This is a genomic window from Thermodesulfobacteriota bacterium (assembly GCA_031082315.1).
Taxonomy (GTDB): Bacteria; Desulfobacterota; QYQD01; order QYQD01; family QYQD01; genus QYQD01.
In genome coordinates this window covers 1-57,671 of sequence record JAVHLC010000012.1, presented here as the reverse complement: position 1 = coordinate 57,671, position 57,671 = coordinate 1, and the positions used below count along the sequence as shown (strand labels likewise).

Below are 57,671 nucleotides of genomic sequence, written 5' to 3'. Positions count from 1 at the left end.
TACCGATTCGGCACCACCAAAGCCTCGAGGAATAGAACGTGATCCAGATATCTTCCTTTTTCGATTCGCGGATAAGGCGCAAAGCATTTGTGTCTCTGGTTACCATTCCCTTATGGGTTAACTCCGCTGCCAGCTGTTCTCTTATGAGGTCCCATCTGCCTTGGTTAATATCTGACGTAGATTGATGACTCCAGCCGATGCGTAGTTTGCCTTCAGTGATACTGGATTCTTCCCATTTTCCATTTCTTCCAAGCTTGATATAGTATGCGTTCCTGAATTCGATTTGTCTCATGTCTAACCTCGAAGCATGAACTGGGCACCGTAATGCTGATCATTTTGTGCAGTCCCCGTCACTCTGTTGCCCTCAGCCATCACGAATATCCAATCTCCAGATAAACTCCTGAGTGCATGGAAATCCTATTTGCTGAGTGTGCCGTATGACCTTCACTTGATTGCCGTCGAACTCCAGATCCCATTCAATTCTCGCTTCTATCCACCGGAGTGACGCCTCATCCCAAACGGGCCAGTTCTTACTACCAGTTTCAACTCCAAGATAGACAATCCGGTGGCCCTCAGGCCAAGCCTGAAAAAGGTTATCGTTTAGGTCATACTTACGGTCTCTTGATTCTTCAATCAGCCGCAGCCCTTCGTCATACACGAAAAGTCGTACCTGTGAAGGCCAGTCGTTTGTTCTTGGTTTTCGCAAAGGCATCGTTTACCTCGCCTTTATGCCTAACATTATATATTATATCGACTCGACTTTTTTCGTCGAGATCTGCGTTTAGAAATAATCGTATAAGAATTTACTGAATAACACAATAAGAAACAATCTATTTAAATATTAAGTGGATAGGGTCGATAAGACAAAGAACAACATTGGCTTCTCAAGCGGGAAAAGTCTACTTTTCAACGCGAGCAAAATAGAACAAACTGGGGGTGAAGAGTCCATTGGATGCCATATGATATTCTTAACCCCCACCTTACCTGTATCATGCTTTTTCGTAGCATTATTGTCCCGTATCATGTAACTTAATCCGTCAAATTGCAGCGGTCCGCCTCCGGCGGATGACCTGGCCAGGAATAGGTAATGACTAAACCGGATCAAACAAAAGTGGTAGAAATATTTACAGACGGGGCCTGCAGCGGAAACCCCGGGCCGGGCGGATGGGGCGTTATCCTGCGCTCTGGGAAATACGAAAAGGAGCTATCCGGATTCAGCCCGGACACCACTAATAACCGCATGGAGCTTCTGGCCGCCATACGGGCGCTGGAAAGCCTGAAAAAACCGTGCCGGGTTATATTAACCACGGATTCGTCCTACCTCAAAAACGGCATTACCGTCTGGATTCACGACTGGAAAAAAAGGGGCTGGCGTAAGAGCAATAAAAAGCCGGTGGAAAATGTGGATCTGTGGCAGCGGCTGGACACCCTGGCATCCCAACACAATATCGAATGGCGCTGGATCCGAGGCCATCAGGGACACCCGGAAAATGACCGCGCCGACCGGTTAGCGGTTTCCGCCATCAAAAAGGGCCTGGGCGGTGAGATGGATGTGGACAGCCTCCGGCCTTGAGCCTTGAGCCTTGAGCCTTCAGCTTTCAGCCTTTTTCACTCCCTCCTTCCCTTGCTCGCTGATATGTCTTATAACCCGGCCTTCGACCATAAAAATGACATCCTCGGCAATATTGGTAGCCAGGTCGGCTATGCGCTCCAGATTAAGGGCGACGATGAGGAGGTGAACCCCTTGACTAATAGTCGATGGGTCATTTATCATGTGTTCCAGTATGTCACAGACTACCTTTAAGTAAAGGTTGTCTATAGCGTCATCCCGCGCGCAGACAGACGCAGCGATACGGGTATCTTGATTAACAAAGGCGTCTATGGCCTCCCGCAACATATCCTGGCACTGGCCGGCCATCCTGTTCAACCCCAGAGGTTTAATCATAAAAGGCTCTTCGGCCATAAGGACAACACGTTCGGCGATATTAACGGCCTGGTCGCCCATACGCTCCAGATCAATATTAATGCGCATGGCCGTGGTTATAAATCGCAGGTCTATGGCCATAGGCTGCTGGAGGGCCAGGAGCTTCAGACACTGATGGTCTATCTCGTTTTCCAGCCTATCAATCACCTCATCTTTGTCTATTATACAATGGGCCGCGTATATATTGCGTTTGTTAAATGCAAGGATGGTGTCTTTCAATAATTCCTCAACCAGAGAAGACATCTCCAGGAGCTTGATCTTTAAATTTGCCAGTTCTTGGTGGAAGGTGGTGGGCATAGTCTCTCTCCAGCATCAGCCAAATCGGCCGGTGATATAATCTTCGGTCTGTTTGAGTTTGGGTCTGGTAAATATCGTCTCCGTACCATCAACCTCAATGATCCGCCCCAGGTAAAAAAACGCAGTAATGTCCGATACCCGCGCCGCCTGTTGCATATTATGGGTGACAATAATTATAGTATATTTTTCTTTGAGTTGGTGAATTAATTCTTCAATACGCTGGGTGGCAATCGGATCCAGGGCCGATGCCGGCTCATCCATAAGCAGGACTTCCGGTTCAACCGCCAGGGCCCGGGCGATGCAAAGGCGCTGCTGCTGCCCGCCGGAAAGACCCATGGCGGATTCCTGAAGCCGGTCTTTGACCTCATCCCAAATAGCAGCGTCGATAAGGGCCTTTTCCACAATCTCGGCCAGTTTATTCCTATTCTTTAAGCCGCCAATACGCAGGCCATAGGCCACGTTGTCAAAAATAGACTTTGGGAATGGATTGGACTTTTGAAAGACCATGCCGACCCGCCGCCGGATATCCACGACATCCACAGAACGATCATATATATCGTGTCCATCGATAAAGACCTTGCCTTCTATGCGCGTGCCGACAATAGTCTCATTCATTCGGTTCAGGCAACGCAAAAAGGTGCTCTTTCCGCACCCCGAAGGCCCGATAAAGGCCGTGACCTTATGGGGCGGTATCCGGATACTTATATCATGAAGAGCCTGGACCGGGCCGTAAAAAAAATTAAGTCCTTCCGTCCATATCTTGGCTTCTTCCGCCATAAGATTTTCTTAACCTCGTTTTTTGCGAAAATGATACCGGATAATTACCGCGACCAGATTAAGGCCGACTACAAGCGCGATCAAAACAAGGGCAGTGCCGTAGGCCAGGGGCATTACCTTTTCCACGTCATGGTGCTGGGTGGCCAGGACATACAGGTGGTAAGGCAGGGCCATGAACTGGCTGAAGGGACTGTCCGGCAAGAACGGGAGAAAAAAGGCCGCGCCGGTAAAGAGTATGGGCGCGGTCTCGCCTGCGGCCCTGGCCAGACCCAGAATCGTTCCGGTAAGCATTCCGGGTACGGCATAGGGCAAGACATTGGTGCGTATGGCCTGCCACTTGGTAGCCCCCAAGGCCAAGGCCCCGTCGCGGTAACTTTTAGGTACGGTTTTGAGAGCCTCTTCGCTGGCTGTAATCGTCCAGGGAAGTGTAAGAAGCCCGAGCGTAAGCCCCGCCGACAACACGGAGGCGCCAAGATGAAGCGTGCGCACAAAGATAGCCACACCGAATAGCCCATAGACAATGGAGGGAACGCCGGAGAGATTGCGAATGGAAAGACGTATGACACGGGTAAGCGGGCCATGCGGGGCATATTCGTTAAGATAAATGGCGGCAAACATGCCCAGCGGAACCGAAAACAAGGCTGTAATCACGGTAACATAGACCGTACCGACTATCGCCGGAAATATACCGCCCTCGGTCATGCCCATCCGGGGTTCCGCCGTCAGAAATTCCCAGGAGATGGCGCCGATCCCCTTATAGAAAATATCAAACAGGATGAGTCCCAGAATAAAAACCACAAGAACGCTGCCCAGGCGGAACAAATTAAAGCCAAGCGTCTCCACCGTCTGTTTCTTCATTACTGCTCCACCTCCTGGTACTTCTGGAGGATAATATCAGAAACGAGATTAACCAGAAAAGTCATTACAAACAAGACAAAGCCGATAACAAAAAGGGCGTGATAGTGGGCCGAACCAAACGGGACCTCGCCGAGTTCGATGGCAATCGTGGCCGTCATGGTGCGCACGGCGTCCAGAAACGAGTGGGGCATGGCCTGAGCGTTGCCCGTGGCCATAAGAACGGTCATGGTCTCCCCGATCGCCCTCCCCATCCCCAGCATAATAGAGGCAATAATGCCCGAGAGGGCAGACGGGATAGTGACGCGTATCAACGTCTGCCAGCGGCTCGCCCCTAATGCTAAGGAGGCGTCCTTGTGGGTCTTTGGAACAGCCGCAATGGCATCTTCAGAAAGGCTGATAATAGTCGGCAGACTCATAATGGCCAGGAGGATACATCCATTTAAGGCGTTCAAGCCATTGGGGATGCCAAATGCCCGGGCAATAAGTGGATTGACAACAACTATCCCTAAAAAGCCTAATACCACGGATGGAATTCCGGCCAGTATCTCGATAACCGGCTTGAGAACCTCCCTGACGCGGGGCGAAGCTATCTCAGCCAGGTAAGCTGCGCAGGCCAGACCAACCGGCACCGCAATCAAAAGGGCGCCAAAGGTGACTATAAGCGTACTAACCATTATGGCCCCCAGGCCATAGGTAGCTTTTACATAAGAGGTGGGATTCCAGGTGGACTGAAAGAACTCGGGAAAATGGATTTCCTTGAAGGCAGGCAGGCCTTCGCTGAAGAGCAGAGAAAAAATACCCAAAAGGATGATGATGGAAATGATCCCGTTAAAGAAGAAAAAGGAGGCGATCAGCCGTTCTTTAGTCCTTCTCCAGCCGAACCCCCCTGGTTTAAAATCCCCCCTCATCCCTCCTTTGTTAAGAGGGGTCAGGGGGGATTTATTTGTTTTAGAAGCCATGCTGGGCATTATACCTTCTATATCCGGCACTAACCGGGAAAAATCCCTGTGTTGAGATTATCTTTTGCCCCTCCGGGCCGAGTTCAAATCTGACAAATCCCCCTACTTTTCCCTTGCTTGCCCTGTCGAAGTACTGGTAGAGGGGACGCACAATCGGATAAGCGCCGCTTGCTATGTTTTTAGCATCAATAGGACTCATGGCCTTGCTATTCCTATCTTTAGCCACATTCAGGACTTTGATGCCCGGTGTTACCCTGCCTTTATCATCCACCACATAGCCAACACCTACATAGCCAATGCCGCCCTTATCGCGCTTAACGGCCTCAACGATCTGGGCGTTACCGTTCATCTGGTTCATGGTATTGGCATAGTCCCCGCGGACAACGGACTCCCGGAAAAACACAAAGGTCCCGGAATTCGGCTGGCGTCCATAAAGGGTAACGGGGAGGTTCGGCCCGCCGACCTGGCTCCAGTTCTTAACCTCCCCGCGATAAATCTGGCCGATCCGATCCAGCGTAAGCCCCTTCACCGTGTTGGCAGGATTTACTATCACCGAAAGCCCGTCTATTGCAAAGACAACGGCTATAGGATCCACGCCATTCATCTTGGCCTGCTGCAGCTCTTGTGATTTCATGGCCCGCGATGAGTTGGCCAGGTCAGTGGTTCGATTAATAATAGCCGCAATCCCTACACCGGAACCTCCGCCGGTGACGGCAATCGCTGCTCCTTTAGTCTTCTGCATATAAATCTCCGCCATTCTCTGCACCACATTTACCTCTGTATCCGAGCCCTTGACCTGGATAAAACCAGACGCCAGCGAAAGAGAAGATGTTAAAGACAGTAAGGTCGCCAGAGTAAAGGTTAACAATCCTATTATAGACATCCCTTTGTTTTTTAACTTCATAACCGTTCTCCTTTAATTAATGTTCATCCGGAAACTACTGTTTTCGGCTTCACGCTTTCAGCGATCAGCGATTAGCTGTCAGCAAAAAACTAAGATAGCAACACATTAAGCTGAACGCTGATAGCTGAGTGCTGATTGCTCCATCCGGAATTTTGGGGTTTTCGGATGGGAACTAATTAAGAGTAATGTAAACACAAAAACGTGACAATTCTGTGACAAACTGATTGCAACTGCTTGACATTCCACCTCCCTTCTACAGTACAGAGTTATTTCGGAGCACTTCCAGAGCCGTAGCGTAGTAAACAAATTGTCATTCCTGCGAAGCTTGTCCCTGACCCCGATCAGGGAGCAGGAATCCAGGTCTTTATTTCGCGACTTGGGCGCTGGATTCCCTCCTCCGCGGGAATGACAGAAAAAAAGCTTTTGCAAGGAACTAAACTGATAGGCTTTTTATTTTAGTGTGATGACAGAAATGTGGCGTTTATGTGGAGTATTTCGGAAGGACGATATGGAATGCGGAGCCTTCGCCCGGTTCACTTTCTACCCAGACTCTGCCTTTATGCGCCAAAATTGCATGTTTGACAATAGAGAGGCCCAGGCCCGTGCCGCCAACGGCGCGTGAACGGCCCTTATCCACCCGGTAAAATCTCTCAAATATCCTTTCCTGATCCTCTTTAGGGATGCCCGGGCCCTCATCCCGGACATCGATTCTGACCTCTCCTTCGCATTCAGACAAGGTAATTGTGACCTTCGTATCCGGAGGAGAGTATTTTATGGCATTATCCACGATGTTCAGAACGGCCTGAGATAATTTTTCATGGTCGCCCCGGACAATAATATCTTCCGGCGGGAACTCCCGTGCGAACTTTATGCGCTTCATTTCCGCTTGAGGACCTAACGCTCTTAGTGAACCCTCCACTACTTCCTTCACGCTTACCTGCTCATCAGATATCCCAGTTCCCAGGGCCTCAAGCCTGGCCAGAGCCAGTATGTCCTGAATCAGATTATCCATACGATTCGCATGTTCGCTGATAATTCTGATAAATGATTGGGCCTTCTCCTGATCATCAATCCCACCTTCAAGCAGGGTTTCCGCATATCCCTTGATAGCGGTCAGGGGGTTCTTTAATTCATGGGAAACATTAGTCACAAAGTCTTTCCGAATCTGGTCCAACTGCCTGATGTCCGTCATATCATGGAAGACAGCAATGGCCCCCTGTATGGTGTCAGCAGCAAAAAGGGGAACGATACGGACATCAAATACCCTATCTCTCGGGTAAGCAACCGGGATTTCCAGCCTCTGCGGAGCGCGCTCCTTTAGTACAATCGTGAACGCCTCCTGTAAGGGGATACTCCTGATAACCTCAACCGGCGGCCGGCCGGAAACATCCCGATCTACAGCAAAGGAATCTCGCAGGGCCTGATTCAACAGGATAATCCGGCCTTCTTTGCCCACCGCCATTATCCCGCTGGATATCCCCCTCAATATGGCCTCGTTCTTGCCCTTTTCAGTCATTATCTCCGCAATCTTTGTCTTCAGCTGGCTGGAAAGAGAGTTCAATGCCTCGGCCAAAACACCCAATTCGCCCTGGGGAATCCTGCGAATCCTGTACTCAAAATCGCCCTCGGCCATCTTCCGGGCCGCAAATGTCATTTCACCAAGGGGCCTGCTAAGCCCGTGGGCAATGACCAGATTAAGAAAAAAGGCCAGAATAAGCCCAACAGCCGCCGCCACTGAAAAGTACCTTTTGGTTGCCGCCACCTTCTTTTCCACATCATCTAGAGGCAAGGCCAGGCGAACCACGTAAGCCGGAAGGCCGTCTTTTCTGGAAAGGGCGGCAGAGTATATCAACTTCTTCTTTAGTGTGGTGCTAAAACGTATGCTGGTGGCAAAACCCGTCTTCAGGACCTCCACAAATTCGGGCCGATGGGCGTGATTTTCCAGAGCCCGGATATCTTTCTGCGGCACCTCTGAATCCCCGATCACTACCCCGTCCAGGCCGATAATCGTTATTCTGGGCTGAATAGTCCGCCCCATGTCTTTAACCATGGAGTCAATCCCGTAAGCGTGCAGACCCGGCCGGGAGTACTTTTCGAGGACGGTCTTTATCAAATAGGTCTTAGACTCCAGATCGGAGGAAACGCCGGCAATGAGCGTCTCCTTGAATACAAAACTCGCATAGAGCTGGGCAGCAGCAAATATCAACAGGATTACTGCCAGATAGGTAAGGAATAGTCTCCATTTAAACTGTTTCACCGGGAACTCTCTTCTTTAAAACGATACCCTACACCCCGTACCGTTTCAATGACCTGACCGGCGGCGCCCAGCTTTTGCCGCAGTCTTTTAATGTGGGTATCCACAGTGCGGGCATAACCGTCAAAGTGGTATCCCCACACCTGGTCAAGCAAAATCTCACGTGTCAGCACCCGTCCACGGCCCTTCAAAAGGGTGTGCAGGAGATTGAATTCGGTTACAGTAAGCGATACCGGAACCCCGTCAACCGTTACCAGGTGACGTTCCGGATCGACTTTAATCCCGGCGGCATCAAGTATTTTGGGAAGCGGCTCCGGGGGGCTGATTCGCTGCAAGACCGCCTTTACACGCAAGACCAGTTCACGCGGGCTAAAAGGTTTTACGATATAATCATCCGCCCCTAATTCAAAACCTACCACCCGGTCTATCTCTTCACCCTTCGCGGTTACCATTATTACCGGAATATGGCGTGTTTTCTCATTACTCTTAAGACCCTTACAGATATCCGTGCCGTCGGCATCCGGAAGCATAAGGTCCAGAAGGATGAGGTCCGGCGCTCTCTTTTGGATAAGAGAATGCGCTGTGCGTCCGTCCTGGGCCCTGGCCGTTTCGAAACCTGCTTTTTCCAGGTTATAGGAAATCAGGCCGGAGATATCAGGCTCATCTTCAACGACAAGTATAAACGCCTTTTTATCAGCCATAATTATAACCACCGATCGCAGTCATTATTTTCCATCTATGTGTCAACCAGGTGACAAAATTAAATCTTCTTCATAGCGGCTTATTCTCATTGACAACTCAGGCTAATTTTAGTTAGTTAGGATGCATTCTGTCAATAAGAGAGATTTTTTTATGCGTTTTAATGGCCGGGCCGCGCACGAAATCAGAGATATCTCACTTACCCGTAACTATATCTCCCACGCAGAAGGATCAGTCCTTATTGAAATGGGAAATACCCGGATAATCTGTGCGGTATCGGTGGAAGATAAGGTGCCGAATTTCCTTAAGGGGAGCGGCACGGGATGGATCACGGCCGAATACGCCATGCTTCCCCGGGCCACCCTTACACGCAATTTGCGGGAGTCAACTCAAGGACGTGTAGGCGGCCGGACCCATGAAATCCAGCGACTTATCGGCCGCTGCCTGCGTTCGGTGGTTTCTCTTCCGGCCCTGGGGGAACGAACCTTCTGGGTGGACTGCGACGTCATCCAGGCCGACGGCGGGACACGCACGGCCGCCATCAGCGGCGCATACATCGCCCTCTATGACGCCCTTACCCTCCTGTATAACCGCAGTGAGATTATGGACATACCGGTGCAGAACCACATAGCCGCTATAAGCGTGGGCATAGTAAAGGGAGAAGTCCTTCTTGATCTGAACTACGACGAGGATTCCCAGGCCGAAGTGGACGCCAATTTTGTTATGACCGACGATGAAAGGTTCGTCGAGATCCAGGTCTCTGCGGAGAAAAGGCCTTTTTCCGCCGAAGAATTCGGGGAAATGGAACGAATGGCCGGTCAGGGGATAAAAAAGATTATAGAGATGCAGAAAGAAATAATCGCCCAACTCCGCCTGAGATAACACCGACAATTTTCGATCCTTCCGTAAGCCCTGCCCTTCCACACAGTATTGTCAAAAGCTAACCACAGAGAGCACAGAGAAAATACAGTATATCAACAAATTAAAGTAATAATTGTCTTCTCCCTCCGTGATCTCCTGTATCCTCGTTTTCTGCCCAAAAACGCCTGAGGAATTGCCCGCTAATAACAGTTCAAGCGGCTTAAACCGTTCAAACGGTTGAAACCGTCTCTTCTCGGTGTACTCTGTGGTTTCTTTTTAGGGATAGAGCCTTAATTTGTAATCCCCTGAATGAACCTGACCGATACGTTATAATAAAGCGCTAAGAACCCGCCAAGTCCCACTTTGATGTACACGGAGGTGTAGCATGGAAGGCCGGCAGAAAGATATCGAGGTGAAGGCAACGGTAACTGAGTTTTTCTATGAACGGGTCAAAAGCGCCGTTCAGAAACAGAAAACATCCCTGTCTGAGACTTCAGAGTGGTATGCGGTAAATCTCCTCTCCCGATATGCCACCGCTTACGACTCAGACGTCAATGCCAGCGAGCATGACTTGGAAAAGACGCCGGTCTGTATCGTTTATCATGAGCTAATAAAACAGTCCCTGCCCCAAAGGATAAAAGGTTACAAGGCCATCGGTGACTTTACGCTGTTTACATCCGGTTTTTTTTCAGACAGCTTAATGCGTAAGCTATTTGATATAGACTACTATATAGCCTTTGGCATAAAATCTTACAATGCGCTCTCCCACATCTATGACTATGAATACTGGGATAAAAATAAGAGTGCATTGTTCGCGGAGTTGACCGACAAGTTCAAAATATTTATTGATATCTTTGCGGAAGTAAGGGACACGACTGAGATAGAGAATAATGGCGGGCTTCTAAGATTGTACGAAAGATGGATAAAAACTCAAAGTCACCGGGATGAGGGCCTGTTAAGGGCTCAGGGAATTATACCGAATCATAATGCTGACCTCAAAACAATCCATTAATAACTGCTCTTTTATTCCAGTATTTGCCAATCTGCCAATGTGGCCACCAATGATCCTATACGGATGGCCCCTTTTACCTTGACCGGGATGCGGCGTTTATCGTTGGTAAGCCAAACATAGACATCCCCCTTCCTTTGATACACCCCTTCGAAGAGCAGCTCTGGCTTTACTTTGATAGTGTCTACCTCTCCCAGCTTTGTCTGGAAGCGTTCCTTTTGGAGTACCTGCACCTGGACTGTATAGCTCTTTCTAGAGGCAAAAGTCTCTACAAAAACCGACTGTCCAATAGACATCGGCAGCGCCCTCATTATATAAAAAGACGATATCTCGTTATGCGCGGGCCTGGGGAGATCATAACTCACCTGGGCCTCGTCATCCTTTTCATATAGAACCTTCAGACCGGCCTGATCAAAAATCGCACGTTTAAGGCTTCTATAATTACCTTCTCTCTGCCGTATTACTATCCAGCGTGGAAGCATCTGCGGGCCGGAAACCTCGGTCACAAATCTGTCCTCCACCGGATAAAATAATGAAAAAAGCGGGGATGATTTAGCCACAGCAACTATACGCCGTTTATCGCCACCAATGTTATTGACTGTAAGGGTTATGTCCCCGGCCTTTATCCCAAACCATGTAAGGTCATAGACGATTCTTTCGTTTTTGGGGAAGGCTGTCTTGAGCAATGTCAGATCAGGAGAAGTAACATGAGGTTCAATTGCTGTATGGGCTACGAAATCAACAACAAATACAGATAGAATCGCTGCGAGAAGGACATATAAAAATTTTTGGCCGGCCATTATAAAGCCCTCTTCTCAATATTCGAGATGGCATCAAGTCCCGATATCAACAGCGTAACCAACATATAAGGGCATGGTTTACTGCCCCTTTTATATTTTATCGGTCTCTTTTCCCTTTTTCTTTACTCACGCCAGAATAGAGTAGCCGCCATCAACCACTATCGTCTGCCCGTGGATCATGGAGGCCAGATCACTGCAAAGCAAAAGCACTACGTTGGCCACATCTTCCGGCGTCGTCAGCCGGCCGGCAGGCGTGCGCTGCCGGGTATTATCGAGGATACTTTCCCGGGCAGGAAAGTGCTTTAAGGCCTCGGTATCCACGGCGCCGGCAGAGACCACGTTGGCATTGATACCCAGCGGGGCCAGCTCTACAGCCAGATGGCGCACCAGAGATTCCAGGGCGGCCTTGGAGGCCCCCACAGCAGCGTAATTCTCGATAGCCCGCACGGCCCCCAGGCTGGAAACGGCGATAATGCGCCCCCCGTTTTGCATTAACGGCATCGCGTGTTGTACCAGTGGGAGGAGGGCACGGGCGTTGATATTCATCGTCCACTGCCAGTGCTTTTCCGTAAGTTCAAGGGCCGGCTTGAGTACTCCTGAGGCCGCATTACTTATCAGTACATCCAGCCTTCCATACTCATTTTTAACCTGCTCGAATATGTCTTTGATGTCTTCATCGTCAGCCACATTAGCCTTGACGGTTAAACACCGCACCCCTCTGGAGCGGATAGATTTAGCGGTATTTTCCGCCTCCTGGCGATGGCGAAAATAGTTGACCACCAGATTAGCGCCATTTTCCGCCAAGCTAAGCGCAATAGCCTTGCCAATACCCCGGGAACTGCCTGTAACCAGTGCAACCTTACCTTGAAGATCCAGCATATCCTACCCCGCTAGCGTACAGATTAAAAATTTAGCTAGTGTTCATCCGGAAACTCCCGTTTCCAGATTCACGCTTTCAGCCATCAGCTCTCAGCAAAAAATCAAGACAAACAGCATCTTAAGCTGAACGCTGATAGCTGAGTGCTGATTGCCCCATCCGGAATTTTTTGGATTTTCGGATAGGAATCAGTTACTATACACCATCATGTGCCGCGCAGCAATTTAATGAAAAAGTTCACACGATTTGGTTTTTTCCAGGACAACGCCGCAGAGAAAAACAGACTCTCTGGAAGGTCCTAATCCTTGACCCTGCGCACATAGGAAGGAGAAGATAATAAAGCCGGTAAATTGACATAAATTCTAAAAACCTGTATATCTTAGCCATTCCTTACGAATTTGAATCACATAAACGCCAACTATGTCTGATGAGAATATTCAGAAAATATTGCAACCGGTAATCCTGGCCGGCGGGAGCGGATCGCGGCTCTGGCCTTTATCCCGCCAGATGTATCCCAAACAACTCTTAAATCTCGTGGGCAACCGCACTATGCTGCAGGATACGATCCTGCGGGCAGTGAATATCCCCGGAGCGGTAACGCCTATGGTCGTAGTGGGCAAGGAACAAAACTTTCTGGTTAAAGATCAGTGCGCCGAACTAAACCTTACGGGGAACCCTTATATTGTCCTGGAACCCCTTCCCCGCAGCACAGCGCCAGCCATAGCTGCGGCCGCCCTGCTCTCCCGAAATATCTCCGGCGATGACGCCGTACTGCTCGTCCTTCCAGCCGATCATCTTATCAAGAAGATACCGGCATTTCATGAGGCAGTGGCGCAGGCCGTGGATCTGGCCGTTAAGGGGGATTTAGTCACCTTTGGCATCATGGCCGACCGGCCGGAGACCGGCTACGGTTATATCAAAAAGGGAGAAGGCTTTAAGGTGAGCGCCTTTGTCGAAAAGCCGGATATGGCTGCGGCCGGGCGCTATGTAAAAGAAGGCAACTACTTCTGGAACAGCGGCATGTTCGCCTTCTTAATCGGCCGCTTCCTGGAAGAAATGGAAGAACATGCCCCCGACATCCTGCGCCAGGCAGAATTATCCGTGGCCCGGTCCAAGAATGACGACGGATTTATCCATCTGGACCTGGAGGCATTTAATGACTGCCGCTCTGAATCCATCGACTACGCCCTGATGGAAAGGTCAGACTGTGTTGCCGTCGTACCGGCGGATCTGGGTTGGAGCGACGTAGGCTCATGGGCGGCCCTGTACGAGGTCTTGAATAAGGACGCCCAGGGAAACGCCATCCATGGTGATGTGATCCTGAAAGGCGTGGCCAACAGTCTCATTCGTTCTGAAGGAAGGCTGGTAGCCGCCATAGGTCTGGAAAACATGCTTGTAGTCGAGACCCACGACGCAGTCCTGGTAGCGCCCCTGGACCGCTCACAGGAGGTCAGAAAGATAGTCCCGGAACTGAAGGCCGCAAATCGCCAGGAATATCTCCTGCACCAGACCGCCCACCGTCCCTGGGGGACTTACACGGTGCTTGAGGAACATCCCGGATTTAAAATCAAGCGTATTACCGTAAAGCCCGGGGCGCGGCTCTCGCTCCAGATGCACCACCACCGCTCCGAACACTGGATTGCAGTCCGAGGCACAGCCCGGGTGACCAGGGGCGAAGAGGTCTTTCTGCTGAGGGAAAACGAATCAACCTATATCCCGGCCGGGGAAAAACACAGGTTGGAAAACCCCGGCATCATAACCCTCGAACTAATAGAAGTGCAAAACGGCTCTTATCTGGGCGAAGACGACATCATCCGGTTCGACGATCAGTATGGCCGGCTGGCCAAAAGCTGATGCCATATATCATTTCTCATTCGCACGACTAAAAATCTTTACTCCAAAATAGATATAATGTAATCCGGACAACACGGTAAACACCGTGGTCAACCATACCAGGGTATCCCGCATCTGCCATATAACCGCCCAGAGATCCCTGCTCAAGATAACAAAAACAGTTATTATCTGTAAAAGGGTAGTGATCTTGCTTATTATGCTCGGTCTTATAGGCACCTCGGAACCACTGACAAATAACATAGCTATACCCAGGACTATAATTACGTCCCGGCTGACAATTATCACAGTCAGCCAGCTCGGCACAAGCTCCAGGGTGGCCAGGGTTATAAAAGTAGCAGACAGGAGCAGTTTGTCTGCTATGGGGTCCAGATAAGCGCCCAGAGCGGTTTTCTGTCTCAGGTAACGCGCCAGAAAGCCATCCAGGCCATCGCTCAAACCGGCGAGCGCAAAGACAGCCAGCGCCTTATTAAAAGAGGCGTCTAAAAGAAGTATGATTAATACGGGCGTTAGTAATATGCGTATGACCGTTATCAGGTTGGGCAGATTCATGGGGCTTTATCTTCGTATTTGGCTGCATTGGGCGACAATCGCGCCACAGAACAGGAGCACACACGCCGAATAGTAAAAGGCGAACAGTATTACGATGGCCGTCTTAAATGAACCGAATACAGTGCCGTATGTCTCGGTGGTCAGGGCGTATGAGATAAAGATGCGCATGGCCGTCTCCCACAGGACCGTGCCAAGCACACCGCCTAATAAGGCATACTTAAACGGCACCTTGGCCGCCGGAACGAATTTATAAAGGGCGGTAAATGAGACAATCACCAGTAAAATGGGCACCATGCGCCCTATGCCCATCTCTACCATTGACGGAGTCACGAAAGATCCTCCGACAATCTCCACCTGAAACTGGCTCATGGCCTTCAAGATAGTAATAATAACTACAGACCCAAAAAGGAGAGATCCCATAACGGGGATCATAATCAGAGAACAAAAAACCGAATGGATAAAATGACGCCCCTTGTGGGTCTCAAATATCTCACCAAAGGCCCTCTCCAGTGAATGAAAGATCAGGGTGGCCGTCCATAGGAGAAAGCCGAATCCGAACCATCCCAGCGAACTGCTATGAATGGTAATGTTTCTCAATTCTTCAAGGAAAAAGTCTGCCAGATACGGCCGGATCTGCTTTAAGAGCATGGTTACGCCGCGAACGAATTCCTCAGAGGCGCCCAAGACCACGCCAACTATATAAATCGCCAAAAAAAGAAACGGAAAGGCAGATAATACAGAATAAAATGAAACAGATGCGGCAAGATCAAAGCCGTCCTTCCTGAGGAAAGTCTTAACCGCGCCACACAATACATGCCATCCCGTACGAATTATGCCCATCAAATCGGCCTTTTTCCCAAGCTGTCAGTTTTCGGCAGTCTGCACTCAGCCCTAATCCCCCCTTGCCCCCCTTTGTTAAAGGGGGGATTTTGGGGGAATTCATCATCAGCTATCAGCTATCAGCTTTCGGCTTTGAGCTTTCAGTAGCCAGCGAAATGGGGAATCCTTTTATTTTTAGCTGAAAGTTGATTGCTGACGGCTGAGGGCTTATATTACTTCACCCGTTCTATATAGCTATGGCTGCGCGTATCGACCCTCACCTTATCACCTATATTGATAAAAAGCGGCACCTGTATGATCGCTCCGCTCTCTAAAACAGCCGGCTTACTGCCGCCGCTGGCCGTATCACCCCTTAGGCCCGGTTCGGTGTTGGTCACGGTCAAGGCTACAAAGGTCGGGAGATCCACACCAATAGGTTGGTCCTTATAGTAAAGCACCTTGACTACAATCCCGTCATGGAAAAAATCCCTGGTCTCGCCTAACTGCCCTGCTGTTAAAAAGGGCTGCTCATAGGTCTCATTGTCCATCATGTGATAATTATTTTCCTCATCCTTATATAAGAACTGCATCTCCCGTTCCTGCAGGTCCGGACGCCCTACCCGCTCTCCCGATCGGAAATTCTGGTCAACAACCCCTCCGGTCAGCATATTTCGCAACTTAGTCCGCACGAATGCGCCGCCTTTGCCTGGTTTGACATGCAAAAAATCTACAATCTCATAAGGTTTGCCTTCCCATTCGATTCTCAAGCCCTTTCGAAAGTCCGATGTCGAATACATTATCCCCTCTACCTCTTTCCTTCAGATTTTCTTTTCTTTTCCTCGAAACTATAAATAACCTCATTCGGTCTGACAAGCCCTAAGTCCCTGCGGGCGATCTCTTCCCTATAGCTGCGGTCTGTCTTGATGCGCCCTATTTTTTCACTTAGCTCTTTGTTTCGTTTTAACAATTCCTCGTTTACTTTTTGCAATTTCTTATTGTTCTCCTCCAGCTTCCGGAGATAAAAAATCCCCCTGGCGGAAAATAAAATATAGGCAAAAAAAAGCACCAGGCAGAATACCGCCAGGAACCAACAGAGCTTATTGCCCGTGATCCACTTCTGGTAGGATCTCTTCCGCATAGTTAACCCGCTATCTTATCCTTCAGACCTATTTTGCACTTTAGCATAGACAGCAGATCTGAGAAGCCTTCTCTGCCTGTCAACCCCTCAATAAAAAGACCTATCAATTCCCGGTGCTTTCCAATGAGACGAAAGTTTGCCCGGGGATGGCTGTAGAGCAGCCTGGCTACGCGCTCGGCCACCGCAAGTTGGGGATGGAGTTCTGTCCTTATCCGGCGCTCATAATTGCTTAAGGCCCGGAAATGATCTTTACTATGCTCAATAAGACAGGCGGCCAGGATGAGTCCGCTCCACAGGGCATAATAAATCCCTTCTCCGGTTAATGGATTAACCAGCCCGGCCGTATCACCGATCAGCGCCACGCGATTACTGACCACTTTCTTCTTGCGATTCTCGGCTGTAGAAAGGGGAATCCGGTAGCCGTTAATCGTCGCCGGCTTCTCTCCGGTTAAAAGTCCGTGACTGGCAAACAGGTTGGAAAACGCCTCCTTCAGTCTTTGCCCCGTGCCCCCGGAGTCAGCTATCCCCACCGAATATGAAGGGCGCCTGGGAAATATCCAGCCATACCCAAAATCAACCCATCCCACATCAATCCAGATACAACTTCCCGGTCGAGGATGCGCCGGGGCGTAGGACATCCTGCTTATACCTGTTTCCGCCTCCAGCGCAAGAGAGCTTGAATGTCCATATTCTTCTCCCAATCTCCTGGCCACGATGCCCTGTACCCCATCCGCCCCGACCAGAACCCGGCCGCGGTAACAACCCGTTTTGGTCTCAACCGATACGCCGTTCTCGCTCCCGGTTAATGAAATAGCCCCCTCTCCCTGGCGTACAGTAGCGCCGGCCTCGACCGCCTTTGCCGCCAGGAATTGATCGAACCTTTCCCGGCGGACAATATAGGCAAATGGCTCAGTTAACCTATATGCGATCTCGCCCTGCCCTTTGAAGGTAAAGGCCACTTCATTTATATGATGCTCAATCACCGGAGATATAGAAAAAGGCAGGATAGCATCTACCTTTCGGGACAGACAACCACCGCAGGTCTTGGGCCGTGGATGTACCCGCTTATCCAGGGCCAGAACAGACCACCCGGCCCGGGCCAAGGTATAGGCAGTGATGGCCCCCGCCGGCCCCAGACCCACCACGACACAGTCAAAAAGAGTCTCTCCCATGCGCTCCTGTACGACATTAAGTAACATAAAACTGTATATCTGACAATTACTTCTTGGCATCGGTCTTGTCATTTCCGCCCGCCCGCGGCGGATAAACTCCAGAGGGAATCCAAGGGCTTATGTGTTACAAAAGGGGGGATTTAGGCTTTTTAATTGCCGGAGTAATAAAATAGGAGATAAGGGGTTAACAATTCCCGGATTAGTTCCGATACGGTCTTATATAACTATCGCTTAGCTTGCAACAGTCGTATTAATCGTTTTAATCTCTCATGGAAAACAAAGACATCCGCTACATAATAAATAACCGGATAACGTCGCTGCCTACGCTGCCCACGGTTGTCGCCAATATCCTGACCCTGGTGCAAAAAAATTCCTCCTCGGCCCGGGATGTGGCCGCCTATATATCCCAGGATCAGGCCATATCTTCGGCTGTTTTAAAGATTGCCAACTCGGCCTACTACAATCTTTCAGGCAAGGTCGAGGCCATAGACCGGGCGGTGGTGGTCCTCGGCTTCGAAACCGTCAAAAATCTCGCACTCGGGACCAGTGTCTTTTCCAACTTAAAATCCGATGAGGAGAGCGTCTTCGATCGGGAGGGGTTCTGGATACATGCCATCGGAGTGGGCACGGCAGCAAATATGATCTCCAAAGAAATCTTGAAGTCCAATGATCCATCCTTCTTCGTCTCCGGCCTCTTCCATGACCTGGGCAAGATAATTTTTGACCGCTATCTAAACGACATGTATATACCCGTCGTAAGTCAGGCCAAAGAAGAAGGGAAGCCGCTCTATAATCTGGAAAACGAGGTGTTTGGCCTTAACCATGCGGACGTGGGCAGTATGCTCCTCACCCGCTGGAAAATTCCGTCGCTCATAATTAACCGCTTGAAATATCACCACAACCTGGAATCGTGCCCGGCCGAATATGCCATAGAGACAGCGGTAATCGTAACGGCCAACTATCTGTGTCATCTGAAAAATATGGGATTATCTCTGGTCCCGGAAATCAGCCTGAGCGAAACAGCCTTTAAGTCATTGCAAATTAAACCGGATCGCCTGGTTCAACTGGGCGAAAAATTAGAAGAGATGCGGGAAAAAATCAACAGCTTTGTGCAGTCCATGAAATAATGAAAAAGATGCAGGAAGTAGAATCTCTCAAGTTACAAAACGCACACCTCCAGCGGGCCCTCCAGGAGACTACCATAACCCTCCAGGAGAAGATCATCGAACTGTCCGTAATCAACCGGATAAGCGTCTGCCTGGAACATATCCACGCCCTCCAGTCGCTCTGTGAAAAGGTGGTAACCATTATCGCAGAAGAGACCGTGGCTGAAAACTGTTCTATTATGCTGTTGGATAACGAACAGTCCCGGCTTTATCTCCTGGCTGCCAATGACCAGATGGACAAAAGGTACCTTCTGGACAGTAACGCTATCGGGGACAAGGAAAAGCGACTCTACTCCTTCAGCGTGGGTGAAGGTGTGGCCGGCACGGCCCTTAAAGAAGGCAAAGCCATCTATGTCCCTGACACTGCCGCATCGGAATTATTTACGGAGGTAGATTCAAGCCGCATCAAAGTTCGGTCACTCCTGGCCATACCCCTGGTCGTCAACGAAAAGGCTATGGGAGTCATTAACCTAAGCCACCCGGATATAAATGCCTTCACAGACAACGACGTCAGAATCATGCAGATGGTGGCTAATTTTACCGCCGCAGTAATCAACAATGCCCTGCTGCATAATGAATTATCTCTAAAAAACAACTACCTGGAAAAGACACTGGAAGAACTCTCTGCGGCTCAAGCTGAGCTCCTCCAGGCCCAGAAAATGGAAAGTCTGGGCATAATGGCGGGCGGCATCGCCCATGACTTTAACAACATATTGGTAGGGATCCTGGGCTATGCCTCTCTCCTCAAGAACTTGGTGGCACAGGACGCCAAACTCCATAAATACGTTGACACCATTGAGACTTCAGCGTCGCGCGGCGCACAACTGACCCAGCAACTGCTGCTCTTTGCCCGGTCTAAAAAGACCGCCCTTGAGCCTGCAAACTTCAATACCATCATCAGGGAGGTCTTGGCCCTTTTCTCCACAGGCGTGGATAAAAAAATAACCATAGAAAAAAACCTGGCCCCGGATATAGGCATGGTGGATTGTGACAGCGGCCAGATGCATCAGGCCCTGTTAAATATCGTCATTAATGCCCGAGACGCCGTATCTGAAAACGGCAAAATAACCATAACCTCCGGCAATGTCTATGTAGAGGACACCTCTTCCCCGTCTTTGCAGGGCCTCGTCCCTGGAAACTACGTGCTCGTTTCCATAGCCGACAACGGCCAGGGAATGGACGAGGAGACCGTGGCGAAGATCTTCGATCCCTTCTTTACCACCAAAGAAAAGGGAAAGGGCACCGGACTCGGCCTTTCCATGGTCTATAACATAATAAAAAAGCATCGGGGAGCCATAGAGGTAACCAGTGAAATAGGAAAAGGCGCCACCTTTAAAATCTACCTGCCCTATTCTTCTGCGCAAAAGACGCCAGGCCGACCTCTAGAACCTTTAGAGGATAAATCTGATCATCCACAGGGCCATGAAACGGTTTTGCTTGTTGATGACGAAGAAGTGATAAGGGGATTTGCCTCTGAAATTCTGTCCGCGCATGGATATCAGGTCATAGCCTGCCGGAACGGCCGGGAGGCCTCAGAAATCTATGCCGCATCTCCGGGGAAGATTGACCTGGTTATCCTGGATCTCTTCATGCCGGTCATGGACGGGAAAGAAACGCTGGCTGCCCTCAAAAAGATTAATCCGCAGGCAAAGGTCGTCATCTCCAGCGGTTACGCTGAAACCAAGGAACTGAAGGGATTGGAAGGCGAGATATGCGCCTTTATCCACAAGCCATATAAGTCCGCCGAGTTATTAAAAAAGGTTCGAGAGGTCTTGGATAAGGAATGAACTTTTAGCACTCAGCTATCAGCATGAAGCCGGTCCACCGTTCACTGTTGACCGTTTACCGAAAGAAAATATCGGACAACGGTTAACGGATAACGGATAACAAACATGGTGACGGCTGATGGCTGAAGGCGTAAATCCGGAACGGTAGTTCCGGATGAACAATAATTCGTTATGATTCTCTGGATTTCTCTACGATCCTCTTAAGAAAATCATAAACGGGCGAAGCCAGTCCATAGATAACCACTCCGACCCAGCAGACACCAAGGAAGGTAAAGGTAACCAGGGTCAGAATCTGAACATAACCTAAGTCCTTCATAATGTTATATGGTTATCGGCACATCCCGGAAAAACTTAAATAAATGACCATGTTACCCGGCCTATAGAGGTTATAACCCCCTATTTTCACCTGAAAAGACCCCGGTATCCCCCTTTTCCAAAGGGGGACTTTAAATTCCCCCTTTAGCAAAGGGGTGTGAGGGGGGATTATTCTCATTGTTCCTTGTGCCTCCTTGAGACATGTGTGTTTCATATGGTAAGGCACGGCTATAGAAAACATTTGACAATTCCGATGCATATAGCGAAGATACGAGAGCCACAATAGAGATCGGCAACACATTTGTCAGGGGGGAATTTCTGGCATTCAGCCAGAGTAGAAATAGGCACCTTTGGAAAAATGAGGAACGTCCATAAATTTATAAGTTTCTTGTTGCCCGTAACGGCAGATAACAGCAGATTGGCGCGTCCACCCTTCAGGAAATTGAGGTAATAAATGAATTTTACTTATGATTTTGCGGAAATTAACGGCAAGTCGCCAATGATAGAATTCCTGGAGAGCCTGTCTCTCAAAGAACGTGCTAAAATATTTGCGTATATTGACAAACTGGTTGAGCTAAAGAGTGACGGGATATTTGAACTCAGGGTAAGTGTTGAGAATAGAATTTCCAGAAGCTTTTACTTCTATGAGTCAAAACGGCAGATTATTTTTACGCATGGTTTTGTAAAAAAGGAACAAAAAACGCCAAAAGGTGAGATAGAAAAGACAATATCGATCCGTAAAGCATTGAGAGGTGAAAAATGAATACCGCAAAAAAGTACTTTCAAAAACAGCTTTCTGTTCCTGAATTTAAACAGTCCTATATGGAAGAGAAAGTTAAACTGAACATTGAATATCAATTAGAAGAATTGAAGAAAGATATTCAGTCCTGTAAACCCAGTGAAGAAATTATTAAGAAAATTGATCGGATCGAGAAGTATGTTTTGTCTGCCTGACTTGCAAAGGCGCTTTTGTTTTTAAAGACTGCCTGCGCCGGACAGATAACAACAGCTCTGCGCAAAGGGCCTGACGGCAAACAAACAGTCTTCATGTTGGATTCCTCGACCGTGGCCTGGGAATCCGGGATGTCCATAAATTTCATAAATTATTTGGTAGCCTTGAACTATCGTTGTGCGAAATTGCCTGAAAAAATAATGGGGGTGAAAAGGATGGTGCATAATAAGGAACAAATGGGCATGGGAAGGCTTGTAGCGCAAGTGATAAGATTAACTGATTTGGCAGATTATCAAGAAGGCTCTGTGGTGAGCCGAACGATAATTGATAAAAAGACAGGTACAGTAACCTTTTTTGCCTTTGATGAGGGGCAAGGATTGAGTGAACATACTGCACCATTTGACGCTTTGGTTTATCTTCTCAAAGGTGAGGCAGAAATTGTCATCTCCGGCAAGCCTATTCGCTTAAAGGTGAGATGATTATAATGCCCGCCAATCAACCGCATGCTTTGAGAGCATTAAAGAATTTCAAGATGATTTTGACAATGATACGGTCTTGATATGAAAAACAGGACAGCAACTTCGCCTAATTCAGTGTAGCAAAGCACCCGCTTCCTTCCATCTCCGGCAAACTCGACAATCGCTCAATTTAGGTTATCTCCTTTCTTAAAATACCTGTCATGCGACATTTCTTTGCCGTTTTTAGACGACATCATGTGGCTGCAAGATGGCAAAAGCAGGTTGCTTTTTAAGGTGAGGTGGAGTATGAATATGCGTCTTATGTAAAGGACTTAAACGAAGGTTAAAGCCTGCGGCTACCAAAATTGATGAGCTCGTAAAAAGTAAAATTTTACCACAGAGATCGCTGAGAACGCCGAGATAACATATTGAATAGTTTACAGTTTTTCTCTGCGCGCTTTGCGTGCTCTGCGGTGAAAAGGCTTTTTTACGAATTGATCGAAATTACTACGTAACCGGTAGCCACCTGCCTCAGACGAACGAAGGAGATGGAGATCATGGCCAAGCCCTTGGTCGCAGATTATATCCAAAATCTGACCCCCTACCCGCCCGGCAAACCAATCGAAGAATTGGAAAGGGAATATGGTGTAAGAAACTCTATAAAACTGGCCTCAAACGAAAATGCCCTGGGCCCATCGCAAAAGGCGGTGGAGGCTATCAAAGCCGCCCTTGGCAAGTTGCACCGTTACCCGGATGGTAGTGGCTATTATCTGAAACAAGGCTTAAGCGAAAAACTCGGTCTTAGTACAGAAAACATCGTCCTCGGCAACGGCTCTAATGAACTGATCGAGCTGATTGTGCGCACCTTTCTTAACCCCGGCGACGAGGCCATCAGCAGCGATCCCACCTTCCTGGTCTATAGAAAAATGGTGCAGGCCGTAGGCGGCCGAAATATAGTCGTGCCGCTGAAGAAAGGCAGCCATGACCCGGCTGGGATAGCAAAAGCAGTCACCGCCGGGACAAAGGTAATATTTCTAGACAACCCCAATAATCCCATGGGGACTGTAGTGGCAAAAAAGGCCTTTGAACAATTTTTAAAAGACATCCCGCCGGGTGTGATCGTGGTGGCCGACGAGGCCTATTATGACTTTGTTACCACGGATAGCACCTTCTGCGGGCTAGATTACCTTGATTCCCCCTATCTGGTCATAACCTTAAGGACCTTCTCCAAGGCCTATGGTCTGGCCGGACTTCGTATCGGCTACGGGGTAATGAAAAAAGAACTCTCCGAATATATAAACCGCATCAGACAGCCTTTTAATGTCAATTCCCTGGCCCAGGTGGGCGCCCTGGCGGCGCTGAGTGATGAAGAACACCTGGCCGGAACAAAAAAAATGGTAGAAGAAGGTCTCAATTATCTAAGGGGTGAAGTCGGGCGCCTTGGTTACCGCTGTCTTCCCACCCAGACCAATTTTTTTCTTATAGACATAAAAACGGATGGCAAGGCGGTTTACGAAAAGCTCCTTCGCAAAGGGGTTATTGTAAGGCCCATGCATGCCTACAAATTGCCCGATTACATCCGCATAACCGTTGGCCTCCCGGCGGAAAATAAGCGATTTCTGGGCGCATTTAAAGAGGTCATGGAACCCCGTGGCTGATGATAGAATCCCGAAGGGGTTGCTCATAACTATAGACGGGCCGGCCGGTGCGGGTAAAAGCACTGTGAGTAAGAAATTAGCCGATATTCTGGGGTATGTGTATCTGGACACCGGCGCCTTATATAGGGCCTTAGCGCTTGCTGCCCAAAAAAATAATCTTAACCCCGATAAGGAAGAAGACCTGGAAAAGCTGTGCCGCAAGCCCGCCATCGCCCTGATCTATAACGGCGGCAAACTAACGGTTATCCTGGCCGGAGAGGATGTCAGTGAAGAAATCCGGTCCCCGGAGATCAGCATGCTTTCATCATATATCTCGGCCAAGCCGATGGTCAGAGAATCCTTGCTGGAGATGCAAAGGGACATCGGCAAAAGGGGCAGCGTAGTGGCGGAAGGAAGAGACATGGGAACCGTGGTCTTTCCCGATGCCGATGTCAAATTTTATCTGGACGCCTCACCGGAAGAAAGGGCCTCAAGAAGGCACAAAGAACTACTGCAAAAAGGCAATAACCTGGATTACGAACAGGTCTGTAAAGAGATGTTAAAAAGAGATGCTGACGACAGCAGCCGGGCCGTAGCCCCGTTAATACCCGCCCCGGATGCTATTTTTGTAGATAGTACAGGCAAAAGCATAGATGAGGTAATTGTCTTTATGCTGGCCAAGACAGAAGAAAAGACCGCTCTCACGGCTTGCCTGCGAGCTGCGCACAAGCAGGTTTAGCTTCTCCCCGCTTTTTAGATATTAAATCCGTGAAACAGGTTGAACTTTCCGCCTCAGTTTGTTATATACTACACAATAGTTATTGAAAATAGGGAGAATTGTTGATTAATGGACATAAAAGACCACACCACAACGGAAGAAATATCAAAAACAGACCTGCTTAAGTCCGACAGCGAAGAGAATAAACAGGACACGGCCCACCGCAGGCAGGAGGCCGCCGAATCGCTGGAATTTAATAAACTTTATGAAGAGAGCCTGAAGACGATCCAGAACGGTGAGATTCTTCATGGCAAGATTATAAGTATTAACAGAGACTATGTGGTGGTTGACGTAGGCTGTAAGTCAGAGGGTCAGGTGCCTATTGAAGAATTCACAGGCGAAGATGGTCAGGTGCAGGCCTCTGTCGGAGAAACAATAGATGTTTACCTGGAAAGGCGAGGCCGGGAGGATGGCTTATCCTTACTGTCTAAAAAACGGGCCGATAGAATCAAGTCCTGGGATACCATCGAGCAAAACTTCAGCGAGGGTTCCAGTATAGAAGGCAAGATAGTGGGGAAGGTTAAGGGCGGCTTTAATGTAGATATCGGCATCAATGCATTTTTGCCCGCATCTCAAGCCGATCTACGGCCGATCAAGGACGCGGAAAGTCTCATCGGCAATAAATATCGTTTCAGGATATTAAAAATAAACAGAGACCGCTCTAACGTCATTCTCTCACGGCGGGCCCTTTTAAACGAAGAAAGAAAGGCATTGAAAAACAAAACGCTTTCTACAATTGCGGAAGGACAAACGGTAGAAGGAAAGGTCAAAAATATCACTGACTACGGCATATTTGTCGATCTGGGAGGCATTGATGGCCTTTTACATATAACCGATATGTCCTGGGGGAGAGTAGAGCATCCCTCCGGTGTATATAGACCCGGCGACGCCATAAAGGCAAAAATCCTGAGCGTTGACCGGGGTAACGAAAAGATTTCGCTGGGATTAAAACAGCTAATCTCTGATCCATGGGAATCAGTTACAGATAAATATCCGCCCGGTGCACGGGTTCAGGGAAGGGTAGTCAGCCTCGCCGAATACGGCGCCTTCGTTGAGTTGGAAGAAGGTGTGGAGGGCTTGGTACACATTTCAGAGATGTCGTGGAACAAGAAGATTCGCCATCCGCATCAAGTGCTGTCCATGGGCGACACTGTTGAGGTAATGGTCCTGAATACGGATGCCACGGCCAAACGCATTTCTCTGGGGTTAAAGCAGGTGAAACCTAACCCCTGGGACGTTATAGCAGAAAAATATCCGGTAGGAACGGTAATTGAAGGGAAGATCAAGAACATTACGGACTTCGGGATATTTATCGGTATAGAGGAAGAGATCGACGGCCTGATACATATCTCTGACCTTTCCTGGACGAAAAAGATTAAACATCCGGCCGAACTCTACAAAAAGGGGCAGCTTATTAAGGCCATTGTCCTGGGTATAGACAGCGAACATAAAAAATTCTCCCTCGGAGTCAAGCAATTGCAGCCCGATCCCTGGAGCAAGGTCTCCAGCGTCTATCCCGCAGGAACCAGGGTAACCGGCGCTATAACAAACATCACGGACTTCGGTATCTTTATCCAGTTGGAAGAAGGCATCGAAGGGTTGGTGCATGCATCGGAAGTCAGCCGGGATAAATCGAAGGATATACGTGAACTTTACAAGACGGGTGATATGGTTACTGCCCAGGTGATAAATATCTCACCGGAAAAAAAGAAGATTGGTTTATCCATAAAAAAACTGGAAATAGAAGAAGAGAAATCTTCAGCTAATGGCTATCTCGCCAAGGATGAAAACGCTACATCTACTCTGGGAGATCTTTTAAAAAGAGAACTCGCCAATAACCATTAATAAAACGCCATAAGACATGAAAAAGCATCCGATCTTATTCGGGTTAGCCATTCTGGCCTCTATTTTTTTCGGACTCATTGTTATTGTCTTTATATTTGCCTGGGTCGGCGACCAAGGGCGGCTATTAGCGCCGGGCGAAAAAATTGGCATAGTTGAAATAAACGGGTTAATCACAGACTCTAAAGAAACCATCCAGGGCCTTTCGGCCTTACGTAAAAACCCGCAGATTAAGGCCATTGTTGTCCGTATCGACAGTCCGGGCGGCATAGTGGGCGCTTCTCAGGAAATATATACTGAGGTAAAAAGGGCCGGCCAGGTAAAACCGGTGGTCGCCTCCTGCGGCTCCATAGCTGCCTCCGGCGGCTATTATATAGCGGTAGGGGCAAATAAGATCATAGCCAATCCCGGGACGATAACCGGCAGCATCGGTGTTATTATGAAGTTTGCCAACGCAGAGGAACTATTACGTAAAATCGGCCTGAAAGTAAGCTCTTTAAAAAGCGGCGAATTAAAGGACGCAGGCTCCCCAACCCGGGAAATGACGGCCAAAGAAAAGGCCATGGTTCAGGGAGTCATAGATGATGTACAATCCCAGTTTGTAGAAGTTGTGGCCAGCGGACGCAAAATGCCTCAAGAAAAAATCCGGGAAATAGCCGATGGCCGGATTTTCTCCGGTAAACAGGCCATGGAGCTGGGCCTGATTGACAAACTCGGGAATATGGAAGAGGCCATAGCAGCGGCCGGACAGATGGCGGGCCTCAAAGAAGAGCCCGAAGTGATATACCCCAAGAAAAAAGGAATATCCTTCTGGGAACTTATCCTGGACACCACCTTTAGGGAGGGCGTTCTAGAGGGGCTTTTCTACATTCCCTACAAACTTTCTTTCGAGGCCGGATTAGGAAGTTAGGGGTTCTCCCCCATTGGAATAATGAAACATTGGAATGACGAGGTGTATCTTATGGTTAAAAGCGATCTAATAAATCAACTAAGCGAACGGTTCCCTAAATATTACAAAAAAGATATACAGGTCATAGTGGATACCATTTTTGAAACCATGCAAAAATCTCTATCTCAAGGTAGGCGTGTAGAAATAAGAGGTTTTGGCACTTTTAATCCCCGGATGAGGAAATCACGCCTAAGTAAAAATCCAAAGACCGGGGCGGCAATGGAATTAAAGGCCAGGAGAACAGTCCTCTTCAAGATGGGTAGAGAACTTAAAAAGTCCTTAGCTAAATAGACTGATACCTCCCTTTCCTGCGCGTATTATTTCCGGGCTGTCATCAATAAGCGAAACTACTGTAGAAGGCTCGGGATACAGTATTCCCCCATCAACAACCAGGTTCAAAGAAGACCCTAATTTCTCTTCTATCTCTTCGGGGTCCCCGGTCATTATCTGAGAATCTCCTACAGCAGCGCTGGTGCTGACAATAGGATGCCCCAATGCCCGTACTATAGCCAGACAAACGGTATGGTCAGGAACCCTGATCCCAACCGTTCTGCGGCGGGTAAGCATCAATTTTGGCACCAGGCTGGACCCCTCCAGGATAAATGTATAGGGCCCGGGCAGCAGCTTTCTCATAATCTTATAGGCAAAGTTGGAAACGTGGGCATATTCGCTGATATTCTTAAGGTCGGCGCAGATAAAACTAAAGGGCTTATGCCTTGGCCTATGTTTTATCTGGTAAATCTTCTCTATAGCCTTTTTATTAAAAATATCACAACCTATCCCATATACAGTATCAGTCGGATAAGCAATAATCCCGCCGGAACGAAGTACCTCTACTGTTCGATTAATCAATCTGGGTTGGGGATTGACAGTATTAACGGAAATAATCAAAAGGTATCGCCTCCCTTTCCTTTTGTCTGTGAATATAGTAATATATAAAACCCAATGTCAAGCCTAGCCCTGTCTCCATGATGCAACAAAATTTAGCCTCTATAGACGTCGGCACAAACACCTTACGTCTCTGGATTGGTAAAATCAAAGACAAAAAAATCCTCACCCTTCATACGGACAGAGCCAACGTCAGGTTAGGAGAAGGTCTCAAACAGCAGGGTGTTATAAACGAGAAAGCTGTAGCCAGGGCTGCGCCGATTCTGGTGCGTTTTAGGGAGGCAATGGAAAGGCGCTCAGTCGATGACCTCCGGGCCATAGGAACCAGTGTCTTTCGCAAGGCCGGTAATGGGGGAGAAACCATACAACGGCTCTATAATCAAACAGGCGTCCCTATCGATATAATATCCGGTGAAGAAGAGGCCAGTCTCTCTGTAAAGGGTATCTTATGGAATTTCCCGCAATCCTGTAATCGGGCTGTGGTCGTGGATGCAGGCGGCGGCAGGACGGAACTCATTATAGTCAGAGATTACAGAATCGAAGCCGTTCATAGCATTGACCTGGGGGCGGTATATCTCACCGAGACCTGTTTTGAGCATGATCCCCCGCTGGAAAAGGAGATAGAGGGTCTCAGGGCTTGTGTGGCCGAACAATTAGGCAAGGTCACAATGCTCGCGCCGTTTAAAGATATTATATGTGAAGGAGGATACAGGCTGGTTGGCACCGCGGGAACAGCGACCACCTTGGCCGCCATGGACCTGGCCCTCTGTGATTATATTTCTGAGCTGGTGCATGGGCATGTCCTGACCATAAACAAACTGCTTGCACTATTCGACCGGTTAGGGGTAAAAAAGGCCAGGGACAGATTAGTCCTGGCCGGCCTCGAACCAGGGAGAGAAGATATTATCCTGGCCGGATTAATAATATGGATAGGGATCCTGAAGGCCTTTTCCCTCCCGGAAATGACCGTCAGCCACAACGGTATCCTGGAGGGAATAGCCATAGATCTGTGGGAAAGGAATAAACAAAAATGTTACACGAAATAAAAGAAGCTTATACCTTTGACGACCTGTTGCTGGTACCCCAGAATTCATCAGTTTTACCCAAGGATGTGGATACGGCTACCCGGTTGACACGCAACATTAAGCTCAGTATCCCCCTGATCAGCGCCGCTATGGATACTGTAACCGAGGCCCATACAGCCATCAGCATGGCCCGGGAAGGCGGATTGGGAATCATACACAAGAACATGCCGATCGAAAGCCAGGTGCTGGAGGTGGAAAAGGTCAAGAAGTCTGAAAGCGGCATGATTGTTGATCCGGTGACCGTCAGCCCGGGACAGAAGATATACGAGGTATTGAACATCATGCAGCAATACCGCATCTCAGGCGTGCCGGTAGTCGAAGGGAAAAAGCTGGTCGGCATTGTCACTAACCGAGACCTTCGCTTTGAGACCAATCTGGATCAGGACGTGGAAAAAGTAATGACCAAGGAGGACCTGGTAACCGCTCCGGTAGGAATAAGCCTGGAAGAATCAAAGGTTCTTCTGCATAAGAAGCGTATTGAAAAACTATTAGTGGTTGATGATGAAGGAAATCTGAAGGGCCTGATCACCATAAAAGATATTGAAAAAATAATAAAATATCCCATGGCCTGCAAGGATAGCCTGGGTCGGCTCAGAGTAGGCGCGGCCGTGGGCGTGGGTCCGGGACGGATTGAACACGTAAATGCCTTGGTGGAGGCCGGGGTTGACGTTATAGTTATTGATTCTGCCCATGGAGACTCAGAAAACGTCGTCAAGGCGATAAAAGATATCAGAAAGCATTTTTCCGGGCTGGAACTTGTCGCCGGTAATGTAGCCACCGCGGAAGGCGCTGAACGATTAATTAAGGCCGGGATAACCGGCGTAAAGGTGGGGGTCGGCCCCGGCTCCATCTGTACGACACGCATCGTCGCCGGCATCGGAATACCACAAATGACGGCTATACACAACTGTGCGCTGGTATGCAATAAGTATGACATACCGGTCATTGCGGACGGCGGCATCAAGTTTTCCGGGGATGTAACCAAGGCCATAGGCGCCGGGGCCCATTCTGTGATGATAGGAAGCCTTTTTGCCGGCACGGAAGAAAGCCCGGGTGAAACCGTGCTCTATCAGGGGCGGACCTACAAGGTCTATCGGGGCATGGGATCGTTAGAGGCCATGAAAAAAGGAAGTAAGGATCGCTACTTCCAGGAAAATATCGAACAGTTGTCCAAGCTTGTGCCGGAGGGCATTGAAGGCCGGGTTCCCTACCGCGGTCCTTTGGCAGCCACGGTATATCAATTGATAGGCGGCCTGAGGGCGGGTATGGGTTATGTAGGCTGTAAAACCATAGAGGAACTCCGCCATAAAGCGACTTTCGTCAGGATTACCCCGGCCGGCCTGAGAGAAAGCCATGTCCACGACGTCATCATAACCAAAGAGGCCCCGAACTATAGGGTGGAGCAATAAAAATGCGTAACCGTTCACGGTTGACCGTTCACAGTTCACCGAAAAAACGTTTTTCAGGTTCTTACGGACAACAGCTAACTGATAACGGTAAACGGATACTTCTAGGTGCGACTAGGAGTCGCAGCAAGATGCCGCTCCTACAAGGAAAAGTGCAAAAACAAGGTCTATGCGATCATGAAAAATAATATTCACGCCGAAAAAATACTGATCCTGGATTTTGGTTCGCAATATACCCAGCTTATCGCCAGGCGCATCCGCGAAAACAAGGTTTATTGCGAGATGCACCCCTTTAACCTGTCGTTAGCCGCAATCCGCGCCTTCCAGCCGAAGGGTGTTATACTTTCCGGAGGACCGTCCTCGGTCTATGATAAGGGCGCCCCCATAAGCACACCGGAAATCTATGATCTTGGCGTACCGGTACTGGGCATCTGTTATGGTATGCAGCTTATGGCCCATCAATTCGGCGGAAAGGTGGCGCATGCCGCAAAGCGGGAATACGGCCATGCCGATCTCTTCATCGACGACGCCAGAGACCTGTTTTACGGCCTGGAACCGGGTCTGGAGAAGACCCACCCGGTGTGGATGAGCCACGGGGACAAAGTTAACCGCCTCCCGGCCGGATTCGCGCCTGTCGCCCACACAGCGCACTCCTCTATTGCCGCCCTGCGGCACAGGGAAAGGCCTCTATTTGGGGTGCAATTCCATCCCGAGGTGGCGCACACCTCCATCGGAAATCATATCCTGAAAAACTTCATAATCCGCATCTGTAAGATCAAACCGCGCTGGACCATGAAGTCCTTCATTGAGACCACGGTGGAGGCCATTAGAGAAAAGGTCGGCCCGGATCGGGTTATTTGCGGCCTCAGCGGCGGTGTGGACTCTTCAGTGGTAGCCGTGCTCATACATAAGGCCATCGGCCCGCAGCTTACCTGTATCTTCGTAAATAACGGGATGCTCCGGAAGGGCGAGCCGGAAAGCGTCCGCAATCTCTTCACGCGGCATTATAATATTAAACTCGCCGATGTGGACGCCTCGGGGTATTTCCTTAAACAACTGAAAGGGGTCGTTGATCCTGAGGTCAAGAGGCGTATCATAGGTCACGGCTTCATACATATCTTCGAGAAGGAGGCCCGGCGCATAGGTAAGGTCAAGTACCTGGCCCAGGGCACCCTGTACCCGGATGTTATTGAAAGCGTCTCCTTTAAAGGCCCTTCCGCCGTAATCAAGACCCACCATAATGTGGGCGGCCTGCCGGAAATCATGAAGCTTGAACTCATTGAACCCCTCCGGGAACTATTCAAGGATGAAGTGCGCAAGGTCGGCCTGGAGCTGGGCATGCCAAAAGATATCGTCTATCGACAGCCGTTTCCCGGACCGGGGCTGGCCATCCGTATCCTTGGGGAGGTAACCGCAGAAAGGCTGGCTATCCTGCGGGAAGCCGATGCCATCGTCCTCGGAGAGGTAAAAAAGGCCGGTCTATACCGAAAGGTATGGCAGTCCTTTGCTGTCCTCTTACCTATCAAGACGGTGGGAGTTATGGGCGACCAGAGGACGTATGAGCATGTCATAGCCCTTCGGGTGGTGGACAGCCTCGATGCCATGACCGCTGATTGGAGCAAGATACCCTACAACCTGCTCAGCGCCATATCCAATCGCATCATTAATGAGGTAAAGGGCGTAAACCGCGTAGTTTATGACATCTCTTCCAAGCCGCCCAGCACTATAGAATGGGAATAGGATAGTACTACCGTATCATGGAACGTGCCAATTTTATCCATCTGCATGTCCATACCGAATACAGCCTCCTGGACGGCGCCATCCGCCTCAGGGATCTATTCCGCACGGCCAAAGAATACCGCATGCCGGCCATAGCCATGACCGACCACGGCAACATGTTCGGCGCCGTTGATTTCTATCAGATGGCCCGGCAAAACGATATAAAACCCATCATCGGCTGCGAGGTCTATGTAGCGCCCAGAAACCGTTCGGATAAAACCCCGCGGGGAAACGAAGAGACCGCCTTTCACCTGGTCCTCCTGGCCCAGAACCAGGAGGGATACAAAAACCTCTGCCGGCTGGTAACCGCCGCATACTTCGAGGGCTTTTACTACAAGCCGCGCGTCGATAAAGAACTCCTGGAAAGATATAATGCCGGGCTTATCGCCATGAGCTCCTGCCTGCATGGCGAGATCCCTTTTGCCCTCCTTCACGAAGGCGAAAAGGCCGCCCTGGAAAAAACCGCTGCATACGCCCGCATCTTTCCGGATCGCTTTTACTTAGAACTCCAGGAAAATGGCATTGCCGAGCAGAAGACGGTTAACAGCGGCCTCAAGGTGATCGCCGATCGCCTCTCCCTGCCTCTGGTAGCCACCAATGACTGCCACTATCTGCGCCGGGAAGACGCCCGCGTTCATGATGTCCTCCTCTGTGTGCAGACCGGAAAGACCGTCGGGGATCAGAACAGGATGAGATTCTCTACCGACCAGCTTTACCTGCGTTCACCGGCCGAGATGGAGTCGCTTTTTTCCGATACCCCGGAGGCCTTACAAAATACGGTAGAAATCGCCCGGCGTTGTAATCTGGAGCTCGAACTGGGGGAATATCATTTCCCCGTCTATCCTGTGCCGGAGGGAGAAACGCTCGACAGTAAACTGGCAGAGGAAGCCAAGGAGGGGCTTAACGAACGGCTTGAGGCCATGACCCGGAAGGAAGGGCCGGATGAAAAAAAGGAAAGGGGTTACCGGGAGAGACTGGCCTACGAACTGGACGTTATCCGGCAGATGGGCTTTTCCGGTTATTTTCTCATCGTATCCGATTTTATCAACTACGCCAAAAAGAAGGGCGTCCCGGTCGGTCCGGGACGCGGTTCGGCCGCCGGCAGCCTGGTGGCCTATGCCTTGCGCATCACGGACATTGACCCGTTGCCTTATGACCTCCTCTTTGAGCGCTTTCTGAACCTCGAAAGGCGCAGCATGCCGGATATTGATGTCGATTTCTGCAAGGATAGAAGGGAAGAAGTCCTGGAATACATATCGCAAAAATATGGAGGTAAGGACTATACGGCCCAGATTATAACCTTTGGTAAGATGCAGGCCCGGGCCGTGATACGGGATGTGGGGCGGGCCATGAGCATACCTTACGGCGAGGTGGACCGGATAGCCAAGCTGATCCCCAATCAACTGAATATAAGACTGGAAGAGGCCCTGGGAAAAGAGCCTCGGCTCAGGGAATTGGCGGAACAAGACCCCAGGGTGAAAGACTTGATTACGGTCTCCATGGCCCTGGAGGGATTACCGCGGCACGCCTCTACCCACGCTGCGGGCGTGGTCATTTCAGATAGACCCATAGTGGAATATCTGCCGCTGTATCGGGGTCCCAAGGGTGAAGTGCTCACCCAGTATCACATGAAGGCCGTGGATAAGATCGGCCTGGTTAAATTTGATCTCCTGGGTCTGAAAAACCTGACTATCATCCGTCATGCCCAGGAATTGATTCGAAAAGAATATAACGAGGCGCTGGATTTCGAGCAAATACCCCTGGATGATCAAAAGGCCTATGAACTGCTTTCCCGCGGAGACACAACCGGCGTCTTCCAGCTTGAAAGCGCTGGGATGAAAGAATTGCTTATCAAGATGAAACCCCAGACCTTTACCGACCTCATCGCCTCCGTGGCCCTCTACCGCCCGGGCCCGCTGGAAAGCGGCATGGTCGATGACTTCGTAAAGGGCAAACACGGCCAGATTGAGGTAAGCTATCCCGTACCCCAGTTGGAAGAGATACTCAAAGAGACTTACGGGGTGATCGTCTATCAGGAACAGGTCATGCAGATCGCCGGCACCTTGGCCAATTACTCCATGGGTGACGCCGATGTACTCCGTGCGGCTATGGGAAAGAAGATACCCGAAATAATGGCCGCGCAAAGGGAAAAGTTCGTCACCGGCGCCACAAAAAACAGCGTCCCCAGGAAAAAGGCGGAAAAGCTGTTTGACCTCATGGAAAAATTCGGCGGTTATGGCTTCAATAAATCCCATAGCACGGCTTACGCCCTTATCGCTTACCAGACCGCCTATCTCAAGGCCCATTATCCCCTGCCCTTTATGGCCGCCCTGCTTACCAGCGACATGGACTCCACGGATAACGTGGTTAAACATATAGCAGAGTGTCGTGAGCATGGGATTGAGATCCTGCCGCCGGACATCAATGAAAGCGACAGCGACTTCAGTGTGGTTAAAGGAAAGATTCGCTTTGGTCTGGCCGCCGTAAAGAATGTGGGGATGGGAGCCATTGACTCCATAATCGCCGCCCGGACCCAGGAAGGCCCGTTTACCTCTCTGGAAAACTTCTGCCTCAGGGTTGACCTGCGGCGGGTCAACCGCCGGGTGACGGAAAGCCTGATAAAGGCCGGGGCCTTTGATTATATGGGCGCCAGGCGTGCCCAGCTTTTTGCTGTCCTGGATGATGAGATAGGCCTGGCCCAAAGCAGGCAGCGTCAAAAGGAATCCAGTCAAATGTCTATATTCAGCGAAAAGACCCTTTCGGATACCGGTTCATCCATCACCCTGCCTATCATGGAAGAGTGGCCTCGAGACCAGTTGCTAAATTTTGAGAAGGAGGCGCTGGGTCTCTACATAAGTGAGCACCCCCTCAACGGATATACCCAGGAGATGGAAAAGTTGGTTACGGCCAATACTGTTCAGGTCGCTGCCCTCCCGGAGGGTAAGGAAGTTACACTGGCGGGCCTGGTCAGGAGCATAAAAGAGATAAGCACCAGAAAGGGTGAACGGATGGCCTTCCTTTCTCTGGAAGACCTCCAGGGTGTGGTTGAAATAGTAGTTTTTGCGGATAGTTACCGCGACTGCCAGGATCTGCTTAAAAGCGATAAGCCCTTACTGGTAAAAGGTAAGATCGCCGGTGATGAAAGAGGGTCTAAGATAATAGCGTCTGAGATTCTCGGTCTCAGCCAGGCGCTGGAAAAAAGTGTCGCCGCATTGGATGTGCGGCTTTCCCTGGTGGGATTAACGCCGGAAAAGATCATAGGATTAAAGAATATAGTCGAGGGGCATAAGGGCCATTGCCCGTTGTTTCTCCATTTTAATCTCCCCGGCAAGGGCGAAGTGACCATAAGTCTCCCATCCGCGCTTAAGGTCGCTCCTTCTGCCGGGTTTATAAAGGAGATCGAGGCCTTTTTGGGCTATCCAGCCGTTCAAAACTCCCATGTTAACGGTGCATCCAGCTAGTTATGTCTGAATTAAAGAAAATCCTGGAGGCCTTGATATTCGTCTCCGAAACACCGCTCCGCCGGGATAAGATTATTGATGTCCTCCCGGAATACAAAAAGGAGGAGATAGAGGCAACCCTTATTCAACTCAAGGACGAATACGATGCCGAAGGCCGCAGCTTCGCCCTTTATGAGGTAGCCGAAGGCTTCCAGTTCAGGACAAGGCCTGAATACAGGGATTGGATTGCCCGCCTGAAAAAATCCGCTCCGGCGCGGCTCAGCCGCGAGGCCATGGAAACGCTGGCCATTATTGCCTACAAGCAACCCCTATTGCGGTCTGAAATAGAAAGGATCCGCGGGGTAGATGTGAGCGGCGTTCTGAAATCGCTTCTGGAAAAAAAACTTATTCGCATCGTAGGACGCAACAAGGAATTAGCCGGGAAACCCCTTATCTACGGAACCACCCAAAGATTTTTAGAGGTATTTGATCTAAGGGATCTGTCCTCCCTTCCCAATCTTAAAGAAATCAAGGCCCTTACCCCCGATACTGTCGAGGGCAAAGAAAGGACTCCGGACCTCTTTGACCGGTCTGAGGGAACCGGAGCTGATAGCTGACGGCTGAACGCTGATAGCTGGAATGTTTTATGGAAGAAAGACTGCATAAGACATTGGCCCGGCTCGGGATCGCCTCGCGAAGACACGCCGAAGATCTCATTCGCCAGGGCCGAGTTACAGTAAATGGCCGCATAGTTACTGCCATGGGTATAAAGGTGGACACCGAAAAGGATATGATCCTCATCGATGGCCGGCCATTACCACCTCCGGCGCCTCTTATCTATGCCCTTTTAAATAAACCCAAAGGATTTGTGACCACGCTGCGGGATCCCCAAAAAAGGCCGATAGTTACCGACCTCTTGAAAGATATATCCATCCGTGTCTGTCCGGTGGGAAGGCTGGATTACGACACCGAGGGCCTTCTATTGCTTACCAACGACGGGGACTTGTCCTTTAAACTCCAGCACCCGCGTTTTAAGGCGTACAAGACCTACGAAGCAGAGGTAAAAGGGAGACCTGCGAAGCAGGCTATTGATCGCCTGAGAAACGGAGTTATGATAGAAGGCCGTAAGACGCAGCCTGCCCTGGTTAAGTGCCTCAGGGAAAAAGAAGATTCATCTCTTCTGGAGATAACCATCCGGGAAGGCCGGAAAAGGCAGATAAAAAAGATGTGCTCAACCATCGGGCATCCCGTGCTTAACCTGCGCCGTACAGCCTTTGCCGATCTCAAATTGGGTCATCTGGCCCTTGGTCAGTACCGGCTTCTCAATACGGAAGAGGTCAGAAAACTCAAAAATTACGTAACCATGCAGCCACAAGGGCGCTAAGACGCAAAGAATGGATAAGAAAAAAAGTAAAAATAATGTTATCAGTTTGATGAACAGAAGCAGTGTCCCACAAGAAGCCCGAAAAATAGGTTCTGCTTGAGTAAGGGAGATAAGGATAGGGATTCTTATAGGCCCCTTTGCCTATTGCGCAAGGCTTCAGAACTTGACGTCTTCATAAAGAGTCTATTTGCGGCATTGCGCTGCACCCTTTTGTCATTCGGCGTAGCTTCATGAGTGAGATGGTGAGGTAATGAGATAAAATTGACTTTCCAGAAGATCTAGGAATCCGGGATTACACTATTTTTGTGGTTTTTCCCAATCCGGAATAATCTTCTCGTTCTTTCCTGAAGCTTTTCCATATAGATATAAACAACCGGTGTGATATAGAGCGTCAATAGCTGAGAGAGCAGCAGCCCACCGACCACGGCCAGACCTAAGGGCCGCCTTGCTTCGGCTCCGGCGCCAAAGCCAAGCGCTATTGGAAGAGTTCCCATAAGCGCAGCCATGGTGGTCATCATGATTGGCCGGAAACGAAGGATGCAACCTTCGTAGATAGCTTGGGCCGGCGGCTTTCCCTCGCGTCGCTGAACAGCTAAGGCGAAATCGATCATCATAATGGCGTTTTTCTTCACGATTCCTATGAGCATTATGATCCCAACCCAGGCATAAATACTCAAATCTATTCGGAAGATAAGGAGTGTGACAAGAGCCCCTACTCCAGCTGAAGGAATCCCTGACAGGATCGTCAACGGATGAATAAAACTTTCATATAGTATCCCAAGGATTATGTAAATGACCAGAATGGCCATAACTAAGAGGATCCACATACCTTTTAAGGACGATTGAAATTCCTGCGCGGTTCCCTGGAAACTGGTGCTGAGGGTAGCGGGCAGGCGAAGGTCCCGGACCAGCTTCTGTATCCGGCCCACGCCGTCACCAAGAGCAATCCCCGGTTTAAGATTAAAGGAAATGGTTACAGAAGGTAGCTGGCCCGTATGGTTGATGGTTAGTGGGCTAATAGTCCGCCTCAATCTGGCCACCGTATCACATGGCACAAGTTGGCCGCCTGCCGAGCGGATATAAAGCATGGAAAGGGAGTCTGGCGAAAGCTGGAATTGTGGCTGTACTTCCATAATAACCTGATACTGGTTGGTTGGTGTATAGATAGTAGAGATTTGTCTGGAGCCGTAGGCGTTGTAAAGTGTGTTTTCAATCTGATCTGCCGTAATACCGCAAGCTTGTGCCTTATCACGATCGATATCCACAAACACCTGGGGACTTGCGATCTGTAAGTCACTATTCACATCCTGCAGTTCCGGAAGCTCACGCAATTTATTTTCAAGCAAGGGAGCCCACTGATATAGTTCCTTTATATCCGGGCCCTGAATGGTATACTGGTAGAGGCTCTTGGTCGTACGTCCCCCGATGCGGATCGAAGGGGGATTCTGGAGAAAGGCCCTGATCCCCGGAATCCTTGCCAATTTTGCCCGAAGCCGTTGGATTATTTCGTTGGCATCCACTTTTCGCTCGGACATCGGTTTTAGACGAAGGAAGAATCGTCCGGAATTGCCGGTCGGACTCATACTGCTCGCTCCAACACTAGACATAAAGCCGTCCACTGCAGGCTCTTGCCGGATCACGTCAGCAACCGCTTTCTGATGCCGAACCATGGAATCAAAAGAGATATCCTGAGCAGCTTCGGTAAACCCCCGTATCTGGCCGGTATCCACATCCGGCACGAATCCTTTGGGGACTATCATGAAAAGATATCCCGTGGCAAAGATAAGGAGAATGGATAGGATCAGAGTGGCCAGACCATGTTTTAGCACCCATTTAAGAGTAACATCGTAGGCGTTGAGCATGCCATTAAAAAAGCGTTCGGAAAAAGCATAGAACTTGCCATGCTGTTCCGCGCCATGGGGCTTTAGAAAGCGGCTGCAAAGCATCGGGGAAAGAGTAAGCGAAACCACTCCTGACACCAGGATGGCTACTCCAATAGTCACAGCAAATTCGTGGAGCAATCGTCCCAGAACGCCTCCCATAAAGAGAAGCGGGATAAATACCGCGGCAAGCGAGATGGTCATGGACACAATGGTAAAAGCAATCTCTCTGGACCCATCAAGAGCGGCCTGGAGTTTCCCCTTGCCCATCTCCATATGCCGCACTATATTCTCGAGCATTACAATGGCATCATCTACCACGAAACCCACACAAAGAGTCAGCGCCATTAGAGACAGGTTATCCAGGCTGTAACCCAGAAGGTACATGACCGAGAAGGTGCCGATGATCGACATGGGGAGCGCCAGGCTCGGTATGATCGTAGCTGAGATGTTCCTGAGGAAAAGGAAGATCACCAAAACCACAAGACATATACTTAAATAAAGCGTAAACTTAACATCCGCAATCGATTCACCGATGGATTCGGAACGGTCATACAGGATATTGAGGTCGATGGAAGCAGGTATCTGAAGCCGGAAAGTGGGTATGAGCTTCTTGATGGCGTTTACTACCTCAACCGTGTTGGTCCCGGGCTGGCGCTGAACGGCCAGGACTATGGCGCGGCGGCTCTCGGATGCGGTATTGAACCAGTTGGCCACTTTATCGTTTTCAACGCTGTCAACGACCTTGCCCAGTTCCTGCAGCCGGACCGGAGCCCCATTGCGATAAGCTACTATAAGCGTGCGGTAGGATGCTGCATCTGTGAGTTGTCCCGTCGCTTGTATAGTAAGGGCCTGATGCCTGCCATACAGTGTACCGGTAGGGAGATTAACGTTGCCCCTCATGACGGCCTTTTCCACTTCATCGAGCCCGATTCCTTTTGAAGACAAAGCATTCGGGTCCACCTGAATACGAACCGCGTACTTCTGCGATCCATATACCTGGACCTGAGCCACACCGCTTATCATGGAGATACGCTGGGCCATTAATGTTTGGGCGTACTCGTCTACAGTAGAAAGCGGCAGAACGGGCGAGCTCAATGCGAGGTAGAGGATCGGCTCGTCCGCGGGATTGACTTTCCGGAACGAGGGGGGGTTTGGCAAATCGGCCGGAAGAAGTCGCTGGGCCTTGGATATGGCAGTCTGGACATCCTGGGCCGCGGCATCAAGGTCCCGATCCAGAGAAAATTGAAGCGTGATCTGGGTATTTCCCAGGGCGCTGGTCGAGGTCATGGAATCGAGTCCGGCGATTGTGGAAAATTCGCGCTCGAGAGGAGTCGCAATGGAAGAGGCCATGGTTTCGGGGTTGGATCCAGGAAGAGTTGCTGAGACCTGAATCGTGGGAAAATCTACATTCGGCAGCTCACTTACCGGGAGAAGCCGGTAAGCAGCAATACCGAATAATAAGACGCCAATCATGACGAGTGTGGTCATGACCGGACGCTCTATGAATAGTTGGGGGATATTCATCAGGGATTATCCTTGACCTCTTTCGAAGTCACTATCCTTACGGTTCTATTCGACGCCCTTTACAAGTTTGACCTTTGCACCCGGGAAGAGTTTCAAGTGGCCATCGGTCACTATCCATTCGCCAGGCTTTATCCCCTTATCTATCACCGTTTTTTCTCCAAGCGTCCTTCCCACGACTATGAGGCGAACCTCCGCAATAAGGTCAGGCCTGACTACGAAAACAAACGGCCCTTGCTGTCCGGCCTGAACGGCATGGGAAGGGACTATAACTGCCGCATCCTGTTTTCCGAGTGTCAAAGTCACATTAACAAACTGTCCCGGCCATAAGCTCGTATCCCGATTGGGGAAGATGGCCTTGAGCTGGATGGTACCTGTTCCAGGGTCCACCGTGTTATCAATAGAGGCCAGCTCACCACGGAGAGGCCGGGCCTCCATGCCGGGAACTTCCGCCAGAACGTCAAGCTTTCGAGTTTTCATGTGCCGTTTCACCTCCGGAAGGTTTCTTTCCGGGATGGAAAAAGCAAGGTATATTGGACTGGTCTGGTTTATCGTTACCATGGGACGATCGTTATCATTAGCCTTGATCAGGTTCCCTCGATGCACCTTAAGCTCTCCGGTATAACCGGTAATCGGAGATCGGATATAGCAATACTTAAGATCGAGCTTGGCGTTTTCAACTGCGGCCTTGTCCGCGAGCACACCGGCCTCAAGAGCTATAGCATCGGTACTTACCTGGTCATAATTTTCTTTCGATACATAACCCTTTTTGACAACAGACCCATACCGTTCCACCTGCTTTTGGGCATTCTGCAATTCAGCCTGGTGTTTGGCCAGATTGGCTTCGGCCTGCTTGAGATGAGCCTCAAAGGGGGCGGGATCGATTGTAAAAAGCAGATCTCCACACTTTACTTCTTGACCCTCTTTGAAATGTACGGCTATCAATTCTCCGCCTACCTGGGCCTTTACTGAGACCGTCGAGAATGCCCTTACATTCCCTACAGCACGCAGCTCTATGGGGACGGATTTTTCTTCCGCAGCGACAATGGTTACAGGCACTGGGGCTTTCCTCGGATCCTCAGCCCGTGCCTCTTTCGATCCATCCCGGGAGCAACCTGTAAGAATGGCAAGAATGATCACGGCCATAAAAATAAGGGGGGTCCTGAGTTTTGGTTGTTTGGTAATGTACCTCATTTTGTTTCCTATTTTGCAGCGTTACGCTGCATCCTTCGTCACTGCGACGTAGCTATGGAAATAGTTCACCGTTCACCGTTCACTGTTCACCGCGCACCGACAGCAAGGAGCAGACTGGAATATGTCCACGCATTATCGGTGAACGGACAACGGTTAACGGATAACGACATGCGCGCCTTGCAACCGGAGCTTTTTACTGTGCCGTCCGAAAATGACCTTTTGCGAACTCATTGCATTACCTTGGGATTTCCCATCCCCCGCCGAGAGCCTTAAAGAGTGCTATCAGGTCTGTTGCAATTCGTTGATCACTTTGTGCAAGCTGATCTTCCGACTGATACAACGATCGTTCGCCATCGAGTACGTCCAGGAAATTTACCAGACCCTTTGTGTAAAGCTCGTTGGCAATATCGGCAGCCTTGCGGCTGGAATCGACTGCTTCGGCCAGGGCACGGCGGCTCAATTGCTCTTTTGAGTATGCCACAAGTGCGTTCTCTACCTCCTCAAGCGAGTTGAGGATGGTCTTCTCATATCGAATTAGAGCCTGTTCTTGAAGTGCATTCTGGACCTCGATGTTGGCGCGTATCCGGCCGGCATTAAAGATAGGCCACCTTACAGTCGGTCCCAAAATCCAGTAGCCGCTTCCAGAACCGAAGAGATCAGTAAGATTTGTGCTTTGGAAGCCCGCCAGGCCCGTAAGAGAGAATCGCGGGAAGAGATCGGCAGTGGCAACTCCGATACGGGCAGTTGCAGACGCCAATTCCCGCTCCGCCCGCCTGATATCAGGGCGGCGGAGAAGCAGCTGCGAAGGCAGACCGACTGGCACCTCTGGTGGAGTCGTTGGAATGGGAGCCTCTTTTAAAAGCTCTGCCAACAGCGCACCGGGTTCCTGCCCAAGCAGCACTCCCAGACGGTGGATGGCTTGCCTTATAGAGCTTTCTAAGGCCGGTTCACGCGCTTCCGTATTTGCCAGTTGCCCTTCGGCCTGCGCAATATCCAGAGCACTTCCTATACCGGCTTCAAAGCGTCCATGCGTCAGCTCGACTACCTGGCGTTGTGCCTGGATATTTTGCCTGGCTATAGCCAGCCGGTGCTGATTGCCACGCACCTCCAGATAGTTTCTAGCGACTTCGGCAAGCAACGTAACCAGCACGTCACGGCGGTTTTCCTCTGAAGCGCCGACTTCGGCATCTGCCGCTTCGACTGCGCGCCGCACGCCGCCAAAAATATCAATCTCCCAACCGGCATCGAAGCCCGCCTGGTAAAGGTCGTGCTCAACCGGTGCACTGGTAGAATTTCCAGTATTCTGACTCTGCCGACTGTGTGAATAATCCGCAGTGGCATCGACTCCGGGGTATTCCGCGCCGGCTACCACTCTGCGAGCAGCACGCGCCCCCCGGATCCGGGCCTCAGCGAGCCGCAAATCCGTATTCGACCGAATTGCCCGGTCAATAAGGGAATTAAGTTCGGGGTCATTGAATATGGTCCACCACTGTGTAGCTTCCATGAGCGAGTCAGAAACCCGGGTCTTATCCGACTCACTCCAATTGGCGGGTATTTTAGGCTCTGGAGGGCGATAATTTGGACCGACCATGCAGCTCGCGAGACTTGTCATGAATACCAGGCCAATTAAGACATGACCTATTCCTGAGATGGACATCTTTTTGGCCTTACTGGCAATGGAGCAGGACGGAAAATTCATTTCATTCTTGGAAGCCTCTTGTGGCCTGCACTGAAAAGCGGCAGATATGATCTGCCAACCGCTCTATTTCTGCAGGGCCAAACTCTTGAGGATAAAGTCTTAACACAACGGACCGGGCATGGTGATAAAACAGGCACTGCCCCATAACACTCATTACGCAAAGCTTTACTGATTCCTCATCGGCATGCTTACCGGTAAGGTCCCGCACTATGGAAGTGAGTCGTTCGTAAAGAGGCCTCATCACTTCTACTACTAATTGATCAAGTGCGCTTGTCGGCTCAGCTATTTCTCGAGCCATCAATCTTCCGTGCCAGGCGGGACGGCCCTTGTCCAGGAGCCGGAAGAGTAATGAACGGATGAAAGCATGGAGACGCTGCTCGGGCGTAGAATTCTCATCCAAGCCAAAATCAGGGGGGTATTTTTCGATGGCAGACCTGAGCGTATGATGTAAGACTGCGGAATAGAGCCTTTTTTTATTCCCGAAATGATAATTGACTGCGGCAATGTTTGCATCTGCACGGCGAGAGATTTCACGTACGGTGGCGGCCCGAAATCCATGACTAGCAAATACCTCACCGGCAGCTTGGAGCAACCGGCTCCGAGTGTCCAGGCTTCTTTCCGCTATTTTGTTCATCTATCTTTTATACTCATTTTTAAAACAGATGTTTAAAATAGTTGTTGGATTGTGTCAAGAGATTATTTGGTGCCCAGGAAACTGCACTACTCTCCTGCTTCCGTGAATACAGGAGAATGGCGGAAGGGGGGCGCAGGAAGGACATACGGTCAGGTCACATCTTCATATGTCTCTAAGTCTTGGGCAAAATTAGAAGTCATGTAGAAATGTTACATATCTTATCTTAGCGCCTTAGCGTCTTTGTGACGATGGTTTTTCACGAAACCGCCAAATTATTCTTTACAAGCTTATACAAGCTTTGGTATATGTATTGCCTAAGCTAAGACAGGTAGTGAGGATAGTGCCATGAACAAGTCAGATTTAGTAGCGGCCCTGAGTAAAGAGACCGCCTTGACCAAGCAGGTAGCCGAAGAAGTAATTGACACTGTCTTTGAGGCCATGAGTCAGGCGCTGGTGTCCGGCGAGGGTATTGAGATAAGGGGACTGGGTAGTTTTGTAGTAAAGGACTACAAACCCTACACGGGCCGTAACCCCAAAACAGGCCGGAATATCGACGTATCTGCCAAAAAACTTCCATTCTTTAAGGCGGGTAAGGAATTAAAAGAACGGGTCAATTCCAAAAAGCCATAAATCATTGCATTGTTATCCTGGCGTGACGCTAAAGCTTAAGCCTAAGGGTTCATCCATCGCAGTCAACATACTTCTCTTTTTGCTGACGGTCATTTCAACCACGGCGGCCGGGGCCCTCCAGCAGGGAGTCTCCTTAGTCGCCCTGCTTAAAGACTGGACCCTGTTAACCAAAGGAATCCCTTTTTCCTTTACCCTCCTGGCCATACTCATAACCCACGAGATGAGTCACTATTTCGTCTCCCGATACCACGGCGTACAGGTTACCCTGCCCTTTTTCATCCCTGCCCCATCGGTAATCGGCACCTTCGGGGCCTTTATCCGGATAAAATCACCCATGGAAGACCGAAGGGTGCTCCTGGATATCGGCCTCTCCGGACCACTGGGAGGGGCCGTCGTAGCCATCCCGGTGCTCTATATCGGGCTTAAGATGTCCACTATCCAGGTAATGCCTAAACCCGCCGGCGTGGAACTCGGGTCTTCCATCCTCCTTGACCAGATGGTCCGGCTCGCGCTGGGCAAACTGCCTGACTATTATCAGATCGTCCTCCACCCGGTAGCCTTTGCCGGCTGGATCGGGCTCCTGGTGACCTCTCTTAACCTCATCCCCGTCGGCCAGCTGGACGGCGGACATATCGCCTACGCCATCCTGGGAGAAAAATCAAAGAGGCTAGCCATCGGCTGTTTTATTGCCCTTATAATCCTTGGCCTGGTAGGCTGGTCAGGCTGGTTTATATGGGCGGGGCTGCTCTACGTTATGGGCTGGCAACATCCCCCGCCGCTTAATCCCGCCATTCCACTGGACACAAAACGAAAGTGGCTTGGGGTATTGGCCTTGATCCTTTTTGTGGTGACCTTTACTCCGACACCGTTCAGCGGGTTTTAAGTAGCGTTCATCCGGGAACTACCGTTTCCGGCCCACGGTCGGCCTAAGGCCGGATTCACGCTATCAGCCATCAGCTGTCAGCCGTCAGAAAAAACGAAGATAAACAACATATTAAGCTGAATGCTGATAGCTGAATGCTGACTGCTCCATCCGCAAGACCGGGATTTTCGGATGGAAACTAAATATAGTTCATGGGGGGACACGATGAAAAAGGTAATATTTGTCCTTTGTTTAATAGTTATCGGCATTTTTTATTTTTGCAACTGTTATGCTGAGGAAGGCTTTCAGGTCCTGGCCCCGGCCCGCGCGGTTAAGCTGTCTTATCAGGTTATAGGCGAAAACAAGGTGCTGGTTTCGGCCCTGGATGCTGAAGATAATCCTGTTGAGGGACTGAAAGCCGAAGATTTTGTAGTGCAAAGGGAGCGGAAAAAAGCCAGGATATTATCGGCGGAGTCCCTTGAAACCAGAAAGGATGTGGGACTGAACGTGGTCCTGGTTGTAGATAATTCCTTCTCCATGAAGGAGCGCCAGGCCGTACAGCCGCTCCTCGCGGCCCTGGAAGAGTTCCTCAAGATAGTGCGGCCCATCGACGATATTCAGGTAGTGGTCTTTGATGATGCACACGCCATGAAGGTCAATGAACGCAACCTGCACGTCAAGACCTTTCGTTCCAACGATGTCTCAAGGCTCAGGAACTTTTTCCGGGAAAGCTTTGATCGCGGATTAACCAACCGGACCTTCCTCTACGAAGGCATGGCGGCCGGGCTGGATTTAATCCAAAAGATGCCGGAAAAGGGCAATAAGTTTCTCGTGGTCTTCTCAGATGGCGAGGATCTCAACAGCACCCTGGATCGTAAGGCGGTAGAGGCCGCGGCCAGGGGGATAGTGAATCTTGCGGCCTATTCCATAGACTATATGCCGGTGCCGGCTCCGGACCCCTTCCTTAAATCGTTTGCCGAGGCCCACGGAGGCAAGATATGGAAGGCTGTTTCCGCCACTGAACTTCTGCCCATTTTCCAGTCCTTTTCTACGACCTTGTTCCATCGCTACGTAGTTACGTATCGTTTTCTAAATCCTCCGCAGGGGACCTTGTCCCTGGAGCCTGCGGAATTAAATTTTGACATGTTTACCATGAACGATGGCTCGCCGGTATTGAATCATGTATTCTTTGAGGCAGGCAAGAGTGAAATTCCCGGAAAGTATGTCCTTCTGAAGGACAGGGCGCAGACGCAGACCTTCGATGAAAAGACCCTGAAATCCGCGCCGGAGCGGTATTACAACCTGCTCAATATCGTGGGCAGACGCCTGACCCAAAATCCTATGGCCCGGGTGCGTATTGTAGGCTGTAACTCAGACACCGGTGTGGAAAAGAATAACCTTGATCTTTCGAGCCGCCGGGCCGAGGCGGTAAGGGCCTATCTTTATAATGTCTGGGGGGTGGATCCCCTGCGCATGAAGGTGGAGACCCGCAATCTGCCGGCGCAGGCCACGGCCATGGATGTCTTGGGCGGACGGGCGGAAAATCAGCGGGTAGAGATCATATACGATCTGCCGGCTATGCAGGCGGATGCGGCAAATGCATTTATTACAGAGACGAACGGCATAGATGAGATAAAAATCCGGCCGCAGATAGCGGCTGAATACGGCATCGCCGATTGGGAACTCACCCTCCTCGGTGATAATAAATCTATAAAGACCATAAAGGGCACAGGTGACCTAAAGCCGTTATATGCGTTTCCTCTGGACGAACTGGGCCGGGCAAGGCTGGCCGCTATCGGCAACCTTGAACCCCGTATCAGAGTGACGGACATCTATGGTGATAGTTATGAAACTACCGCGGGTCCGTGTCCGGTCAGGATTTCCAGGGAAAAAGTGATACATGGGCTTGTGCCTCCGCCCTCCGGCTCGCTGAACATGGAGCCGGATAAGATAACTATCGAGGAAGTGACCACGGTTGACAGCTCTCCATTGCTTAATTATGTATATTTCGAGACAGGCGAAGGTGTAATCCCCGGGCGGTATGGCCTTTTCACAGATAAGGCCGAGACCGGGGCATTTAAAGAGAGTGAATTAAAAGGCACGATGGATAAGTATCATCACATCCTGAACGTTATAGGGAAACGAATGACCGGGCATCCGGAGGCCCGTATAAAAATTGTCGGCTGTAATGCGCATTATGGCGTGGAGCGGGGTAAACTTAACCTCTCCCGGCAGAGGGCCGGGGCCGTACAGTCTTATTTAAAGGATATATGGGGCATAGACCCAACCCGGATGGATATTGAGGCCCGCCGTCTGCCGGCCATGGCCAGCACCAACCGGGTAAACGAGGGGAGAGCCGAAAACCAGCGCGTAGAGATATATTCTGATTCCCCGTCCATAGCTGACACTATAAAAAGCACATATCTGGAGGCGATGAGCGACGCCAAAGAGATCCGGCTCTTACCACAGATACAGGCCGGGTATGGCGTAGCGCATTGGGGTATAGAGATAATGGGTGATGACGCCGTAATCCGGTCTGTAGATGGCGAGGGAGAACCTGCGCCGGCCTACGCCTTTGATCTGAAAGACCTTGATCTCCGCAAGATCGGCGCTTACAAAAATCTCAGCGTTCGCATGGAGGTCATAGACGAAAAAGGGCAGAGCTACAAGACCGTTTCCGCGCCTTCTTCTGTTACGTTCATAAGGCGCGAGGAACAGCTCGCCCAGAAGACGGGCCATAAGGTGCTGGAAAAATATGCGCTTATACTCTTTGACTTCGATCGCGCGGATATAAAGGAACAGAATAAGGCCGTCCTGAATCAGATAATCGAGAGGATAAAACAGCTCCCGGCTGCCGGGGTGAAGATCGTCGGCCATACGGACATTATAGGCAAAGAAGATTACAACCTGAGGCTATCAGAGAGGCGAGCCAGGGCTGTTTACGATCAGATGCTGGCCGGAGGGATTACGGCGGACGAGAGAATCACCCATGAAGGCATAGGCCCCCGCGATCCTCTTTATGATAACGGCCGGCCGGAGGGCCGGGCCCTCAACCGGACGGTGACTATTTACCTGGAGTATGAGGTAAGAGAATAGACAGCCGCATGCTTATATCGCAGGCCGGGGCGGAGTGAGTGAGGGCGCCGATGGAGATTAAGTCCACGCCGGTCTCCGCTATTTCCCGCACGTTCTTTAGATTTACCCCGCCAGAGGCTTCAAGGACGGCCTTTCCCCCGGCCACGGCCACGGCCTCTTTCAGGGTCGGGATGTCCATGTTGTCCAGGAGGATGGCCCCGGCCCCGGCTTTCAGGGCCTCCTTAAGCTGGTCTATGCTGCTGACTTCTATCTCAACTTTTGCTACATGCGGGGCATAGTCCTTAGCCCGCCGGATTGCCCCGGCCAGTGAGTTAACAGCGGATAGATGATTATCTTTGATTAAAATGGCGTCATATAGGCCAAAACGGTGATTATGGCCGCCTCCCATCCGGACGGCATACTTTTCCAGAAGGCGCAGGCCGGGGGTGGTCTTCCGGGTGTCCAAGATCTTAACCGGCAACCCGGCCACGGCCTCAACGAATTTATGGGTGTGGGTGGCGATACCCGATAGGCGCTGCAAGAAATTAAGGGCTACCCTCTCGCCTCTGAGCAGGTCGGCGACCGGCCCGTAAACCTCGGCCAGTACTTCCCCGGACGCAGCGCGCCCCCCGTCTTTGAGGAGGGCTTTAAATTCGATAGCGGGATTCAGCGTATGAAAGACCTGCCCGGCGACTTCAAGCCCGGCAACCAGGAAGTCCTGTTTGGCTACGAGGGTGGCCTGTCCCTGGAGTTCAGGATCGATCAGGGCCTCCGTGGTCAGATCCCCCGGCCCGATATCCTCAGCCAGGGCCTGTTCGATAAGAAATTTTACCGATGTAGATATATCCATAGGCATCATCCTCTTACCTCCACCATTTTCCCCACCCGATCCTGCCAGGATAGCGAAAGACCGGCAGTAGCCGAAGATTGTTTAAGGAAATTTTTGACGGTTTGATAGGCCTTCTCCGGGTGATTATTCACCTGGCTCAAATGGGCCAGGACTATGTGCTGCAACCCGGGATGGAGTATCTCTTCCAGCAACTGGCAGGTCTGATAATTTGATAAATGGCCTAATCGTCCCTTTATTCTCTGTTTCAGATGCCACGGATAAGGGCCGTACTCCAGCATCTCCGGGTCATGATTGGCCTCCATAATTACGGCCTGACATCCCTTCAGTTCATTAGAAGCAAGGCGTGTAACCATCCCCAGGTCCGTGGAGATGCCCAGCTTGACCCGGGCGTTACTGACGCAAAGGCCGATCGGATCAGCGGCGTCATGAGGGATGGAAAAGGGGTGAACGGTAATACTATCGATAGTGAAAGAGCGGCCGCTCTCGACAGTGCATACCTCTTTTATACGGCCCAGGTATCTGGCCGCCGCCCGATGGGTAGCAGATGTCATATAAACGGGCAGGTCAAAACGGCGCGAGATAACACCGACCCCGCGGATATGATCATTATGTTCATGGGTGACTATGACACCGCTCAGAGAATCCGGAGAAACCCCGATAGCATTTAAGCGCCTCGTGATTTCCGTTGCGCTCAATCCCGCATCGACCAGGAAGCGAACCCCGTGAGACTCCAGGTACGTACAATTTCCCTTACTGCCACTAGCCAGTACACAAAATCGGATCACCTCCGACCTCCGCCGAATCCCATACGTCCCCTGCCCCCTATAACTTCATAACCCGGCCTGATATGGAGCGAACCAGACAAGGCAAAATACTCCTCAATAATTGACCAGTCCGGAGCCGCCTTGTGTAGAGCCATTATCCCCTCAATATCAGCAAAACCGTTCGTCCATCTTGAACATGCATAGCGAGCGCATTCCCCGCAGCTTGCTGCGGGGAGCTTCACTTATCATCTACCATGGCCTGTACTTTTAATCCAACCAAATCCTCAGGTATTAAGACCCTTATAGTCCGCTTCCCGCCTCTCCGTCTTTGACGTCCCTGAAGTCTATCCCAGACATCGATATACATCCCGCCTGTGTCCCACTTTCACAATCCAGATAGTAAGATTATCGTCCTGGATGGAATAAACAATACGATATCTTCCTTGCCGAATCCGGTATCGTTCCTGCCCGGAAAGCCTCTCGCAGCCGGAGGGCCTTGGGTCATGAGCAAGTGACCGGATACGGTCAATTACGCGCTTGAGGTCTTTCTTTGGAATGCCGTCAAGGTCTTTCGCGACGGAATGCCGCAGAAAAATGTTATATCCGGCCATGCTTCTTGAGGTCTTTCAGCAGGTCTTCGAAGGCAACAAGTGGCTCGCCTGCCCGCTCTTCAAAGGCAGCGAGGTCTTCTGCATCCTCTGCCAGGGAAAGGCGCACGGCACGGTTGACCAGCTCGGACATAGACCGGGATGTCTCCGCAGCCTTCAGACGCAAGGCTTTGTGCAACATAGGGTCCAAATAAATCGTCGCCCTTTTTGTCAATGCAGACATCATGCTCCTCCATGTTTTTGAGCAACATTATAACGCTATGGTGATATAACGTCAAGACGCTATCGATTCTGTTCCCAGCATCTTTGGATAGGAAGGATACTGGTTCAGGAAAGAACAATCAATTTATTGTGCGAATTGACACCGATTGACTCCAAAAGCTCCCATCGCTCATACGCCATAGTGATCTCTTTTTCGAGGTCCTCGATTCTCGCCTTTGCTGCCGGGAGCCTACTTCCGTCCTGGCGATAGAAGTCAGGGTCCGCAAGGGTGTCATAAAGCCCGTCGCGCTCTGCTTCCAGGGCTTCGATGAGCGCCGGCAGAGCCTCGATATCTTTCTTCTCCTTGAAGGTCAGGGTACGCGGACGCTCCTGTTGCGGCCGCGGCTTTTCCGGCTTCGCGGTCTTTTCCGTTCGTACCGGGACTGCGGGGCCGCGCTGCCGCAGCCAGTCGTCGTACCCGCCCACATATTCGGTCAGCCTTCCGTCGCCTTCAAATACTATGGTGCTCGTTACAACGTTATTGAGAAACTCCCGGTCGTGGCTCACGAGGAGAACGGTACCTTCATACTCCATCAGCATTTCCTCGAGGAGTTCCAGGGTATCGGTGTCGAGATCATTGGTGGGCTCGTCCATCACCAGTACGTTTGAGGGTTTCGTGAAAAGCTTGGCCAGGAGGGCTCGGTTTCGCTCGCCGCCGGAGAGGCCCCTTACCGGAGCGCGGGCGCGCTCCGGGGGGAAGAGGAAATTCTCGAGATAGCCGATTATGTGCCTGGTCCTTCCGTTGACCGTCACCTTCTCGGACCCGTCTCCCACATTGTCCATAACCGATCTGTCATCAATCAATTGCGCACGATGCTGGTCGAAATAGGCAACCTCGATGTTGGCCCCCCTGCGCACAGAGCCACGGTGGGGCTCCATCGCGCCGAGCAGAATCCTGAGCAGGGTGGTCTTGCCCGAGCCGTTCGGGCCGATGATGCCGATCTTGTCGCCACGCATTATGAGCGTGGAAAAATCGCGAATCAGAGGACGGCCCTCGTAGATATGCCCGACCCCCTTGGCCTCAAGAACCAGTTTGCCGGACCGCTCGGCCTCGTTCAGCCGCATCGTCGCGCTCCCTGCCTGTTCACGTCTCGCGAGGCGTTCTCTCCGCATCTCCTTCAACGCACGCACCCGCCCTTCATTGCAGGTGCGCCGGGCTTTCACGCCCTGCCGTATCCACGCCTCCTCCTGCGCGAGCTTTTTATCGAAGAGCACGTTGTGCGTGACCTCCGCGTCGAGCTCGGCCTGCCTTCGCGCCAGGTAGGTTGCGTAATCGCCGGGCCAGTCGGTGATCCGCCCCCGGTCGAGTTCGATGATACGCGTCGCCAAAGTCTGAAGAAATCTCCGGTCGTGGCTTGTGAAGAGCATAGACCCGCGGTACTCGTTGAGGAATTCCTCCAGCCAGCCGATCGAGCCAATATCGAGATGATTGGTCGGCTCATCAAGGAGTAACAGGTCCGGCTCGTTCACGAGGGCCCGTGCCAGCAGAACCCTCCTTTTATAGCCGCCGGAGAGTTCAGCCACAGGCGCGTCAGGATCCAGACTGAGGCGGGAAAGAACGGTCTCGACCTTCTGTTGTATCTGCCAGCCGCCCGAGAACTCGATCAGGTGGTGTATCCGTTCCAGTTCGGCGATTATGCCCGCGTCGTCCCCCTGGGTAAGGCGGTTGCTCACGAGGCGGTATTCCGAAAGCAATTCGACCACGCCGCCCAGCCCGCCCGAAACCACCTCGAAGACTGTTCCAGACAGATCCTGCGGCACTTCCTGAGCGAGAGAGGCGACCCGCACTCCCTGCGCACGTATGACCTCGCCGGCATCAGGGGTGATCTCGCCGCTGATGATCTTTATGAGGGTGGATTTACCCGCCCCGTTTCTGCCGACCAGGCAGACCCGCTCTCCGCGCCCGATCTGCAGGGTCACCCCGTCGATCAGCTCCGGGCCGCCGAACGCAAGCCGCACCTGTTGTAAACTTATCAATGCCACATATCACCCCGAACAAGTCAAACTAACGTCCCCCTAATGGATTCACATGAAATGCCCACTGCCCCGATTTTCCCCGGTTAGGCTCGTTCTATATTCTATCTTTCCAATAACCGGGCTTTCTGTGAAGGTTCACAATTGCAACTACCAGGACCTCGTCTTTTCGAATTTGATAGATGATTCCGTAAGGGAAATGCCTTATTTGACATCTTATCAGCAAGACCTACTCGTACCTTTCAAGGACTTCTTTTAATGAGACAGCCTTGATCTCTCCTTTTTCGTAGGCATCGATCCGGCTTTACGCTTCTTTGGCCCATAATTCATCAATCTCCTTATCAGGTGCATCCAGACTGGAAAGTAACTTGTCGATCAATTTTGCCTTTTGTGCCGGTTTAAGGGCCAATGCCTCTTTCAAAATTTCATTTGGCGCCGCCATGACAACCTCCTTATATTGAAGCTCCCCGCTGCAAGCACCGGGGAATGCGCTCGCTATGCATGTTCAAAAACTTGGAAACGAAAAGTGATAAGTTTCAACAACGTCCTGGTTTCCCCCTTCCTGGTTGCTCTCGAAGTGGAATTTCATGTAAATACCCTTACCCTTTTTCTCGTACTGTCAAAACTTTTGCCACAGAGAGCACAGAGAACACAGAGGTATCAGTAGGTTAAAGCACAATTTGGTTCCTCCCCTCCCCAGTTTCTCCAATGCTCTTGTTGTCCCCCAGAAAATGGCTCAATCACAGCCCTTGAGGGTACACAGGTCACGGAAGTGCCCATAAATCTGCTTTTTTCTTAGCTGCTCTGTCTTTTTCTTTTGATTTCTTTACGTTGCTCTGTGCGCTCTGTGTCCTCTGTGGCTTGTTTTTCATATAACTTTTGACATTACCCTTTTCTATGAGGACATATTCCTGCTATCCACGAGTGAGTCTATCTATTAAAGGGTTGCGGTCTTTTTTTCTGCGCGCATACGATCCCTGATCTTCTTGGCCTTATCAGGCATGGCATAATAGAAGAACTCCATCTGCGCCTCAAGCCACTTAATCTTTTGAAGAGCCGGCCGTTTCCGGTACTCTTCTATCTGCTCTATCGTCCTATAATATAACAGTGGCTTTTTATTCATCGCCCCACTCCTTTTCTATCTTTCTAAGATAATAGACATCGGCAATATCCTGTGGTCTGCCGACCTTCTTCTTCATCTCAATAAGCCGTTTTATAGGCACAAGTGGAATCCTTACATTTCCGGCCTTGATATTTTTCCGTTCTTCATAAACCTTATCAAAGTCAAACGGCTCCTCTACAAATACATCCAATTCAAATTCGTTGCCCGAAGGGCATAAACTTGTAAACCAATGAGCGTCCTCAAGGTACGCATCGCACCTCGACCTATGCAGTCGGCGGGGCATAGGTCGCCGAAAAGATCGTGTCCGCCAACCACTTCTTGAACGCCGCGTTGTCGCTGAACTGCTTGAACAGTTCGGTGTGGTCGGACAGCAGCTCGACGAGTACCCGCTGGAGTGCTCTGTCGTGCTCGATGCGGGCATTCTGCTTGTCCGAGTACTTCATCGCGTTCTGGTAGGCCTTGTCCGCCGCTACCTTGGTGGGAATATCCTCGGCGATGACTTTGCGGATTTTGTCGGCGTCCTTCCAGTCGATGTTGCCGAACTGATCGTTGAAGGCACGCAGGATATTGCTCAGGCGATCCAAGTCTGGCTCCGGCATCCGGCCGCCGCCGCTCGTGGGCACAGGCTCGATCTCCGCATCTTGGTCGGCCAGACCGATGGGCATTGCCGAGCGCACCTCCACCCGGTAGCTCTCCATGTCGATAGCCTCGAGAATCCCTTTGGACAGGTCCTCTTCCTTTGGCGCGGGCAGCTTAGGGATGAGGAAGTTCAGGAAGATCGAGAGCTTCTCCCATGCGGCATTGGTGAAGGGCAGCACTGAGGCCAGGAACCCGTAAGTGCGCACGAAGGCCTTGGCCTTGCCCTTGAAGTCCACTTGGCCGTTCTCATCCAGCGTGTCCACATAGGTCGCCACGCAGGCATCGAGGATCGGGTCGAGCTGGTCTCGGTCGGCCCCGGCCAGATAGCGCTCGACCAACTGGTCGACGGCCGTGTCGTCGTAGATCTGATAGCCGTCAAGGGCGGCCTTGAGGTCGTGCAGCTTGTTCGGGTCAGTCTCTGCGCTGAGGATCGTGGTGCGGTAGTAGTCCTCGAAGGCCAACTGGATGGTGTCGGCATCATTCTGAAAGTCGAGCACGAAGGTGTCGTGCTTTTTCGGGTGCGCCCGGTTGAGGCGCGAGAGTGTCTGCACCGCCTTGATGCCCGAAAGCGGCTTGTCCACGTACATCGTGTGCAAGAGCGGCTCATCATAGCCGGTCTGGAACTTGTCGGCACAGATCAGAAAGCGGTACGGCTCCGCGCGGATGCGCTCCGGGATCAGGTTGCTGGAGAATCCGTTCAGCGAAGCCTCGGTCACCTTCTGCCCGCCGTACTCATGCTCGCCGGAGAAGGCGACGATGGCCTGATGCGGGCTCTTGCGCTCCTTGAGGTAATCGCGGATAGCGTGGAAGTACTGGATGGCCCGGTGAATGCCTCCGGTGACCACCATCGCCCGCGCCTGGCCGCCAACCTTGTGCTTGGCCAGCACCTGCTCGTGGAAGTGGTCCACCATGATCTCTGCCTTCTCGCGGATGGCGTGCTCGTGGGACTCCACGTAACGACGTAGCTTCTTCTGGGCCTTCTTGGTGTCGAACTCCGGGTCGTCCTCCACGGTCTTCGCTAGCCGGTAGTAGCTTTCCACCGGTGTATAGTTCCTCAGCACATCAAGGATGAAGCCCTCCTGGATCGCCTGCTTCATCGTGTAGCTATGGAAAGGTCGGTGTTTGACAACGCCCCCCTCCGGCCATGGCTCGCCGAAGATTTCCAGGGTCTTGTTTTTGGGAGTGGCGGTGAAGGCGAAGTAGCTGGCGTTGGGCAGCATCTTCCGCGCTTCCATAATGCGGTTGATCGTATCCTCTGTGGTCTCCTCATCCTCTTCGCCGCCCTCCGCCGACAGTGCGATGTTCATCTTCGCCGCTGTACGTCCGCCCTGGCTGGAATGCGCCTCGTCAATGAGGATGGCGAACTTCCGTCCACGGTGTTCGTTGCCAATCTCATCCAGGATGAAGGGAAACTTCTGGACAGTGGTGATGATGATCTTCTTGCCGCTCTCGATGAACTGCCGAAGCTGGCCCGAACCTTCGGTCACGGCTCCTATCGTGGCGGCCACCTGGGCGAACTGCTTGATCGTGTCGCGGATCTGCTTGTCGAGCACCTTGCGGTCGGTGACCACGATCACCGAGTCGAAAATCGGGGCATTCTCCCGTTCCAGCCCGACGAACTGGTGCGCCAGCCAGGCAATGGAGTTGCTCTTGCCGCTGCCTGCCGAGTGCTGGATCAGGTACCGCCGGCCCGCGCCCTGTAAGCGCACATCGGCCAAGAGTTTCCGCACCACATCAAGCTGGTGGTAGCGCGGGAAGATTTGTAGTTCCTTCTTCCGGCCGGTGCGCTCGTCCTTTTCCTCAATCACCTGGGCGTAGTTCTCAAGGATGTCGGCAAGCCCTTCACGGGTGAGGATCTCACGCCACAGATAGTCGGTTTTGATGCCGGGCCGGCCTTCAATCGGCGGATTGCCCGCGCCGTCGTTCCAGCCCTTATTGAAGGGCAAGAACCAGGAGTCCTTGCCCTTGAGGTGGGTGCAGAAGCGCACCTCCTGATCGTCCACGGCGAAATGCACCAGACAGCGGCCGAACTGAAAGAGCAGTTCGCGCGGGTCACGGTCGCGCTTGTACTGCTGCACCGCGTCCTCCACGGTCTGCTTGGTCAGGCGGTTCTTCAACTCGAATGTCGCGATAGGTAAGCCGTTGATGAACAGGGCGAGGTCAAGCGCAAGTTGGGTCTCGTCTTTGCTGTAGCGCAACTGCCGGGTGACGCTAAAGATGTTTGGGGTGTACTGTCAATAGTGGACAGGGCCACTTTAGGCAGCTCTCCTTTTAATA

General features: G+C 50.8%; 52 protein-coding genes and 2 pseudogenes (1 of these 54 running past the window's edge). 23 read left to right on the top strand and 31 right to left on the bottom strand.

Annotated elements, in window-relative coordinates; translation table 11 throughout:
* A protein-coding gene (locus tag RDU59_11065) for a hypothetical protein (protein MDQ7839014.1) crosses the window boundary here: on the bottom strand, window positions 1-292 show its 5' portion. It extends 164 nt beyond the left edge of the window; only the first 292 of its 456 coding nucleotides appear in the window; it begins with the start codon at window positions 290-292; its stop codon lies off the left edge, out of view.
* 72 nt (window positions 293-364) lie between these two features.
* Window positions 365-712 (bottom strand): hypothetical protein, encoded by a 348-nt coding sequence (locus RDU59_11060; protein ID MDQ7839013.1) that lies wholly within the window; start codon window positions 710-712, stop codon window positions 365-367.
* A 375-nt stretch (window positions 713-1,087) separates the two neighbouring features.
* On the opposite strand from RDU59_11060, the gene rnhA reads away from it, so the two are divergent.
* The gene (gene rnhA / locus RDU59_11055; protein ID MDQ7839012.1) at window positions 1,088-1,573 is read left to right on the top strand and encodes a ribonuclease HI; all 486 of its coding nucleotides are present in this window, start codon (window positions 1,088-1,090) and stop codon (window positions 1,571-1,573) included.
* Between the two features lie 18 nt (window positions 1,574-1,591).
* Here the strand turns inward: rnhA and phoU are convergent, their stop codons facing one another.
* The 7 genes from phoU to RDU59_11020 all read right to left on the bottom strand — a co-directional run bounded on the left by phoU (window position 1,592) and on the right by RDU59_11020 (window position 8,734).
* A complete protein-coding gene (phoU, locus tag RDU59_11050; protein MDQ7839011.1) occupies window positions 1,592-2,281 on the bottom strand; it encodes a phosphate signaling complex protein PhoU in 690 nt (229 codons plus the stop codon).
* A 15-nt stretch (window positions 2,282-2,296) separates the two neighbouring features.
* Window positions 2,297-3,058 carry a phosphate ABC transporter ATP-binding protein PstB gene (gene pstB / locus RDU59_11045; GenBank protein ID MDQ7839010.1) on the bottom strand — a complete coding sequence of 254 codons (762 nt, stop codon included), beginning with the start codon at window positions 3,056-3,058 and terminating at the stop codon, window positions 2,297-2,299.
* A gap of 9 nt (window positions 3,059-3,067) precedes the next feature.
* Window positions 3,068-3,916, bottom strand: coding sequence for a phosphate ABC transporter permease PstA (gene pstA / locus RDU59_11040; GenBank protein ID MDQ7839009.1), 849 nt, complete (start codon window positions 3,914-3,916; stop codon window positions 3,068-3,070).
* Window positions 3,916-4,875, bottom strand: a complete 960-nt coding sequence (pstC, locus tag RDU59_11035; GenBank protein MDQ7839008.1) for a phosphate ABC transporter permease subunit PstC — start codon at window positions 4,873-4,875, stop codon at window positions 3,916-3,918. The genes pstA and pstC overlap by 1 nt, the downstream gene beginning before the upstream one ends.
* Entirely contained in the window at window positions 4,865-5,779 is a 915-nt protein-coding gene (locus RDU59_11030; GenBank protein MDQ7839007.1) for a PstS family phosphate ABC transporter substrate-binding protein, read from the bottom strand. Before RDU59_11030 ends, pstC begins: the two co-directional genes overlap by 11 nt.
* Before the next feature lie 481 nt (window positions 5,780-6,260).
* A complete protein-coding gene (locus tag RDU59_11025) occupies window positions 6,261-8,036 on the bottom strand; it encodes an ATP-binding protein (protein MDQ7839006.1) in 1,776 nt (591 codons plus the stop codon).
* Window positions 8,033-8,734, bottom strand: a complete 702-nt coding sequence (locus RDU59_11020; GenBank protein MDQ7839005.1) for a response regulator — start codon at window positions 8,732-8,734, stop codon at window positions 8,033-8,035. Before RDU59_11020 ends, RDU59_11025 begins: the two co-directional genes overlap by 4 nt.
* Window positions 8,735-8,885: 151 nt before the next feature.
* On the opposite strand from RDU59_11020, the gene rph reads away from it, so the two are divergent.
* Together rph and RDU59_11010 are read left to right on the top strand one after the other, a co-directional pair.
* Entirely contained in the window at window positions 8,886-9,614 is a 729-nt protein-coding gene (rph, locus tag RDU59_11015; protein MDQ7839004.1) for a ribonuclease PH, read from the top strand.
* 364 nt (window positions 9,615-9,978) lie between these two features.
* On the top strand, window positions 9,979-10,605 hold the full coding sequence (locus RDU59_11010; GenBank protein MDQ7839003.1) for a hypothetical protein: 627 nt from the start codon (window positions 9,979-9,981) through the stop codon (window positions 10,603-10,605).
* A gap of 11 nt (window positions 10,606-10,616) precedes the next feature.
* Here RDU59_11010 and RDU59_11005 read toward each other — a convergent pair whose 3' ends face one another.
* Together RDU59_11005 and fabL are read right to left on the bottom strand one after the other, a co-directional pair.
* On the bottom strand, window positions 10,617-11,402 hold the full coding sequence (locus tag RDU59_11005; protein MDQ7839002.1) for a DUF3108 domain-containing protein: 786 nt from the start codon (window positions 11,400-11,402) through the stop codon (window positions 10,617-10,619).
* Window positions 11,403-11,528: 126 nt separating this feature from the next.
* Complete coding sequence (fabL, locus tag RDU59_11000; protein ID MDQ7839001.1) at window positions 11,529-12,281, bottom strand: enoyl-[acyl-carrier-protein] reductase FabL; 753 nt, start codon at window positions 12,279-12,281, stop codon at window positions 11,529-11,531.
* 418 nt (window positions 12,282-12,699) lie between these two features.
* Between fabL and RDU59_10995 the strand changes: the two genes are divergently transcribed.
* A complete protein-coding gene (locus RDU59_10995) occupies window positions 12,700-14,133 on the top strand; it encodes a mannose-1-phosphate guanylyltransferase/mannose-6-phosphate isomerase (GenBank protein ID MDQ7839000.1) in 1,434 nt (477 codons plus the stop codon).
* Window positions 14,134-14,142: 9 nt separating this feature from the next.
* Here the strand turns inward: RDU59_10995 and pgsA are convergent, their stop codons facing one another.
* The 5 genes from pgsA to RDU59_10970 all read right to left on the bottom strand — a co-directional run bounded on the left by pgsA (window position 14,143) and on the right by RDU59_10970 (window position 17,871).
* A complete protein-coding gene (gene pgsA, locus RDU59_10990) occupies window positions 14,143-14,682 on the bottom strand; it encodes a CDP-diacylglycerol--glycerol-3-phosphate 3-phosphatidyltransferase (GenBank protein ID MDQ7838999.1) in 540 nt (179 codons plus the stop codon).
* 6 nt (window positions 14,683-14,688) lie between these two features.
* On the bottom strand, window positions 14,689-15,522 hold the full coding sequence (locus tag RDU59_10985; protein MDQ7838998.1) for a YihY/virulence factor BrkB family protein: 834 nt from the start codon (window positions 15,520-15,522) through the stop codon (window positions 14,689-14,691).
* Between the two features lie 212 nt (window positions 15,523-15,734).
* Window positions 15,735-16,298, bottom strand: coding sequence for an elongation factor P (gene efp / locus RDU59_10980; protein MDQ7838997.1), 564 nt, complete (start codon window positions 16,296-16,298; stop codon window positions 15,735-15,737).
* 8 nt (window positions 16,299-16,306) lie between these two features.
* The gene (locus RDU59_10975; protein ID MDQ7838996.1) at window positions 16,307-16,639 is read right to left on the bottom strand and encodes a septum formation initiator family protein; all 333 of its coding nucleotides are present in this window, start codon (window positions 16,637-16,639) and stop codon (window positions 16,307-16,309) included.
* A gap of 2 nt (window positions 16,640-16,641) precedes the next feature.
* Window positions 16,642-17,871, bottom strand: coding sequence for an NAD(P)/FAD-dependent oxidoreductase (locus tag RDU59_10970; GenBank protein MDQ7838995.1), 1,230 nt, complete (start codon window positions 17,869-17,871; stop codon window positions 16,642-16,644).
* 209 nt (window positions 17,872-18,080) lie between these two features.
* Here RDU59_10970 and RDU59_10965 point away from each other — a divergent pair, with 209 nt between their 5' ends.
* Together RDU59_10965 and RDU59_10960 are read left to right on the top strand one after the other, a co-directional pair.
* Window positions 18,081-18,938: an HDOD domain-containing protein gene (locus RDU59_10965; protein MDQ7838994.1), complete on the top strand. Its 858-nt coding sequence runs from the start codon at window positions 18,081-18,083 to the stop codon at window positions 18,936-18,938.
* Window positions 18,938-20,764 carry an ATP-binding protein gene (locus RDU59_10960; protein ID MDQ7838993.1) on the top strand — a complete coding sequence of 609 codons (1,827 nt, stop codon included), beginning with the start codon at window positions 18,938-18,940 and terminating at the stop codon, window positions 20,762-20,764. The genes RDU59_10965 and RDU59_10960 overlap by 1 nt, the downstream gene beginning before the upstream one ends.
* Before the next feature lie 169 nt (window positions 20,765-20,933).
* On the opposite strand, the gene RDU59_10955 is transcribed toward RDU59_10960, so the two are convergent.
* Complete coding sequence (locus tag RDU59_10955) at window positions 20,934-21,080, bottom strand: hypothetical protein (protein ID MDQ7838992.1); 147 nt, start codon at window positions 21,078-21,080, stop codon at window positions 20,934-20,936.
* Window positions 21,081-21,533: 453 nt separating this feature from the next.
* Here RDU59_10955 and RDU59_10950 point away from each other — a divergent pair, with 453 nt between their 5' ends.
* The 8 genes and pseudogenes from RDU59_10950 (at window position 21,534) to RDU59_10915 (ending at window position 27,986) form a co-directional block, all read left to right on the top strand.
* Entirely contained in the window at window positions 21,534-21,842 is a 309-nt protein-coding gene (locus RDU59_10950; GenBank protein ID MDQ7838991.1) for a type II toxin-antitoxin system RelE/ParE family toxin, read from the top strand.
* Entirely contained in the window at window positions 21,839-22,033 is a 195-nt protein-coding gene (locus RDU59_10945; GenBank protein MDQ7838990.1) for a hypothetical protein, read from the top strand. The genes RDU59_10950 and RDU59_10945 overlap by 4 nt, the downstream gene beginning before the upstream one ends.
* A 234-nt stretch (window positions 22,034-22,267) precedes the next feature.
* Window positions 22,268-22,590: pseudogene (locus RDU59_10940) on the top strand (cupin domain-containing protein).
* Between the two features lie 456 nt (window positions 22,591-23,046).
* Window positions 23,047-24,147 (top strand): histidinol-phosphate transaminase, encoded by a 1,101-nt coding sequence (gene hisC, locus RDU59_10935; GenBank protein ID MDQ7838989.1) that lies wholly within the window; start codon window positions 23,047-23,049, stop codon window positions 24,145-24,147.
* Window positions 24,140-24,865 carry a (d)CMP kinase gene (gene cmk / locus RDU59_10930; GenBank protein ID MDQ7838988.1) on the top strand — a complete coding sequence of 242 codons (726 nt, stop codon included), beginning with the start codon at window positions 24,140-24,142 and terminating at the stop codon, window positions 24,863-24,865. Before hisC ends, cmk begins: the two co-directional genes overlap by 8 nt.
* Before the next feature lie 108 nt (window positions 24,866-24,973).
* Entirely contained in the window at window positions 24,974-26,749 is a 1,776-nt protein-coding gene (locus RDU59_10925) for a 30S ribosomal protein S1 (GenBank protein ID MDQ7838987.1), read from the top strand.
* A gap of 16 nt (window positions 26,750-26,765) precedes the next feature.
* Entirely contained in the window at window positions 26,766-27,656 is an 891-nt protein-coding gene (sppA, locus tag RDU59_10920; GenBank protein ID MDQ7838986.1) for a signal peptide peptidase SppA, read from the top strand.
* A gap of 51 nt (window positions 27,657-27,707) precedes the next feature.
* Window positions 27,708-27,986: an HU family DNA-binding protein gene (locus tag RDU59_10915; protein ID MDQ7838985.1), complete on the top strand. Its 279-nt coding sequence runs from the start codon at window positions 27,708-27,710 to the stop codon at window positions 27,984-27,986.
* Here the strand turns inward: RDU59_10915 and RDU59_10910 are convergent.
* On the bottom strand, window positions 27,975-28,586 hold the full coding sequence (locus tag RDU59_10910; protein ID MDQ7838984.1) for an L-threonylcarbamoyladenylate synthase: 612 nt from the start codon (window positions 28,584-28,586) through the stop codon (window positions 27,975-27,977). The two genes, RDU59_10915 and RDU59_10910, sit on opposite strands and share 12 nt — an antisense overlap.
* Window positions 28,587-28,663: 77 nt before the next feature.
* Between RDU59_10910 and RDU59_10905 the strand changes: the two genes are divergently transcribed.
* The 6 genes from RDU59_10905 to RDU59_10880 all read left to right on the top strand — a co-directional run bounded on the left by RDU59_10905 (window position 28,664) and on the right by RDU59_10880 (window position 37,677).
* On the top strand, window positions 28,664-29,629 hold the full coding sequence (locus tag RDU59_10905; protein ID MDQ7838983.1) for a hypothetical protein: 966 nt from the start codon (window positions 28,664-28,666) through the stop codon (window positions 29,627-29,629).
* Window positions 29,614-31,077, top strand: a complete 1,464-nt coding sequence (gene guaB, locus RDU59_10900; protein ID MDQ7838982.1) for an IMP dehydrogenase — start codon at window positions 29,614-29,616, stop codon at window positions 31,075-31,077. Before RDU59_10905 ends, guaB begins: the two co-directional genes overlap by 16 nt.
* A 174-nt stretch (window positions 31,078-31,251) precedes the next feature.
* A complete protein-coding gene (gene guaA / locus RDU59_10895; GenBank protein ID MDQ7838981.1) occupies window positions 31,252-32,814 on the top strand; it encodes a glutamine-hydrolyzing GMP synthase in 1,563 nt (520 codons plus the stop codon).
* A 17-nt stretch (window positions 32,815-32,831) separates the two neighbouring features.
* Window positions 32,832-36,314: a DNA polymerase III subunit alpha gene (gene dnaE, locus RDU59_10890; protein MDQ7838980.1), complete on the top strand. Its 3,483-nt coding sequence runs from the start codon at window positions 32,832-32,834 to the stop codon at window positions 36,312-36,314.
* A gap of 2 nt (window positions 36,315-36,316) precedes the next feature.
* Window positions 36,317-36,910, top strand: a complete 594-nt coding sequence (scpB, locus tag RDU59_10885) for an SMC-Scp complex subunit ScpB (GenBank protein MDQ7838979.1) — start codon at window positions 36,317-36,319, stop codon at window positions 36,908-36,910.
* A 29-nt stretch (window positions 36,911-36,939) separates the two neighbouring features.
* Entirely contained in the window at window positions 36,940-37,677 is a 738-nt protein-coding gene (locus RDU59_10880) for a pseudouridine synthase (GenBank protein ID MDQ7838978.1), read from the top strand.
* Window positions 37,678-37,955: 278 nt separating this feature from the next.
* Here the strand turns inward: RDU59_10880 and RDU59_10875 are convergent, their stop codons facing one another.
* The 4 genes from RDU59_10875 to RDU59_10860 form a co-directional block, all read right to left on the bottom strand.
* Complete coding sequence (locus RDU59_10875) at window positions 37,956-41,084, bottom strand: efflux RND transporter permease subunit (protein MDQ7838977.1); 3,129 nt, start codon at window positions 41,082-41,084, stop codon at window positions 37,956-37,958.
* Window positions 41,085-41,129: 45 nt separating this feature from the next.
* Complete coding sequence (locus tag RDU59_10870) at window positions 41,130-42,275, bottom strand: efflux RND transporter periplasmic adaptor subunit (protein MDQ7838976.1); 1,146 nt, start codon at window positions 42,273-42,275, stop codon at window positions 41,130-41,132.
* Between the two features lie 235 nt (window positions 42,276-42,510).
* A complete protein-coding gene (locus tag RDU59_10865) occupies window positions 42,511-43,974 on the bottom strand; it encodes an efflux transporter outer membrane subunit (protein MDQ7838975.1) in 1,464 nt (487 codons plus the stop codon).
* Window position 43,975: 1 nt separating this feature from the next.
* On the bottom strand, window positions 43,976-44,608 hold the full coding sequence (locus tag RDU59_10860) for a CerR family C-terminal domain-containing protein (GenBank protein MDQ7838974.1): 633 nt from the start codon (window positions 44,606-44,608) through the stop codon (window positions 43,976-43,978).
* A gap of 345 nt (window positions 44,609-44,953) precedes the next feature.
* On the opposite strand from RDU59_10860, the gene RDU59_10855 reads away from it, so the two are divergent.
* The 3 genes from RDU59_10855 (at window position 44,954) to RDU59_10845 (ending at window position 49,196) form a co-directional block, all read left to right on the top strand.
* Entirely contained in the window at window positions 44,954-45,238 is a 285-nt protein-coding gene (locus RDU59_10855; protein ID MDQ7838973.1) for an HU family DNA-binding protein, read from the top strand.
* A 22-nt stretch (window positions 45,239-45,260) separates the two neighbouring features.
* On the top strand, window positions 45,261-46,121 hold the full coding sequence (locus tag RDU59_10850; GenBank protein MDQ7838972.1) for a site-2 protease family protein: 861 nt from the start codon (window positions 45,261-45,263) through the stop codon (window positions 46,119-46,121).
* Between the two features lie 204 nt (window positions 46,122-46,325).
* Entirely contained in the window at window positions 46,326-49,196 is a 2,871-nt protein-coding gene (locus tag RDU59_10845) for an OmpA family protein (protein MDQ7838971.1), read from the top strand.
* Here the strand turns inward: RDU59_10845 and nadC are convergent.
* The 9 genes and pseudogenes from nadC to RDU59_10800 all read right to left on the bottom strand — a co-directional run bounded on the left by nadC (window position 49,165) and on the right by RDU59_10800 (window position 57,616).
* On the bottom strand, window positions 49,165-50,025 hold the full coding sequence (nadC, locus tag RDU59_10840) for a carboxylating nicotinate-nucleotide diphosphorylase (protein MDQ7838970.1): 861 nt from the start codon (window positions 50,023-50,025) through the stop codon (window positions 49,165-49,167). The two genes, RDU59_10845 and nadC, sit on opposite strands and share 32 nt — an antisense overlap.
* A 5-nt stretch (window positions 50,026-50,030) precedes the next feature.
* Window positions 50,031-50,810 (bottom strand): MBL fold metallo-hydrolase, encoded by a 780-nt coding sequence (locus RDU59_10835; protein MDQ7838969.1) that lies wholly within the window; start codon window positions 50,808-50,810, stop codon window positions 50,031-50,033.
* A gap of 323 nt (window positions 50,811-51,133) precedes the next feature.
* Window positions 51,134-51,400, bottom strand: coding sequence for a type II toxin-antitoxin system RelE/ParE family toxin (locus tag RDU59_10830; protein ID MDQ7838968.1), 267 nt, complete (start codon window positions 51,398-51,400; stop codon window positions 51,134-51,136).
* Window positions 51,387-51,620 (bottom strand): ribbon-helix-helix protein, CopG family, encoded by a 234-nt coding sequence (locus tag RDU59_10825; GenBank protein MDQ7838967.1) that lies wholly within the window; start codon window positions 51,618-51,620, stop codon window positions 51,387-51,389. Before RDU59_10825 ends, RDU59_10830 begins: the two co-directional genes overlap by 14 nt.
* 104 nt (window positions 51,621-51,724) lie before the next feature.
* The gene (locus RDU59_10820; protein MDQ7838966.1) at window positions 51,725-53,641 is read right to left on the bottom strand and encodes an ATP-binding cassette domain-containing protein; all 1,917 of its coding nucleotides are present in this window, start codon (window positions 53,639-53,641) and stop codon (window positions 51,725-51,727) included.
* A gap of 295 nt (window positions 53,642-53,936) precedes the next feature.
* Entirely contained in the window at window positions 53,937-54,074 is a 138-nt protein-coding gene (locus RDU59_10815) for an addiction module protein (protein MDQ7838965.1), read from the bottom strand.
* Between the two features lie 495 nt (window positions 54,075-54,569).
* On the bottom strand, window positions 54,570-54,755 hold the full coding sequence (locus RDU59_10810) for a hypothetical protein (GenBank protein MDQ7838964.1): 186 nt from the start codon (window positions 54,753-54,755) through the stop codon (window positions 54,570-54,572).
* Complete coding sequence (locus tag RDU59_10805; GenBank protein ID MDQ7838963.1) at window positions 54,748-54,945, bottom strand: hypothetical protein; 198 nt, start codon at window positions 54,943-54,945, stop codon at window positions 54,748-54,750. The genes RDU59_10810 and RDU59_10805 overlap by 8 nt, the downstream gene beginning before the upstream one ends.
* 73 nt (window positions 54,946-55,018) lie before the next feature.
* Window positions 55,019-57,616, bottom strand: a pseudogene (locus tag RDU59_10800) (type I restriction endonuclease subunit R).
* Between the last annotated feature and the right edge of the window lie 55 nt (window positions 57,617-57,671).

What these genes read in the sequence shown, in the direction of transcription:
- RDU59_11060 (MDQ7839013.1), bottom strand. Translation starts at nt 712, where the DNA reads ATGCCTTTGCGAAAACCAAGAACAAACGACTGGCCTTCACAGGTACGA.
- rnhA (MDQ7839012.1), top strand. Translation starts at nt 1,088, where the DNA reads ATGACTAAACCGGATCAAACAAAAGTGGTAGAAATATTTACAGACGGG.
- phoU (MDQ7839011.1), bottom strand. Translation starts at nt 2,281, where the DNA reads ATGCCCACCACCTTCCACCAAGAACTGGCAAATTTAAAGATCAAGCTC.
- pstB (MDQ7839010.1), bottom strand. Translation starts at nt 3,058, where the DNA reads ATGGCGGAAGAAGCCAAGATATGGACGGAAGGACTTAATTTTTTTTAC.
- pstA (MDQ7839009.1), bottom strand. Translation starts at nt 3,916, where the DNA reads ATGAAGAAACAGACGGTGGAGACGCTTGGCTTTAATTTGTTCCGCCTG.
- pstC (MDQ7839008.1), bottom strand. Translation starts at nt 4,875, where the DNA reads ATGGCTTCTAAAACAAATAAATCCCCCCTGACCCCTCTTAACAAAGGA.
- RDU59_11030 (MDQ7839007.1), bottom strand. Translation starts at nt 5,779, where the DNA reads ATGAAGTTAAAAAACAAAGGGATGTCTATAATAGGATTGTTAACCTTT.
- RDU59_11020 (MDQ7839005.1), bottom strand. Translation starts at nt 8,734, where the DNA reads ATGGCTGATAAAAAGGCGTTTATACTTGTCGTTGAAGATGAGCCTGAT.
- rph (MDQ7839004.1), top strand. Translation starts at nt 8,886, where the DNA reads ATGCGTTTTAATGGCCGGGCCGCGCACGAAATCAGAGATATCTCACTT.
- RDU59_11010 (MDQ7839003.1), top strand. Translation starts at nt 9,979, where the DNA reads ATGGAAGGCCGGCAGAAAGATATCGAGGTGAAGGCAACGGTAACTGAG.
- RDU59_11005 (MDQ7839002.1), bottom strand. Translation starts at nt 11,402, where the DNA reads ATGGCCGGCCAAAAATTTTTATATGTCCTTCTCGCAGCGATTCTATCT.
- fabL (MDQ7839001.1), bottom strand. Translation starts at nt 12,281, where the DNA reads ATGCTGGATCTTCAAGGTAAGGTTGCACTGGTTACAGGCAGTTCCCGG.
- RDU59_10995 (MDQ7839000.1), top strand. Translation starts at nt 12,700, where the DNA reads ATGTCTGATGAGAATATTCAGAAAATATTGCAACCGGTAATCCTGGCC.
- pgsA (MDQ7838999.1), bottom strand. Translation starts at nt 14,682, where the DNA reads ATGAATCTGCCCAACCTGATAACGGTCATACGCATATTACTAACGCCC.
- RDU59_10985 (MDQ7838998.1), bottom strand. Translation starts at nt 15,522, where the DNA reads ATGGGCATAATTCGTACGGGATGGCATGTATTGTGTGGCGCGGTTAAG.
- efp (MDQ7838997.1), bottom strand. Translation starts at nt 16,298, where the DNA reads ATGTATTCGACATCGGACTTTCGAAAGGGCTTGAGAATCGAATGGGAA.
- RDU59_10975 (MDQ7838996.1), bottom strand. Translation starts at nt 16,639, where the DNA reads ATGCGGAAGAGATCCTACCAGAAGTGGATCACGGGCAATAAGCTCTGT.
- RDU59_10970 (MDQ7838995.1), bottom strand. Translation starts at nt 17,871, where the DNA reads ATGCCAAGAAGTAATTGTCAGATATACAGTTTTATGTTACTTAATGTC.
- RDU59_10965 (MDQ7838994.1), top strand. Translation starts at nt 18,081, where the DNA reads ATGGAAAACAAAGACATCCGCTACATAATAAATAACCGGATAACGTCG.
- RDU59_10960 (MDQ7838993.1), top strand. Translation starts at nt 18,938, where the DNA reads ATGAAAAAGATGCAGGAAGTAGAATCTCTCAAGTTACAAAACGCACAC.
- RDU59_10955 (MDQ7838992.1), bottom strand. Translation starts at nt 21,080, where the DNA reads ATGAAGGACTTAGGTTATGTTCAGATTCTGACCCTGGTTACCTTTACC.
- RDU59_10950 (MDQ7838991.1), top strand. Translation starts at nt 21,534, where the DNA reads ATGAATTTTACTTATGATTTTGCGGAAATTAACGGCAAGTCGCCAATG.
- RDU59_10945 (MDQ7838990.1), top strand. Translation starts at nt 21,839, where the DNA reads ATGAATACCGCAAAAAAGTACTTTCAAAAACAGCTTTCTGTTCCTGAA.
- hisC (MDQ7838989.1), top strand. Translation starts at nt 23,047, where the DNA reads ATGGCCAAGCCCTTGGTCGCAGATTATATCCAAAATCTGACCCCCTAC.
- RDU59_10925 (MDQ7838987.1), top strand. Translation starts at nt 24,974, where the DNA reads ATGGACATAAAAGACCACACCACAACGGAAGAAATATCAAAAACAGAC.
- sppA (MDQ7838986.1), top strand. Translation starts at nt 26,766, where the DNA reads ATGAAAAAGCATCCGATCTTATTCGGGTTAGCCATTCTGGCCTCTATT.
- RDU59_10915 (MDQ7838985.1), top strand. Translation starts at nt 27,708, where the DNA reads ATGGTTAAAAGCGATCTAATAAATCAACTAAGCGAACGGTTCCCTAAA.
- RDU59_10905 (MDQ7838983.1), top strand. Translation starts at nt 28,664, where the DNA reads ATGATGCAACAAAATTTAGCCTCTATAGACGTCGGCACAAACACCTTA.
- guaB (MDQ7838982.1), top strand. Translation starts at nt 29,614, where the DNA reads ATGTTACACGAAATAAAAGAAGCTTATACCTTTGACGACCTGTTGCTG.
- guaA (MDQ7838981.1), top strand. Translation starts at nt 31,252, where the DNA reads ATGAAAAATAATATTCACGCCGAAAAAATACTGATCCTGGATTTTGGT.
- dnaE (MDQ7838980.1), top strand. Translation starts at nt 32,832, where the DNA reads ATGGAACGTGCCAATTTTATCCATCTGCATGTCCATACCGAATACAGC.
- scpB (MDQ7838979.1), top strand. Translation starts at nt 36,317, where the DNA reads ATGTCTGAATTAAAGAAAATCCTGGAGGCCTTGATATTCGTCTCCGAA.
- RDU59_10880 (MDQ7838978.1), top strand. Translation starts at nt 36,940, where the DNA reads ATGGAAGAAAGACTGCATAAGACATTGGCCCGGCTCGGGATCGCCTCG.
- RDU59_10875 (MDQ7838977.1), bottom strand. Translation starts at nt 41,084, where the DNA reads ATGAATATCCCCCAACTATTCATAGAGCGTCCGGTCATGACCACACTC.
- RDU59_10870 (MDQ7838976.1), bottom strand. Translation starts at nt 42,275, where the DNA reads ATGAGGTACATTACCAAACAACCAAAACTCAGGACCCCCCTTATTTTT.
- RDU59_10865 (MDQ7838975.1), bottom strand. Translation starts at nt 43,974, where the DNA reads ATGAATTTTCCGTCCTGCTCCATTGCCAGTAAGGCCAAAAAGATGTCC.
- RDU59_10860 (MDQ7838974.1), bottom strand. Translation starts at nt 44,608, where the DNA reads ATGAACAAAATAGCGGAAAGAAGCCTGGACACTCGGAGCCGGTTGCTC.
- RDU59_10855 (MDQ7838973.1), top strand. Translation starts at nt 44,954, where the DNA reads ATGAACAAGTCAGATTTAGTAGCGGCCCTGAGTAAAGAGACCGCCTTG.
- RDU59_10845 (MDQ7838971.1), top strand. Translation starts at nt 46,326, where the DNA reads ATGAAAAAGGTAATATTTGTCCTTTGTTTAATAGTTATCGGCATTTTT.
- nadC (MDQ7838970.1), bottom strand. Translation starts at nt 50,025, where the DNA reads ATGGATATATCTACATCGGTAAAATTTCTTATCGAACAGGCCCTGGCT.
- RDU59_10830 (MDQ7838968.1), bottom strand. Translation starts at nt 51,400, where the DNA reads ATGGCCGGATATAACATTTTTCTGCGGCATTCCGTCGCGAAAGACCTT.
- RDU59_10825 (MDQ7838967.1), bottom strand. Translation starts at nt 51,620, where the DNA reads ATGTCTGCATTGACAAAAAGGGCGACGATTTATTTGGACCCTATGTTG.
- RDU59_10815 (MDQ7838965.1), bottom strand. Translation starts at nt 54,074, where the DNA reads ATGGCGGCGCCAAATGAAATTTTGAAAGAGGCATTGGCCCTTAAACCG.
- RDU59_10810 (MDQ7838964.1), bottom strand. Translation starts at nt 54,755, where the DNA reads ATGAATAAAAAGCCACTGTTATATTATAGGACGATAGAGCAGATAGAA.